The sequence below is a fragment of the Intrasporangium oryzae NRRL B-24470 genome (genome assembly GCF_000576595.1).
Taxonomy (GTDB): domain Bacteria; phylum Actinomycetota; class Actinomycetes; order Actinomycetales; family Dermatophilaceae; genus Intrasporangium_C; species Intrasporangium_C oryzae.
Window position 1 is genome coordinate 1 of sequence record NZ_AWSA01000039.1, and the last position, 43,512, is coordinate 43,512.

47 protein-coding genes and 1 riboswitch are annotated in these 43,512 nt (G+C 72.1%); of the genes, 25 read left to right on the forward strand and 22 right to left on the reverse strand.

The genetic code is table 11. The annotated features are described in order from the left end of the window. Positions 1 to 145: 145 nt before the first annotated feature. A complete protein-coding gene (locus N865_RS15850) occupies positions 146 to 490 on the reverse strand; it encodes a hypothetical protein (protein WP_245603799.1) in 345 nt (114 codons plus the stop codon). Positions 491 to 634: 144 nt separating this feature from the next. On the opposite strand from N865_RS15850, the gene N865_RS15855 reads away from it, so the two are divergent. Together N865_RS15855 and N865_RS15860 are read left to right on the forward strand one after the other, a co-directional pair. Further along, positions 635 to 2,389 carry a DEDD exonuclease domain-containing protein gene (locus N865_RS15855; RefSeq protein ID WP_051510731.1) on the forward strand — a complete coding sequence of 585 codons (1,755 nt, stop codon included), beginning with the start codon at positions 635 to 637 and terminating at the stop codon, positions 2,387 to 2,389. A gap of 20 nt (positions 2,390 to 2,409) precedes the next feature. Continuing rightward, positions 2,410 to 2,694, forward strand: a complete 285-nt coding sequence (locus tag N865_RS15860; RefSeq protein WP_034808002.1) for an Lrp/AsnC family transcriptional regulator — start codon at positions 2,410 to 2,412, stop codon at positions 2,692 to 2,694. Between the two features lie 79 nt (positions 2,695 to 2,773). On the opposite strand, the gene trpD is transcribed toward N865_RS15860, so the two are convergent. Further along, complete coding sequence (trpD, locus tag N865_RS15865; RefSeq protein WP_034808005.1) at positions 2,774 to 3,826, reverse strand: anthranilate phosphoribosyltransferase; 1,053 nt, start codon at positions 3,824 to 3,826, stop codon at positions 2,774 to 2,776. Between the two features lie 3 nt (positions 3,827 to 3,829). Further along, positions 3,830 to 4,297, reverse strand: coding sequence for a response regulator transcription factor (locus tag N865_RS15870; RefSeq protein WP_034808007.1), 468 nt, complete (start codon positions 4,295 to 4,297; stop codon positions 3,830 to 3,832). A 215-nt stretch (positions 4,298 to 4,512) separates the two neighbouring features. On the opposite strand from N865_RS15870, the gene ctaE reads away from it, so the two are divergent. From ctaE to N865_RS15895, 5 genes are all read left to right on the forward strand, one after another. After that, entirely contained in the window at positions 4,513 to 5,163 is a 651-nt protein-coding gene (gene ctaE, locus N865_RS15875; RefSeq protein WP_169735760.1) for an aa3-type cytochrome oxidase subunit III, read from the forward strand. 49 nt (positions 5,164 to 5,212) lie between these two features. Continuing rightward, positions 5,213 to 6,046 (forward strand): cytochrome bc1 complex diheme cytochrome c subunit, encoded by an 834-nt coding sequence (gene qcrC / locus N865_RS15880; protein WP_034808013.1) that lies wholly within the window; start codon positions 5,213 to 5,215, stop codon positions 6,044 to 6,046. 49 nt (positions 6,047 to 6,095) lie between these two features. Further along, positions 6,096 to 7,199: a cytochrome bc1 complex Rieske iron-sulfur subunit gene (gene qcrA / locus N865_RS15885; RefSeq protein ID WP_034808015.1), complete on the forward strand. Its 1,104-nt coding sequence runs from the start codon at positions 6,096 to 6,098 to the stop codon at positions 7,197 to 7,199. After that, on the forward strand, positions 7,196 to 8,947 hold the full coding sequence (gene qcrB / locus N865_RS15890; protein WP_034808018.1) for a cytochrome bc1 complex cytochrome b subunit: 1,752 nt from the start codon (positions 7,196 to 7,198) through the stop codon (positions 8,945 to 8,947). The genes qcrA and qcrB overlap by 4 nt, the downstream gene beginning before the upstream one ends. A gap of 144 nt (positions 8,948 to 9,091) precedes the next feature. Beyond that, positions 9,092 to 9,445, forward strand: a complete 354-nt coding sequence (locus N865_RS15895) for a metallopeptidase family protein (protein WP_034808020.1) — start codon at positions 9,092 to 9,094, stop codon at positions 9,443 to 9,445. A gap of 513 nt (positions 9,446 to 9,958) precedes the next feature. Here N865_RS15895 and N865_RS15900 read toward each other — a convergent pair. Genes N865_RS15900 through ctaC form a run of 3 tightly spaced genes read right to left on the reverse strand, consistent with a single transcriptional unit; the run spans position 9,959 to position 13,044 of the window. Beyond that, positions 9,959 to 10,360 carry a cytochrome c oxidase subunit 4 gene (locus tag N865_RS15900; protein ID WP_034808022.1) on the reverse strand — a complete coding sequence of 134 codons (402 nt, stop codon included), beginning with the start codon at positions 10,358 to 10,360 and terminating at the stop codon, positions 9,959 to 9,961. Positions 10,361 to 10,363: 3 nt separating this feature from the next. Then, positions 10,364 to 12,124 (reverse strand): aa3-type cytochrome oxidase subunit I, encoded by a 1,761-nt coding sequence (gene ctaD / locus N865_RS15905; protein WP_034808024.1) that lies wholly within the window; start codon positions 12,122 to 12,124, stop codon positions 10,364 to 10,366. After that, the gene (gene ctaC, locus N865_RS15910; protein WP_245603800.1) at positions 12,124 to 13,044 is read right to left on the reverse strand and encodes an aa3-type cytochrome oxidase subunit II; all 921 of its coding nucleotides are present in this window, start codon (positions 13,042 to 13,044) and stop codon (positions 12,124 to 12,126) included. Before ctaC ends, ctaD begins: the two co-directional genes overlap by 1 nt. 151 nt (positions 13,045 to 13,195) lie before the next feature. Here ctaC and N865_RS15915 point away from each other — a divergent pair, with 151 nt between their 5' ends. Further along, the gene (locus N865_RS15915) at positions 13,196 to 14,434 is read left to right on the forward strand and encodes a cysteine desulfurase family protein (protein WP_034808026.1); all 1,239 of its coding nucleotides are present in this window, start codon (positions 13,196 to 13,198) and stop codon (positions 14,432 to 14,434) included. Further along, positions 14,431 to 14,697, forward strand: coding sequence for a sulfurtransferase TusA family protein (locus tag N865_RS15920; protein ID WP_034808029.1), 267 nt, complete (start codon positions 14,431 to 14,433; stop codon positions 14,695 to 14,697). Before N865_RS15915 ends, N865_RS15920 begins: the two co-directional genes overlap by 4 nt. Here N865_RS15920 and aat read toward each other — a convergent pair. Genes aat through N865_RS15940 form a run of 4 tightly spaced genes read right to left on the reverse strand, consistent with a single transcriptional unit; the run spans position 14,666 to position 17,769 of the window. Then, on the reverse strand, positions 14,666 to 15,340 hold the full coding sequence (gene aat / locus N865_RS15925; protein ID WP_034808031.1) for a leucyl/phenylalanyl-tRNA--protein transferase: 675 nt from the start codon (positions 15,338 to 15,340) through the stop codon (positions 14,666 to 14,668). The genes N865_RS15920 and aat overlap by 32 nt on opposite strands. Before the next feature lie 16 nt (positions 15,341 to 15,356). Continuing rightward, the gene (locus tag N865_RS15930; protein WP_034808034.1) at positions 15,357 to 16,343 is read right to left on the reverse strand and encodes a carbohydrate kinase family protein; all 987 of its coding nucleotides are present in this window, start codon (positions 16,341 to 16,343) and stop codon (positions 15,357 to 15,359) included. A gap of 9 nt (positions 16,344 to 16,352) precedes the next feature. Continuing rightward, positions 16,353 to 17,114, reverse strand: a complete 762-nt coding sequence (locus N865_RS15935) for a helix-turn-helix transcriptional regulator (protein WP_051510733.1) — start codon at positions 17,112 to 17,114, stop codon at positions 16,353 to 16,355. Next, positions 17,086 to 17,769, reverse strand: coding sequence for a DsbA family oxidoreductase (locus N865_RS15940; protein ID WP_034808038.1), 684 nt, complete (start codon positions 17,767 to 17,769; stop codon positions 17,086 to 17,088). Before N865_RS15940 ends, N865_RS15935 begins: the two co-directional genes overlap by 29 nt. Positions 17,770 to 17,842: 73 nt before the next feature. On the opposite strand from N865_RS15940, the gene fdxA reads away from it, so the two are divergent. Beyond that, positions 17,843 to 18,187 (forward strand): ferredoxin, encoded by a 345-nt coding sequence (gene fdxA / locus N865_RS15945; RefSeq protein ID WP_034808040.1) that lies wholly within the window; start codon positions 17,843 to 17,845, stop codon positions 18,185 to 18,187. A gap of 137 nt (positions 18,188 to 18,324) precedes the next feature. Then, on the forward strand, positions 18,325 to 18,519 hold the full coding sequence (locus N865_RS15950; protein ID WP_157557732.1) for a hypothetical protein: 195 nt from the start codon (positions 18,325 to 18,327) through the stop codon (positions 18,517 to 18,519). Positions 18,520 to 18,660: 141 nt separating this feature from the next. Here the strand turns inward: N865_RS15950 and erpA are convergent, their stop codons facing one another. From erpA to N865_RS15970, 4 genes are all read right to left on the reverse strand, one after another. Continuing rightward, positions 18,661 to 19,047, reverse strand: a complete 387-nt coding sequence (erpA, locus tag N865_RS15955) for an iron-sulfur cluster insertion protein ErpA (RefSeq protein ID WP_034808043.1) — start codon at positions 19,045 to 19,047, stop codon at positions 18,661 to 18,663. Positions 19,048 to 19,199: 152 nt separating this feature from the next. Next, a complete protein-coding gene (locus N865_RS15960) occupies positions 19,200 to 20,372 on the reverse strand; it encodes a glycerate kinase family protein (protein WP_034808046.1) in 1,173 nt (390 codons plus the stop codon). A gap of 86 nt (positions 20,373 to 20,458) precedes the next feature. Beyond that, a complete protein-coding gene (locus N865_RS15965; RefSeq protein WP_034808049.1) occupies positions 20,459 to 21,571 on the reverse strand; it encodes an S-adenosylmethionine:tRNA ribosyltransferase-isomerase in 1,113 nt (370 codons plus the stop codon). Then, complete coding sequence (locus N865_RS15970) at positions 21,568 to 22,299, reverse strand: SDR family NAD(P)-dependent oxidoreductase (protein WP_034808051.1); 732 nt, start codon at positions 22,297 to 22,299, stop codon at positions 21,568 to 21,570. The genes N865_RS15965 and N865_RS15970 overlap by 4 nt, the downstream gene beginning before the upstream one ends. A 140-nt stretch (positions 22,300 to 22,439) precedes the next feature. Here N865_RS15970 and nadA point away from each other — a divergent pair, with 140 nt between their 5' ends. Together nadA and N865_RS15980 are read left to right on the forward strand one after the other, a co-directional pair. Further along, complete coding sequence (nadA, locus tag N865_RS15975) at positions 22,440 to 23,645, forward strand: quinolinate synthase NadA (protein WP_034808054.1); 1,206 nt, start codon at positions 22,440 to 22,442, stop codon at positions 23,643 to 23,645. Between the two features lie 11 nt (positions 23,646 to 23,656). Beyond that, positions 23,657 to 24,409, forward strand: coding sequence for a metallophosphoesterase family protein (locus tag N865_RS15980; protein WP_034808056.1), 753 nt, complete (start codon positions 23,657 to 23,659; stop codon positions 24,407 to 24,409). A gap of 114 nt (positions 24,410 to 24,523) precedes the next feature. Here N865_RS15980 and N865_RS15985 read toward each other — a convergent pair whose 3' ends face one another. Beyond that, positions 24,524 to 25,888 (reverse strand): dipeptidase, encoded by a 1,365-nt coding sequence (locus tag N865_RS15985; protein ID WP_084328299.1) that lies wholly within the window; start codon positions 25,886 to 25,888, stop codon positions 24,524 to 24,526. A 112-nt stretch (positions 25,889 to 26,000) separates the two neighbouring features. Between N865_RS15985 and N865_RS15990 the strand changes: the two genes are divergently transcribed. The 3 genes from N865_RS15990 (at position 26,001) to N865_RS16000 (ending at position 28,135) form a co-directional block, all read left to right on the forward strand. After that, positions 26,001 to 26,873, forward strand: a complete 873-nt coding sequence (locus N865_RS15990; protein ID WP_051510735.1) for a methyltransferase — start codon at positions 26,001 to 26,003, stop codon at positions 26,871 to 26,873. Between the two features lie 47 nt (positions 26,874 to 26,920). Continuing rightward, the gene (locus tag N865_RS15995; protein ID WP_034808061.1) at positions 26,921 to 27,490 is read left to right on the forward strand and encodes a protein-L-isoaspartate O-methyltransferase family protein; all 570 of its coding nucleotides are present in this window, start codon (positions 26,921 to 26,923) and stop codon (positions 27,488 to 27,490) included. Positions 27,491 to 27,556: 66 nt separating this feature from the next. Continuing rightward, complete coding sequence (locus tag N865_RS16000; protein WP_034808090.1) at positions 27,557 to 28,135, forward strand: DUF3043 domain-containing protein; 579 nt, start codon at positions 27,557 to 27,559, stop codon at positions 28,133 to 28,135. A 94-nt stretch (positions 28,136 to 28,229) separates the two neighbouring features. On the opposite strand, the gene N865_RS16005 is transcribed toward N865_RS16000, so the two are convergent. Both N865_RS16005 and N865_RS16010 read right to left on the reverse strand, forming a co-directional pair. Then, on the reverse strand, positions 28,230 to 29,606 hold the full coding sequence (locus N865_RS16005; protein WP_051510738.1) for a serine hydrolase domain-containing protein: 1,377 nt from the start codon (positions 29,604 to 29,606) through the stop codon (positions 28,230 to 28,232). Then, complete coding sequence (locus N865_RS16010) at positions 29,603 to 29,818, reverse strand: hypothetical protein (protein WP_034808063.1); 216 nt, start codon at positions 29,816 to 29,818, stop codon at positions 29,603 to 29,605. Before N865_RS16010 ends, N865_RS16005 begins: the two co-directional genes overlap by 4 nt. Before the next feature lie 69 nt (positions 29,819 to 29,887). Beyond that, positions 29,888 to 29,987, forward strand: a riboswitch (cobalamin riboswitch). 108 nt (positions 29,988 to 30,095) lie between these two features. Between N865_RS16010 and N865_RS16015 the strand changes: the two genes are divergently transcribed. Genes N865_RS16015 through N865_RS16040 form a run of 6 tightly spaced genes read left to right on the forward strand, consistent with a single transcriptional unit; the run spans position 30,096 to position 35,879 of the window. Next, positions 30,096 to 30,845, forward strand: a complete 750-nt coding sequence (locus N865_RS16015) for an SCO2322 family protein (protein ID WP_034808065.1) — start codon at positions 30,096 to 30,098, stop codon at positions 30,843 to 30,845. Between the two features lie 38 nt (positions 30,846 to 30,883). Next, positions 30,884 to 31,960, forward strand: coding sequence for an energy-coupling factor transporter transmembrane component T (locus N865_RS16020; protein WP_034808067.1), 1,077 nt, complete (start codon positions 30,884 to 30,886; stop codon positions 31,958 to 31,960). Continuing rightward, positions 31,957 to 33,579 (forward strand): ABC transporter ATP-binding protein, encoded by a 1,623-nt coding sequence (locus N865_RS16025; protein ID WP_034808070.1) that lies wholly within the window; start codon positions 31,957 to 31,959, stop codon positions 33,577 to 33,579. Before N865_RS16020 ends, N865_RS16025 begins: the two co-directional genes overlap by 4 nt. Continuing rightward, positions 33,576 to 34,427 carry an ECF transporter S component gene (locus tag N865_RS16030; protein ID WP_051510742.1) on the forward strand — a complete coding sequence of 284 codons (852 nt, stop codon included), beginning with the start codon at positions 33,576 to 33,578 and terminating at the stop codon, positions 34,425 to 34,427. The genes N865_RS16025 and N865_RS16030 overlap by 4 nt, the downstream gene beginning before the upstream one ends. Continuing rightward, the gene (locus N865_RS16035) at positions 34,424 to 35,113 is read left to right on the forward strand and encodes a bifunctional adenosylcobinamide kinase/adenosylcobinamide-phosphate guanylyltransferase (RefSeq protein WP_157557733.1); all 690 of its coding nucleotides are present in this window, start codon (positions 34,424 to 34,426) and stop codon (positions 35,111 to 35,113) included. The genes N865_RS16030 and N865_RS16035 overlap by 4 nt, the downstream gene beginning before the upstream one ends. Continuing rightward, positions 35,106 to 35,879: an adenosylcobinamide-GDP ribazoletransferase gene (locus tag N865_RS16040; RefSeq protein ID WP_034808072.1), complete on the forward strand. Its 774-nt coding sequence runs from the start codon at positions 35,106 to 35,108 to the stop codon at positions 35,877 to 35,879. The genes N865_RS16035 and N865_RS16040 overlap by 8 nt, the downstream gene beginning before the upstream one ends. Positions 35,880 to 35,912: 33 nt before the next feature. Here N865_RS16040 and N865_RS16045 read toward each other — a convergent pair whose 3' ends face one another. The 3 genes from N865_RS16045 to gcvT all read right to left on the reverse strand — a co-directional run bounded on the left by N865_RS16045 (position 35,913) and on the right by gcvT (position 39,232). After that, positions 35,913 to 36,698 (reverse strand): hypothetical protein, encoded by a 786-nt coding sequence (locus N865_RS16045; RefSeq protein ID WP_051510744.1) that lies wholly within the window; start codon positions 36,696 to 36,698, stop codon positions 35,913 to 35,915. After that, on the reverse strand, positions 36,695 to 37,960 hold the full coding sequence (locus N865_RS16050) for a Mur ligase family protein (protein ID WP_157557734.1): 1,266 nt from the start codon (positions 37,958 to 37,960) through the stop codon (positions 36,695 to 36,697). Before N865_RS16050 ends, N865_RS16045 begins: the two co-directional genes overlap by 4 nt. Before the next feature lie 165 nt (positions 37,961 to 38,125). Then, a complete protein-coding gene (gene gcvT / locus N865_RS16055; protein WP_034808074.1) occupies positions 38,126 to 39,232 on the reverse strand; it encodes a glycine cleavage system aminomethyltransferase GcvT in 1,107 nt (368 codons plus the stop codon). A gap of 159 nt (positions 39,233 to 39,391) precedes the next feature. On the opposite strand from gcvT, the gene N865_RS16060 reads away from it, so the two are divergent. Further along, positions 39,392 to 40,867: a leucyl aminopeptidase gene (locus tag N865_RS16060; protein WP_034808076.1), complete on the forward strand. Its 1,476-nt coding sequence runs from the start codon at positions 39,392 to 39,394 to the stop codon at positions 40,865 to 40,867. Positions 40,868 to 41,000: 133 nt separating this feature from the next. On the opposite strand, the gene N865_RS16065 is transcribed toward N865_RS16060, so the two are convergent. Together N865_RS16065 and N865_RS16070 are read right to left on the reverse strand one after the other, a co-directional pair. Continuing rightward, a complete protein-coding gene (locus tag N865_RS16065) occupies positions 41,001 to 41,186 on the reverse strand; it encodes a DUF5302 domain-containing protein (RefSeq protein ID WP_034808078.1) in 186 nt (61 codons plus the stop codon). Positions 41,187 to 41,313: 127 nt separating this feature from the next. Then, a complete protein-coding gene (locus tag N865_RS16070; protein ID WP_034808110.1) occupies positions 41,314 to 41,658 on the reverse strand; it encodes a hypothetical protein in 345 nt (114 codons plus the stop codon). A gap of 139 nt (positions 41,659 to 41,797) precedes the next feature. Here N865_RS16070 and lpdA point away from each other — a divergent pair, with 139 nt between their 5' ends. Both lpdA and N865_RS16080 read left to right on the forward strand, forming a co-directional pair. Further along, the gene (lpdA, locus tag N865_RS16075) at positions 41,798 to 43,180 is read left to right on the forward strand and encodes a dihydrolipoyl dehydrogenase (protein ID WP_034808080.1); all 1,383 of its coding nucleotides are present in this window, start codon (positions 41,798 to 41,800) and stop codon (positions 43,178 to 43,180) included. 37 nt (positions 43,181 to 43,217) lie between these two features. Beyond that, on the forward strand, positions 43,218 to 43,512 hold a 295-nt coding region (locus N865_RS16080; RefSeq protein ID WP_322786066.1), incomplete at its 3' end, for a biotin/lipoyl-containing protein.

A 43,512-nucleotide genomic window follows, 5' to 3' on the forward strand; every position in this document is an offset into this window, starting at 1 on the left:
GCCTGGGTCGGGGCCGTCGCCGCAGCCGGGCCGCCCGTCACCGGGCGCGGTGGCCTGGGCGGGGCGTCACGTGGGTCGGGACGGAGCACCGCGCCATGGTGACACGGGAGCCTCGACCGGCCGTGAGACGGTCATCCGCGCAGGGTCAGACGGCGGCTCGCCGTGCCGCAGGCACGCGCTGACGAGCCGGGGCGTCCCGCACGGCACGCGCCGCGTGCGCCGTGTCGTGGCTGACGAGACCGGCGGCGAGCAGGACGGAGACGGCCCGTCGTTCGGCGCGGTCGAGGGGCAGGGAGTCCGGAGTCGGCTCGAACGAGGATTCGGGCCGGGAGCCGGGCGGGGAGCCGGCCCGGGACCGGGTCGGGGACCGGGTCAGGAAGCCGGTCGAAGAACCGGGCGCCGGCCCGGTCGACGCGAGGGCGGTCACCACGCAGTCCGCGCAGTGGACGTCCCGCACCGGGCAGGTCTGGCAGTCGACGAGCATCATCATGGGCCACCCTTCATCGTCTCGTTGCGATCTGTCCGGTACGACGCTAGGCGCGCCCACCGACAGCCATCGCGTCGTCAGGGACGCGGCGCACCACGCGGGCGGGCCTGCGCCGCGTTGTCGGCGCGACGGCATACGGTCTGGGCCATGCAGGCGATCCAGTCGACGTTCGACGACCTCGGCACCCCCCTCGCCGAGGTCACGTTCGTCGTCGTCGACCTGGAGTCGACGGGAGGCAGCCCGGCCCAGTGCGGCATCACCGAGATCGGCGCCGTCAAGGTCCGTGGTGGGGAGGTGCTCGGCGAGTTCCAGACGCTGGTCAACCCGGCCGAGCCGATCCCCGCCTTCATCTCGGTGCTGACGGGCATCACCGACGCCATGGTCGCCGACGCCCCGCGCATCGACAGTGCCCTGCCCGCGTTTCTCGAGTTCGCCTCGGGCAGCGTCCTCGTGGCCCACAACGCCGGCTTCGACATCAGCTTCCTCAAGGCGGCCGCCAGCCGGACCGGGACCCCATGGCCCGGGTTCGACGTCCTCGACACCCTGCAGCTCGCCCGTCAGCTCGTCGTGCGCGACGAGGCACCCAACCACAAGCTCGGCTCCCTCGCCGTCCTCTTCGGCGCACGCACCACGCCCGACCACCGGGCCCTGCACGACGCACGGGCGACGGTCGACGTCCTCCACGGGCTGATCGAGCGCGTCGGCAACCTCGGCGTGCACACCCTCGAGGAGCTCGCCAGCTACAGCTCGCGCGTCACGCCGGCGCAGCGTCGCAAGCGCTTCCTCGCCGACCCGCTCCCCCACGCCCCCGGCGTCTACCTCTTCAAGGACGGCACCGGCCGGGTCCTCTACGTCGGCACGAGCCGCGACATCCGAGCCCGCGTCCGCACCTACTTCACCGCGTCCGAGCAGCGCAGCCGGATGGCCGAGATGGTCAGGCTCGCCCATGTCGTCCACCCGGTCGTCTGCCAGACGGCGCTCGAGGCGCAGGTCCGCGAGCTGCGGCTGATCGACGAGCACCGGCCCCGGTTCAACCGGCGGTCAAAGGACGGCCACCGGGTCATGTGGGTCAAGCTGACGAGGGAGCGCTTCCCCCGGCTCTCGATCGTGCGGCAGGTCAAGGACGACGGAGCCCACTACATCGGGCCCTTCCGGTCCCGGGTGACGGCACAGGCCGCCGTCGACGCGGTGCACGAGGTCGTCCCTTTGCGCCAGTGCACCCAGCGCCTCTCCGGTCACGAGTCGGCGTGCGCCCTCGCCGACATGGGGCGGTGTGGCGCGCCGTGCACCGGTGCGCAGTCGGAGGGCGACTACGCCTCGGTCGCCGCGGACTGCGCCGAGATCTTCGCCGGCAACGCCAGGCCGGGGGCTGAGCTCCTCCGCGCGCGCCTCGAGGAGCTCGCGTCCCAGGAGCGCTTCGAGGATGCCGCGCGGGTCCGCGACCGGTTCCTCCACCTCGTCCGCGGGGCCGCACGAGCCCAGCGGCTCGCCCCCCTCGTGAGGACGCGCGAGGTCGTCGCGGCCCGGGCGCAGGACGGCGGCGGATGGGAGCTCGTCACGATCCGCCACGGACGCTTCGCCGGCACGGCGCTCAGCCCACGGGGAGCCGACCCCATGGTGCACGTCCGCACGCTCCAGGCGACGGCCGAGGAGGTGGCACCGCCCGCGCCCGGCCTTCCGGCGGCGCTCACCGAGGAGACCGAGATCCTGCTGCGGTGGCTCGAGTCCCCGGGCGTGCGGATCGTCGAGCTCGACGGCTCCTGGACGTGCCCCGTCGGCGGGGCCGGGTCGGTTCGTCATGAGCTCGAGCCGGCGGTCGCCTCGGCCCACGAGGCCGTCGGCTTCGACCACGACGTCCCGACCGAGCGTCCGCGGCGCCACGGGCTGCGTCGCGCAGGGTAGGGCCGGATAGGGTTGGTCCCGTGATCACCGCCATCGTCATGATCAACTGCGAGGTCGACCGGATCCCCGAGGTCGCCGAGGCCATCGCCAACATCCCGGCCGTCTCGGAGGTCTACTCCGTCACCGGTGACGCCGACCTCATCGCCATGGTCAGGGTGCGCGCCCACGAGGAGTTCGCCGACGTCATCGCCGACCGCCTCAACAAGGTCGAGGGCGTCGTCGGCACCTCGACCCACATCGCCTTCCGCACCTACTCCGCCCACGACCTCGAGGCTGCCTTCAGCCTCGGTCTCGACGGCGACTGAGCCGAAGCTCGAGCGGGCCGTATGCCGTCGGGCCGGCCCGACGGCATACGGCCTCGGGAAGGCACGCCCGCGTGCGGACTCAGCGACGCGTCGCCGCCACCCACCGGTCGACGAGCTGGGTCGCCGACCCCGTGTCGATCGCGTCCTCGGCCAGGTCCATCCCGGCGCGCAGGTCGCGGTGGAAGTCGTCGTCGGTCGCACCCGAGTCCGGCTTCGTCAGGGCGAGGGCGATCCCCGCGTTGAGCACGACGGCGTCGCGCACGGCCCCCTGGGCGCCGGCGAACGTCTCACGGACGACGGCGGCGTTGTGGATGGCGTCACCGCCTCGCAGGTCATCGACGGGGTGCAGCTCGACCCCCACCCGGGTCGGGTCGAGCGAGCGCTCGGTGACCTGGCCCTGACGGACCCACCACACGTGAGTCGTCGTGGACACGGTGACCTCGTCGAGGCCGTCGTCTCCGCGGAACACGGCGGCGTCCTTGCCGCGCCCCGCGAACACGCCCGCGATGAGCGGAGCCATCCGCGCATCGGCGCACCCGACCGCGGCATACGTCGGCTGGGCGGGGTTGGTGAGCGGGCCGAGGAAGTTGAACGCCGTCCCGATCCCGAGGTCACGGCGTGGGACGGCGGTGTGACGGAAGGACGGGTGGAAGGTCTGCGCGAAGCAGAAGGTGATGCCGGCCTCCTCAGCGACCTCGACGACGCGCTCCGGCGGGAGGGAGAGGTCGATCCCGAGCGCCTCGAGCACGTCGGCGGAGCCGGACGACGACGAGGCGGCCCGGTTGCCGTGCTTGACGAGGCGGACCCCGGTCGCCGCGACGACCATGGATGCCATCGTCGAGATGTTGACCGTGTGGGCGCGGTCGCCGCCGGTGCCGACGATGTCGACGCTCGGTTCGGGTACCTCGATCCGGTGCGCGTGCGCCAGCATCTGCTCGGCCAGGCCGCGCATCTCCTCGACGCTCTCGCCCTTCGACCGCAGCGCGACGAGGAAGCCCGCCACCTGGACCGGGGTCGCCTCCCCCGCCATGATCTGGGCCATGGCCCACTCGGTCGTCGGCCGATCAAGGTCACGACCCGCGATGAGGTCGGTGAGGACCGACGGCCAGGTCACCGACTGGTCCGCCGCCATCCGTCAGGCCGTCGGGACGGCCGCGCGCGCGAGCGTCGCGACGGCGGAGGTGAGGGCGATGGGGTCGAGGGGGTGCGGGACGGCGAGGTCCGCCATCGACCACGCAGCCAGCCAGCTGTCCTGCGGACGCCCCGTGAGGACGATCACGGGCGGGCAGTCGTAGATCTCGTTCTTGAGCTGTCGGGTCAGGCCGAGGCCGCCGACCTTGGCCGCCTCGCCGTCGAGGACGAGGATGTCGTAGCGGTCGGCCTCGACCGAGGAGATGACGGCGTCTGCCGTCGCGCACTCGTGCCAGCGGGTGACCTCGACGTCCTTCGCGGGACGGCGCCCGACCGCGGCCCGCACGGCGTCACGCGTCGTGACATCGTCGCTGTAGAGCAGGATGCTCACCCGGTGCAGGGGCGCGCCGCCCGCGCTCGTGACGAGCTCGGAGGACGGGCCGGACGTGGCGCTGGCGTTCGAGGCGGTCATGACGGCGATGCTACCGGTCCCGGGGCCCGCGGCAGCAGCACCCCTCCGCCCGCCGAGACGCTCACCGACGCTGCCGGCGTCCGCGTCGTGGGCCCGGCGTCACGGGTGGTACGCCGCGGGGCGAAACATGTCGGAATCATCACGAAACCTCGACAGTCCGACGGAAACAGGGGGGTCCTCGCGCGCCCCCCCGTCGATGTGGGAATAATGTCAACGTGGCGACAGCATCAGCAGTTCCTTCCAGCGCAATCCCTCACCTCGGCACCGGACCGGCGACCCGTCCCAACATGGTCGCGGTCGGCACGATCGTGTGGCTCTCCAGCGAGCTCATGTTCTTCGCCGGCCTCTTCGCGGTCTACTTCCAGCTGCGTTCCGTGCGCACCGAGCTGTGGGCCCAGCAGACCGAGAAGCTCAACCTGACCTTCGCGAGCATCAACTGCCTCGTGCTCGTGGTCTCGTCGGTGTGGTGCCAGCTCGGCGTCTGGAAGGCCGAGCGCGGCCAGAAGGCACGCACGGGCAGCCTCCTCGACATCAAGCACTGGGGCATGCGCGAGTGGTACGTCCTGACCTACCTCTTCGGCGCCTTCTTCATCGCCGGCCAGGTCATGGAGTACTCCGAGCTGGTCCAGGAGAACGTCACGCTGTCCTCCGACGCGTACGGCTCGGTCTTCTACATGGCGACCGGCTTCCACGGCATGCACGTGACCGGTGGCCTCATCGCCTTCCTGCTGATCATCGCCCGCACCTTCACGACCCGGCGCTACACGCACGCCAACGCGACCGGCGCCGTCGTGACCTCCTACTACTGGCACTTCGTGGACGTGGTCTGGATCGCCCTGTTCGCGACGATCTACCTCCTGCGATGACCCGCAGCACCGATCACTTCCCGACCCACGAGAACGACAGGACCTCACTGTGAACGCCTTGGCCGCACGACGTCGACACCCCGCCGCGATCGCGCTGCTGATCCTCGTCGGCCTGCTCGTCACCGGGGGCGCCTACGCCTTCCTTGCGCCGAAGGAGGCCAACGCCTCGGCCGTCTCTGCCGACACCGTGGCCGAGGGCAAGAACCTCTTCCTCGCCAACTGCGCGAGCTGCCACGGGACCAACGCGCAGGGCACCGCCTCCGGGCCCTCGCTCGTCGGTGTCGGTGCGGCTGCGGTCGACTTCCAGGTCGGCACCGGCCGTATGCCGCTTGCCGGCCCGAACATCCAGGCGCAGCGCCAGGACGTCGACAAGATCAAGTTCGACGACCAGCAGATCTCCTCGATGGCCGCCTACGTCGCCTCCCTCGGGGCCGGCCCGTCGGTGCCTGACTCGCAGTACACGACCGTCATCCAGCCCGGCGACCAGAAGGAAGCCGGCCAGGACCTGACCAACAACCAGCGCATCGCCCGCGGTGGCGAGATCTTCCGCGTCAACTGCGCGATGTGCCACAACTTCGCGGGCGCCGGAGGCGCCCTCACGCGAGGCAAGTACGCGCCGTCCCTCACGGGCGTCACGCCGAAGCACATGTACGAGGCGATGGTCTCGGGCCCGCAGTCGATGCCGGTCTTCAACGACCAGAACATCTCGCCGGAGTCCAAGCAGGAGGTCATCTCCTACCTCAAGGCCGTCGACAACCAGACCAACGTCGGAGGACTGACCCTGGGCAACCTCGGCCCGGTCTCCGAGGGCATGTTCGTCTGGCTCTTCGGCCTCACCCTGCTCATCGGCTGCGCCGTCTGGCTCGGCAAGAAGGCTGCATGAGCACCGACCGCCTCGTCCCGCACACGAACGACGACAGGACCACCATCCGATGAACGACAACGAGACCACGGCACACGGGGAGAGCGGCGCGCTCGCCCCCGCCGGTGGTGACGGGGCCCTCGAGACCCGGAGCACGACCGAGCTCGACCGCTTCGAGAACCCGGGCCTGCCCCCGCACGTGCACCGTGCCGCCGACGACGACCCGAAGGCAGCCAAGCGCGCGGAGAAGCAGGTCGCGACCCTGTTCGGCCTGTCGATGCTCTCGACCCTCGTGTTCCTCGTGGGCTATTTCGCCATCCACGACGACTGGGTGTTCTTCTTCCCCGGCCTCGGCCAGGCCAAGACGCTCAACGTCGTCCTCGGCCTCTCCCTCGGCTTCGCCCTCTTCTTCATCGGCATCGGCGCGGTCCACTGGGCCAAGACGCTCATGTCCGACGAGGAGGTCGTCGAGGAGCGTCACCCGCTGGGGTCGAGCGAGGTCGAGCGCGCCAAGGCGGTCAAGGTCGTCACCGACGGCGGCGAGAGCGCCCAGATCAACCGTCGCCCCCTGCTCAAGTACTCCCTCGGCGGCGCGCTGGGGCTCTTCGCCCTCCCCTTCGTCCTCCAGGTTGCCGGCTCCCTCGGCCCGGGCAACGTCGAGGAGCTCAAGGAGACCCTCTGGGACCCGAAGTACAACGACGGCAAGCCGATCCGCCTCTTCCGCGACCCGGAGCGCACCCCCATCAAGCTGTCGGACGTGACGCTGGGCTCGGTCTTCCACGTCATGCCCGAGACCATGGAGAAGGTCTACGAGGAGGGCAAGCACGTCCTGGAGCAGAAGGCCAAGGCTGCCGTCATCCTCATCCGTCTGAACCCGGACGACATCAAGGTGCAGAAGGCCAAGGACTGGGGCGTCGACGGCACCGTCGCGTACTCCAAGATCTGCACCCACGTGGGCTGCGCCGTCGGCCTCTACGAGCAGCAGACGCACCACCTGCTCTGCCCGTGCCACCAGTCGACGTTCGACCTCACCGAGGACTGCGCCGTCATCTTCGGCCCGGCCAAGCGTGCCCTGCCGCAACTCAAGATCACCGTTGACGACGAGGGCTACCTCGTCGCCCCCCAGGGCTTCAAGGAGCCTGTGGGGCCGAGCTTCTGGGAGCGTGCCCGATGAGCACGATCAACGCAGACCGCCCAGCCGACGCCCTGCGCGCCGGCGACCGCCAGGCCGATCAGGAGCGCGCGGAGAGCAAGCCCCTCGGTGGCATCGCCGGGTGGCTCGACGACCGCACGGGGGCCGCCAAGGGCATGTCCTTCGTGCTCAAGAAGGTCTTCCCCGACCACTGGTCCTTCATGCTCGGCGAGATCGCGATGTACTCGATGATCATCTGCCTGCTGACCGGTGCCTTCCTCACGTTCTGGTTCGTCCCGAGCGCCTCGCCCGTCGTCTACGACGGCTCGTACATCCCGCTGCAGGGTGTGACGGTCTCCGACGCCTACCGTTCGACGCTCGACATCTCGTTCGACATCCGCGGCGGTCTGCTCATCCGTCAGATCCACCACTGGGCCGCTCTCGTCTTCTGCGTCGCGATCCTCGTGCACATGGGTCGCGTCTTCTTCACGGGCGCCTTCCGCAAGCCGCGTGAGATCAACTGGGTCATCGGCTCGATCCTGTCCATGCTGGCGATCGTCGAGGGCTTCGCGGGCTACTCCCTGCCGGACGACCTTCTCTCCGGCACCGGACTTCGCGCCGCCGAGGGCTTCATGCGCTCGATCCCGATCATCGGCTCGTACGTCTCGTACTTCGTGTTCGGCGGCGCGTTCCCGGGCGAGGCGATCATCCCCCGCCTGTATGCCGTCCACGTCCTGCTGCTGCCGGCGATCCTCGTCGGGCTCTTCACCGCGCACATCCTGCTCGTGTTCCTGCACAAGCACACGCAGTACCCGGGACCGGGCAAGACCAACAACAACGTCGTCGGCTTCCCGATGATGCCGGTGTACATCGCCAAGGCCGGTGGCTTCTTCTTCATCGTCTTCGGCGTCATCGCCCTCATCTCGGCGCTCGTCACGATCAACCCGATCTGGGGCTACGGGCCGTACGACCCCTCCCCCGTGACGGCCGGCTCCCAGCCGGACTGGTACATGGGCTTCGCGGACGGCGCGCTTCGACTGCTGCCCGGCTTCCTCGAGTTCACCGCGTTCGGGTACACGTTCAGCTTCAACGTCATGATCGGCGCCATCCTCCTGATCCCGATCATGTACACCCTGATCGGCGTGTACCCCTTCTTCGAGGCGTGGGTCACCGGCGACAAGCGCGAGCACCACCTGCTCGACCGGCCGCGCAACAACCCGACGCGCACCGGCATCGGCGTCGCTGCGATGACGTTCTACATCGTGCTCTTCTTCGCCTCCGGCAACGACCTCATGGCGATCAAGCTGCACCTGTCGATCAACGACCTGACCCGCCTGTTCCAGCTGCTGATCTTCGTCGGGCCGCCGCTGGCCTTCTGGATCACCAAGCGCATCTGCCTCAGCCTGCAGCGTGCAGACCGCCAGAAGGTCCTGCACGGCCGGGAGACCGGTGTCATCTGGCGCTACCCGGACGGCCGCTTCGAGGAGATCCACGCGCCGCTCACGCCGCAGGAGCGCTGGGTCCTCGTCCAGCACGAGTCGCCCGAGCCGCTCGTCATCACGGCGGAGACGGATGCCAACGGGGTCGAGTCCCCCATCGCTCGCAAGGAGCGCCTGCGGGCCAAGTTGTCGCACTTCTACTTCAAGGACCGGGTCGCCCCGCCGACCCCCTCGGAGCTCGAAGCCGCACACCACCACGGCGACCACGGGGTCGAGACACACGAGCCCGAGGCGATCGAGGCCGGGGGCGCTCCGGCCCGCGAGACGATCAAGGCCGACCGCCAGAACTGAGCCCGCTCGGCTCGGTTCCACCGACGAGGGCCCGGTCCGCCACCACGGCGGCCGGGCCCTCGTCGTGCCCACGTTCGGGGCCCCGGCGGTCGGAGAAGCGGTCCGCCGATCCGGGGAATCTGCCTGTCATGACAGACTCGACGCATGGAGCACCTCACCGATGCCGAGTTCGAGGAGGCGGTCGCCGACGCCCTGGACGAGATCCCCGAGGACCTGGCGCGGGCGATGGACAACGTCGTCGTCCTCGTGGAGCAGGAGCCTCCCGCCGACGATCCGGACCTGCTGGGGGTGTACGACGGCACGCCGCTGACCGAACGTGACGGGTGGTGGGGCGCGGGGTCCCTGCCTGACCGCATCACGATCTTCCAGGGCCCCCTCGAGCGCATGTGCCACACCGCCGAGGAGCTTCGGGAGGAGATCACGGTGACGGTCGTGCACGAGATCGCGCACCACTTCGGGATCGACGACGAGCAGCTGCACGAGCTCGGCTGGGGCTGATCCGACAACGCCGTCTCAGGGATGGGACAGTTCCTTCACAGCGACCGTGAGGGGCTCTTTACGACCTCCACACTGGCGGTTACCGTCGAAGGACAGCAACACGATCGGACGGAGGTGCCCCCAATGTTCTCTCCCGCACGATCGCACCACGAGCCGGAAGGTCCGTGAGCTGCACGAGTCGCACGAAGGGGAAGGCCGCACGCCTTCCCCTTCGTCATGTCCGCGGCCGTATGCCGCCGGGGCATCGCCCCGCCACCTGTACCTCGCGCGGTGTCTGGGTCGCTGTGCATCGCTGTTCGCCGGCCTCGAAGGCGGCACGGAAGACCGCGAGGTAGTGGTCGACCTGTGAGGCCGCGACGACGAGCCGGCCACGGCGCCCGCTGCCGTCGTAGCCGAGCTGGCCCGCGGGGTACCCCGCTGCGGCGCAGGAGGCTGCGGGCTGCGCGTCGGACGAATCGGGAACGCAGCAGGGTCCGGCCGCTGTGCGACCGGACCCTGCTGCAGGCTGTCAGATCAGATGGAGTACTCGCCCGAGAAGGACTCGAAGACCCACAGGACGAGGGCGACGATCCCGAAGAAGGCGCCGATGATGAAGAGCCACCAGCCGATGGCGAGCCCGGCGAACATCACGGCGCCGGCGAGGGCGAGCCACAGCGGCGTCCACGAGCTGGCGACGAAGTAGCCGTAGTCACCCTCGGCGTCCTCGATCTCACCCGAGACGTTGTCCTCGGGACGGAGCGGGAGCTTCCGTCCGGTCATCCAGAAGTAGAAGCTGACCAGGGCGAAAAGGCCGGCCGTGAGCGTCAGGGCAGTGACACCGATCGGCTCGGTCCACTTCGTCCAGAAGCCGTAGATGAAGATCACGGGGACGAAGAAGGCGAGGAGGTAGGTGAAGAGCTTGGTCTCGACGCGCATCGGTCAGTCCTTCTTGTCGCTGTGCGTGGGCTGTTCGCCGGACGCGACGTCGGCCGGCCCCATGACCTGTACGAGCGTGCTCCGGTCGGGGATCGGCCCTGCGCCGGGCGCCGCCTCGGGGTGGTGCAGGTCGAACGCGGGACGCTCGGAGCGGATCCGCGGGAGCGAGACGAAGTTGTGCCGCGGCGGCGGGCACGAGGTGGCCCATTCGAGCGAGGCGCCGTAGCCCCACGGGTCGTCGGAGGTGACCAGCGGAGCCTTGTGCCACGTCTTCCAGACGTTGTAGACGAAGGGGATCGTCGAGGCGGCGAGTAGGAAGGCACCCACGGTCGAGATGATGTTGCCGGTCTGGAAGCCCTCCTCCGGCAGGTAGTCGGCATACCGCCGGGCCATGCCTTCGATCCCGAGCACGTGCTGGATCAGGAACGTCGTGTGGAAGCCGATGAACAGCATCCAGAAGTGGATCTTCCCGAGCCGCTCATCCAGCATCCGGCCGGTCAGCTTCGGCCACCAGAAGTAGTAACCGGCGAACATCGCGAACACGACCGTGCCGAACACGGTGTAGTGGAAGTGCGCGACGACGAAGTAGCTGTCGGACAGATGGAAGTCGAGCGCCGGGCTCGACAGGATGATGCCGGTCAGGCCACCGAAGAGGAAAGTGACGAGGAAGCCCATCGCCCAGAGCATCGGGGTGTCCATCGACACCTTGCCGCCCCACATCGTGCCGATCCAGTTGAAGAACTTCACCCCGGTGGGCACCGCGATGAGCATCGTCATCACCGAGAAGAACGGCAGCAGGACCTGGCCGGTGACGTACATGTGGTGGGCCCAGACGCTCGCCGAGAGCGCCGCGATGGCGATCGTGGCGAACACGAGGGTCTTGTAGCCGAAGATCGGCTTGCGGGAGAAGACCGGGATGACCTCGCTGATGATGCCGAAGAACGGCAGCGCGATGATGTACACCTCGGGGTGGCCGAAGAACCAGAACAGGTGCTGCCACAGCATGGCACCGCCGTTCTCCGGGTCGAAGATGTGCATCCCGAAGCGCCGGTCACCGCCGAGTGCGAACAGGGCCGCCGCGAGGATCGGGAAGACGAGGAGCACGAGGATCGCCGTGACGAGCACGGTCCAGGTGAAGATCGGCATCCGGAACATCGTCATGCCGGGGGCGCGCATGCACACGATCGTCGTGATGAAGTTGACCGCGCCGAGGATCGTGCCGAAACCCGCGAACGCGAGGCCGAAGACCCACAGGTCGCCGCCGAGACCCGGGCTGTAGCTGACATCGGACAGCGGCGCGTAGGCGAACCAGCCGAACGAGGCCGCGCCCTGCGGGGTGAGGAAGCCTGCACTCGCGATGAGGCCGCCGAAGAGGTAGAGCCAGTACGCGAACATGTTGAGCCGCGGGAAGGCGACGTCAGGCGCCCCGATCTGCAGCGGCATGATCGCGTTGGCGAAGCCCGCGAAGAGCGGCGTCGCGAAGAGCAGCAGCATGATCGTGCCGTGCATCGTGAACAGCTGGTTGTACTGCTCCGGGTTGTCCACGATCTGCAGGCCAGGAGCGGCCAGCTCCGCGCGGATCATCAGCGCGAGGAAACCGCCGATGAGGAAGAACACGAACGAGGTGATGAAGTACAGGTTGCCGATGACCTTGTGGTCGGTCGTCGTCACCCACTTGACGAAGGTCTGGCCCTTGAGCCGGGCCGGGCGGGCGGGGGCCGCGGAGGGAACGTCAGAGGTGCGCTTGGCGGTTGCGGTCGACATCAGTTGTTGCTCCCAGTGCGGGCCGGTGCGGGGATCTTATTGGCGTCAGCGGGCTCCATCTTCTCGCGGCTGGCGTCGACGGGGATCAGACCAGTCTGGCCGAGCTCGGCCAGACGCGACATCTGCTGGTCGTACTCCTCCTGGGAGACGATCTTGACCATGAAGAGCATCTGCGAGTGGTAGGCGCCGCACAGCTCGGCGCACTTGCCCTGGAACGTCCCGGTCTCGGTCGGGACGATCTGCAGCTTGTTGGTCTTGCCGGGGATGATGTCGAGCTTCGTCATGAAGGCCGGCACCCAGAAGCTGTGGATGACATCGCGGGAGTTGAGGACGAACTCGACCCGCTTGTTGACGGGCAGGTAGAGCACGGGCATCTTGGCCCGGGCGCCCTCCTGGCCGTTGAGCTCGGTGTGCGCGCCGGTCTCGTGGACGTTGGAGTCGACGTAGTTGAAGTCCCAGCTCCACTGCTTGGCCACGACGGAGATCGTCACGTCGGGCTTCTTGCTCGTGTCGGTCAGGGCCGCCTCGTCGCGGGCCGTGTAGTAGAAGAACACGGCGACCATGAAGACGGGGATGATGGTGTAGAGCAGCTCGACGGGCACGTTGTAGCGCAGCTGCACGGGCAGCGTCTCGTCGCCCCGGCGCTTGCGGAATCGGATGGCGGCGTAGAGCATCAGGCCCCACGTGATCGCACCCACGGCGAGGACGGCGATCCAGCTGCCGACCCACAGGTTGGTCACGCGCACGCCGCTGTCGGACACGGCGTTCGGGAGGTACCCGTTGGACACCTGTCCCTGGCAGCCGCTGAGCGCCAGCATGCCGACTGCCACCAGGCCGGTGAGGCGCAGGCCTCGGCGTCGGGTGGTGGCCACCGTGGTCACCGGCGGCACGGCGGCCGGGGTGTCATCGAGCTCAGGCACCTGGGTGCACCTTTCGTTCCGATCGAGGGCGCGAGGAGCGCGCCGGTCGAGCGTGTTCACATCCATCGTTTTCGGGCACAGATTGGCCACCCGAGAAACCCTACCGCCCCACCCTCGCTCCCGTCCCGCAGGGGGCGGCTAACGTGGCGGCGTGGACAGTCACGATCGGGGAACGAACCTTGGACCGGCCGCCAGAGCCGGTCCGACAGCCGCTCCGACGGCCACCGCACCACCGGCCCGGCGACTCCTCGACGCAGCCGCCGGCCCCCTCCACCCGACCGCGCGCGACACCCTCCTCGCCGCGGTCGACGCGGGCTGGGCCGACCCCGCCCGCCTGTACGCGGAGGGCCGAAGGGCCCGGGCCCTGCTCGACCGTTCCCGCGAGGTGGTCGCCGCGGGCCTCTCGGTGCGCCCGACGGAGGTGAGCCTCCTCCCGAGCGGGCCGTCGGCGCTGACCCGGGCGGTCGAGGGCCTGCTGTATGCCGCCCGCCGGCGTGGCGCACGGACCGTGGCCTCCGCGGTCGAGCACTCCGCCGTCCTCGTGCCGGGGCGGGCCCGGGCGGCCAGCGCCGACGACGCAGCCCTGCTCGCGGAGGTCCCCGTCGACGGCCGCGGCAGAGTGGACCTCGACTCCTGGTCCGCCGCCCTCGGGGTGGAGGGCACCGTCGTCGCGGCCCTGCAGAGCGCCAACGGCGAGGTCGGGACCCGGCAGCCGCTGCAGGAGGCGCGCGAGGCCTGCCGGCGGCACGGCATACCGCTCGTCGTGGACGCGATGGCCTCCCTCGGCCGCGATGAGGTCCCGGACGACTGGGACGTCCTCGTCGGCGACGCGCGCGCCTGGGGCGGTCCCCCGCTCGGCGTCCTCGTCGTCCGTGAGCGCGTGCGCTGGCAGTGGGAGGGCTCCCGGGCCGACGTCGAGGGCGGGCGCACGGACGTGACTCCCTGGATCCCTCTCGCCCTCGCGGCGGCCGAGGCCTGGCAGCAGACCGCATCGGCACGGACCGTCGACGCGGCCGGGGCGCGTGGCCTCGTCGACGCGATCCGGACGTCGGCCGCCCGCGTGCCGGACACCGAGGTCGTCGGCGACCCGGATGACCGCCTCCCCCATGTCGTCACCTTCTCCAGCCTCTACGTCGACGGCGAGGCTCTCGTCGGAGCATTCGACCGGGCGGGCTTCGCCGTCGCGAGCGGGTCGGCGTGCACCTCGAGCACGCTCGAGCCGAGCCACGTCCTCGCGGCGATGGGGGTCCTCACCCACGGCAACGTCCGCGTTACGCTCCCCCTCCGCGCCGTGTCACCCGGCCGCGACGCCGACGTGGAGGCGTTCTGCTCGGCCATCGGCCCGACCGTCGAGGCCGTCCGGCGCGAGCTCGGGGTGGCGGGGCTGTGAGCGACGCGGCCGCCCGGGTCGCCGTCGTCGACGCCCGCGGCCTGCGCTGCCCGCTGCCCGTCATCCGGCTCGCGCAGCTCGTCCGCGACGACCCCGCCGCCGGCCGGGTCACGGTTCTCGCGACCGACCCTGCGGCCGCGCACGACATCCCGGCCTGGTGCCGTCTACGCGGTCACCGCTACCTGGGCGCCCGCGACGAGGGCGCCCACACGGCATACGACGTCGAGGTCGTCAGGCCCACGGCGCCGGCAACGGCGCCGTGAGCGCGGTCTCGAGGAGGTCGAGATAGGCCTCCCGCGAGACCTCGGTGACGCCGAGCGTCGCGAGGTGCGGCGTCTGCCACTGGACGTCGATGAGCCGCCGCGGGTCGGCGTCGGCGGCGAGCAGCTCGTGCAGTCCGACGAGGGCGACCTTCGAGGCGTCCCGCTCGGCGTGGAACATCGACTCGCCCGCGAAGAGGCCGCCTATGGCGACACCGTAGAGGCCCCCGACGAGGCGGCCCGCACGCCAGGTCTCCACGGAGTGCGCCCAGCCGGCCTCGTGGAGGGCCGAGTAGGCCGAGGCGACGTCCTGCGTGATCCACCGCCCGTCGCGGTCGGGCGCCGCGCACGCCGCGACGACCTCGTCGAAGACCGTGTCGACCCTCAGCTCGAAGCGGGCCAGCGACTTGCGCAGCGAACGGCTCACGTGGAGGTCGCCGACGCGCAGGATCCCCCGCGGGTCGGGCGACCACCACCCGATCGGCGCGGCGCCGTGCTCGCCCACGCCCATCGGGAAGAGGCCCACGGTGTAGGCCTCGTAGAGGGTCGCGACCTCGAGGTCGGCGCCGATGCCGACGAGGTCCTCGCCGCGCGGAATCCGGTCGAGTCCGAAGTCCCACGCGGTCGGGGGCGGTGGGATCGGCACGATGCGCTCGCGGGTCTCAGGGACGCGGGCAGGTGATGTGGGGGGCGATCTCGTCGGCCGAGTCGGCCCCGTAGGCCTCGGCGAGCCGCTCGAGGAACCGGGCCTTGCCGAGGACGTACTCCTGGGTCCCGACCGTCTCGATGACGTAGGTCGCAAGCATGGAACCGAGCTCTGCGCAGCGCCGGTAGGGCAGGCCCGCTGCGATGCCGGTGACGAAGCCCGAGCGGAAGGCGTCGCCGACGCCGGTCGGGTCGGCCCTGCGTACCTCGCGGGCGATGCCGACCTCGATCGGCTCCTCGTCCCTGACCCGCACGGTCACGCCGTCCTTGCCCCGAGTCTTGACCTGGACGCGCACCCGGCCCGCGAGCTCGTCCTCGCTCCACCCTGTCTTCTGGCAGGCGAGGTGGCTCTCGTACTCGTTGGTGAAGAGGTACTCGGCCCCGTCGACCAGCCGCTCGATCGTCTCGCCGTCACAGAAGGCGAGCTGCTGCGAGGGGTCGGCCGCGAAGGGGATGCCTCGGGTCCGGCACTCGTCGGTGTGCCGCAGCATGCCCTCGGGGTCGTTGGCGCCGATGACGACGAGGTCGAGCCCGCCGACGCGGTGGGCGACCGGCGCCAGCTCGATGTCGCGGGCCTCCGACATCGCTCCGGCGTAGAACGTCGCGATCTGGGCCATGTCACGGTCGGTCGTGCAGATGAAGCGAGCGGTGTGCTGCGACTCGGAGTAGTGGACCGACGCGCAGTCGACCCCGTGCCGCTCGAGCCACGAGCGGTAGTCGGTGAAGTCCTCGCCGACCGCGCCGACGAGGATCGGGCGCTGGCCGAGGTTGGCCATCCCGAAGGCGATGTTGGCGGCGACACCCCCTCGGCGCACCTGGAGGTCCTCGGTGAGGAACGAGAGCGAGATCTTGTCGAGCTGTTCGACGACGAGAGAGTCGGCGAACAGCCCGTCGAAGGTCATCAGGTGGTCGGTCGCGATGGACCCGGTGATCGCTACATGCACACCGGAAACCTAGCGTGTCGAGGCCTCGCCCGACTCGGACGCCGTCGCCTCGGCGCGTGCGCCCCCTCGGGAAGGGGTGCGCGTCAGGCGCGCGACACAGTGGCTCGGCGCGACGAGCGGGTCGAGCGCGGACACCCGCAGCGGGGCGTCGAGCTCGTCGAGCAGACCATCGATGAGGCCGCGGTGGACGGCGCAGACGACCTCGAGGTGCTCGCTCGCGACCTCGAGGAACGGACAGCTCATCACGTCGAGACGTATGCCGTCGGGCTCCGTCGTGTGACGCGTGTCGAACCCCATGGAGCCGAGGGTGGCGACGACGGCCGCGACGGCCTGCCTGCGCGTCGCGGGACCGCCTGGGGTGGGCCGTCCGGGCGTGGACGCACCCGACCGGGCGGCCAGCCTGCCGTAGACGGCACCCGCCTGCGCCCCGGCCGTGGACGGGTCGGCCTCGGTCGAGGCCAGGCGCGCGGTGAGGATCTCGGCGAGCAGACGATAGCTGCGGGTGCCCGCGGCCGGTGCCGCGCTCGCGGCGACGTAGTGGACCCGCGGGCGTCCCGGGACCTCCCGCTCCTCCCGGACCCGCTCGACGAGCCCGGAGCCGCACAGCGCCTCGAGGTGGAAGCGGGCCGTGTTCGGATGGGCGCCGAGGCGCTCGGCGATCTCTGCGGCCGTCACCGGGGCGCCCATGTCCTGCACCAGCGCGAGCACCCGGCTGCGGGTGGGGCCGAGGCCCCGGGCCCGGTCAGGCAGCGGGGTGCTGGGAGTGCTCACGGGTCGGATCGTCCCATTCGTCCAGCCCGCGCGCGCGCATCTCGGCCGCGAGCCGGGTCAGGGCGTCCTCACCGACGCTCGCCGGACCGTCGTCGACGACGAGAGTCGGCACGACGCCTCCCAGCTCGTGCCACTGCGACCACCAGTCGCGCCGCAGGTGCCAGCCCATCGTCGTGATCGGGCCACCCGTCACGTCGACGGCATAGCCCCACACGCGGAGCAGCTCCGTCGGGGAGCTGCCGCTGCGGATGTCGTCGGCGAGGAGCGTCCGGATCACCCTGGCGTCGTCGAGGTCGATGCCGTGGCGCCAGAAGCCGTCGAAGAGCGCTCGGCGGACGGGGACGGCGACGCCGGCTCCGTAGGCCTCGGCGTAGCCGGCCGTCGCCGCGCCGGTGAAGGGGACGTGTCCCTTGAGGGTGTACGGCAGCGGCTCGCCCGGCATGAGGTGCGCCGTGACGCGCGGCATCTCGTCGTGCAGGGCGGTGAACCGGTCGGTCACGTCCACCGGGCGCAGATGGTGCCATGGGTCGTGCTCGACGGCCCGCCAGTCGACCTCGACGTCCGCGTCGGCGGCCAGGTCCTCGCTCCGGCGCCACGCCAGGTAGCTGAACGGGCAGGTGAAGTCTCCCCAGATCGTCAGGCGTGTCCTTGACATCTCTTCTCCTCCTCGCAGGGTCCGACCTATTCTTTTTTACAACTAGTTTGTAAATACAGCAAGAAGGTGACCCATGACCTACGTGATCGGCTCCCCCTGCATCGACGTCAAGGACCGCGCCTGCGTCGAGGAGTGTCCCGTCGACTGCATCTACGAAGGACCACGCTCGCTCTACATCCACCCGGACGAGTGCGTCGACTGCGGCGCCTGCGAGCCCGTGTGCCCGGTCGAGGCGATCTACTACGAGGACGACCTGCCCGGCGACCTCGAGCCCTACCTCGAGGACAACGCGCGCTATTTCGAGGACGCGATGCCCGGGCAGTCCGAGCCGCTCGGCTCACCCGGCGGCGCGGCCAAGCTCGGGGTGCTGCCCTTCGACACCCCGCTCGTGGCCGCCTTCCCGCCCCGCGAGGAGTGAGGGGCCCCGAGACTGCCGCGCGAGACTGCCGCGCGAGGCGGCACGCGGGGTGGCGCCGCGAGGCGTCCACACGGCCCTCGCGAACTACCCGCTGGTACCCCTACGCCGGCGCGGGGGCAACGCCTAGCGTGGCTGGTATGAGGCAACCGATGGAGTTCCCCGGCCCGCGGGACGAGCTCGACTCGGGCAGCGTCGCCGAGCTCGTCGAGGACAGCCGTGTCGTGCCCGTGACGCAGACGAGTCCGACTCCGTGGGAGCCCGTCCACGTCGACATCGAGGTCCCCGACGACGCCTCGGCCCTGCTCGCGGGGCTCGGCGACTACGGCAGCTGACCCACATCGTGGGGGGTCGCTGCGGCGCCCCGGAGTTTGCCAGGAGCCTGTCCGGAGCCGCCTTGGGTGCGTCCTCAGGCCCCCCGGGACGACGAAGGGCCCGACCGGCACGGTCGGGCCCTTCGTTACGTGAGGGGCGGCTCAGCTGAACGAGTCGCCGCAGGCGCAGCTGCTGCCGGCGTTGGGGTTGTCGATCGTGAAGCCCTGCTTCTCGATCGTGTCGGCGAAGTCGATCGTGGCGCCCTCGAGGTACGGGGAGCTCATCCGGTCGACGACGACCTCGACGCCGTCGAAGTCACGGACGAGGTCACCGTCGAGGGTGCGCTCGTCGAAGTAGAGCTGGTAGATCAGGCCGGAGCAGCCGCCGGGCTGGACACCCACGCGCAGGCGGAGGTCGTCGCGACCCTCCTGCTCGAGGAGGCTCTTGACCTTGGTCGCGGCGACGTCCGTGAGGGTCACGCCGTGGGCCGGAGCCTCCGAGGGAGCCGGCTGGGCCTCGGTGGCGGAAACGTTCGTCTCAACACTCATCGTGTGTCCTTCGCGTCGTGGTGCGTGCGTCTGTCGTGACAACTCACGCTCTGCCGGATCTGTTCCCGACCGGATCAGGATACGTCGTGCGGCTCCCGATCCCGGCATCCCCGGCCCGTATGCCGGTCACGTGGCCGCGCACCCCGGCTCGCTCAGCGGCGTGGCGACCAGGTGCGCGCCACGCGTGCCGCACGGGCCGCGAGCGTGCCGACGGGGTCGGTGAGCGCCTCGACCAGCTGGTCGGGACGCTCGGCCACCGCATACACGCCGGACAGACCTGCCGCCATCGCCTCACGACGCCCGACGACCGACTGGCCGGGGATCGCGATGACGGGGACGCCCACGTGGGAGGCCGCCTCGGCGACCCCGACGACCACCTTCCCGTGGAGCGACTGCCAGTCGAAGCTCCCCTCCCCCGTGACGACGAGGTCGGCCGCGGCGACGAGCGCCGGGAAGTCCACGGCAGCGAGGACGGCCTCGACGCCGGAGACGCGCCGGCCACCGAGGAGCTGGAGGGCATACCCGAGGCCACCGGCCGCGCCGGCACCCGGCTCGCGCTCGGGCCGGATCGCCGTGCCCGTGAGGAGGTCCTTGGCCGGGGGCCGCACCCGGGCAACGACGCTCGCGAAGTGTCCCAGGGCGTTCTCGAGGCGCTGGGCGTCCTCGTCCGAGGCCCCCTTCTGCGCGGCGAAGACGGCGCTCGCGCCCTTGAGCCCGAGGAGCGGCGAGTCGACGTCGGTCGCGATGACGAGGTCGACCCCCCGGAACCGCGTGCGGGCCTCCTCGAGCCCTGCGAGGTCGTCCACGGTGGTCGCGGCGAGGGCGAGGCCACCGCGGCCGAGCCGCTGAGGGGTGCCGACACCCAGCGCGGCGAGCAGACCCGCGCCGGCGTCGTTGGTGCCTGAGCCGCCGAGCCCGACGACGACGCGGGTGGCGCCCGCCTCGACGGCCTCGACGAGGAGCCGGCCCACGCCGGCCGTCGTCGTGCGGGTGGGGTCGCGCTCGTCGGCGGCGAGAAGGTGCAGGCCCGCCGCCTGGGCCGACTCGACGTATGCCGTCCGACGGCCGTCGTCGTCGACGAGCAGGATCGTCGCGGGGACCTCTCGACCGAGCGGGTCGGTCGTCACCCTGGCGAGCACGTCGCCGCCGAGCGACGTCGCGATGACGTCGACGAACCCTGGCCCGCCGTCCGAGAGCGGAACCCTGCTCAGGGTGTCGTGGGGGGCGGCCTCGGCCCAGCCCTGGGCGATGGCGGCGGCCGCCTGGGCTGCGGTGAGCGACCCGGTGTAGCAGTCGGGAGCGATGAGGACGTGCACGACCCGCATCCTCGCACCGACAGCGCCGTCGCACAGCGCCGAGGGACCGGTCGCACCGGCTGGAGCCGGGCCCGCCGGTCCCCGACGAGCCCGCCTCAGCCGCGCAGGAAGAGGCCGGCGTCCCCGAACTCGTGCCAGGCGTACCGATGGGCGACCGCCTCGTCGTACGCGCGCTGCGTCAGGGCCGGGCCGGCGACCGACTCGACGAGCAGCAGGTGCGAGGCCTCGGGGTCGTGCCACCCCGTCACGAGGCCGTCCACGACGTGCGCGGGGCGGCTCGGCGAGATGACGAGGTCGGTCCAGCCCGCCGCGGCCCGCACGACGCCGTCGGCGGAGGCCGCCGACTCGATCGCCCGGGTCGCCGTGGTGCCCACCGCGACGACCCGCCCGTGGTGGGCCCGGACGTGGTTGACGAGCGCAGCCGTCGTCGCCGAGACGGCGAAGCGCTCCGGCTGGGGCGCCTCCCCGGCCTCCTGCGACGACAGCCCGGTGTGGAGCGTGACCGGCGCAACGAGGACGCCCGAGGACACCAGCCTCGTCACCAGGCCCGTCGTGAACGGCCGTCCGGCACTCGCCATCTCCGCGCTGCCCGGGAGGTGACCGAAGACGGTCTGGTAGTCGCCGATCGGGTAGCGACCCCGCAGGTACCCGTAGGCGATGGGTCGGCCGTGCCGGACGAGCCACGGGGTGAGGGCGGGTCCCCCGAGCTCGCGGGCACGCCACAGGCGGTTGCCCCGCCCGGTCGGGGACGAGCCGGGCTCCGGGTAGGGCGCCTCGAGCCGGAGCCGCGGACCCGATCTCCCTCGGCGGCTCCTCCCGGTGAACTCGACGACGTCCCCCTCGACGGCGTCGAGAACGGGTCGGGCGGCATCCGGCGCGACCCGGAGCTCGAGGACCCACGAGCCGTCGTTGAGCTCGGTCGCGACGTGGACGACGACTGTTCCTCGCCCGACGAGCAGGCCGTCGACCTCGCCCACCACGGTCGCCGAGTCGTTGACGAGGAGGAGGTCCCCGGGCCGCAGGTGCTCACCGATCCGGTCGAACGACGTGTGCTCCACGCTCGGGCCTCCGTCCTGCGAGGCGGCGGCGACGAGGAGACGGACTCCGTCCCGCCGGATGCCGCGTGCCTCTGGAGGCGCGTCGGCGGTGAGGTCCTCGGTGCGACGGAAGACCGTGTGGGGCGCGTGCGCCAGGGCCGTCGTCGTCACGAGGCTACCCCCTGAGCCGGCGCCCCGGCGAGGTCGGCGGCTCGGTACCGGCCGCTCGGGGGTCGGGTGAGCAGCAGGGAGAGGATGCCGGGGACGGCGACCTCCGTCGGCAGCGGCCGGTCGCCGATGTCCTCTCCGGGGAAGGCGGCCTGGTGCATGGCGGTGCGCATGTCCCCCGGGTCGACGGCATACGCACGGATGACGGGGTTCTCCGCCCCGAGGGTCAGGGTGAGGTGGTCGAGAGCCGCTTTCGAGGCGCCATAGGCACCCCACGTCTCGTAGTGCCCGACGGCCGCGTCGGACGAGACGCCCACGACGATGCCCCGGGCGGTCTCGAGCGCGGGGAGCAGCGAGCGGGCCAGGTCGTGCGGCGCGACGACGTTGACGGCGAGGACCCCTGACAGGTCGTCGGCCGTGACCTCGCGCAGATCGCGGAGCGGGGTCGGTCCGAGCGTGCTCGCGTTGTTGACGAGCAGGTCGAGTCCCGCAGGGCCGGTGAGGTCCTCGACGACCTCCTCGACCGCGCGGCGGTGGGCGGAGGAGGCGACGTCTCCGGCCACGCCGCGCAGCTGTGAACCCCCTCCCGCCGCGCGGAGGCCCTCGACGAGCTCGTCGAGCGCATCCCCGCTGCGTGCAGTGAGGACGAGGTTCCAGCCTCGGTCCGCGAGGGCGGTCGCCAGGGCCCGGCCGAGCCCTTGCGTGGCTCCGGTGATGAGTGCGGTCGGCATCGCATGTCTCCTTGGTGTGCATGGTCGATGGGGCCAGCGTCGAACATCAAGTCGACTTGAAGTCAAGGGACGGCGAACCCGACCTCGGAGCCGTCGACCCGGTGGCCGTGGGACCCGGCTCAACGGCATACGATCGGGGCATGACCACGGACACGGCCGCGGCGCCCGCCCCGCTCCCCCTCCTCGTGCTCGGACACGGCACCGACCTGCACACCGAGCGCGGTGTCGAGTGCCCCGGCGACCTGCCCGCCGCCTCCGACCCCGACCTCGTGGCCCGCGCCCGCGCGGCGAAGGCGGCGCTCGGCGACTCGGTCTTCGTCCTCGGCCACCACTACCAGCGCGACGAGGTCATCGAGTTCGCCGACGTGACCGGCGACTCGTTCAAGCTCGCCCGCGACGCCGCCGCCCGGCCCGACGCGCCGTACATCGTCTTCTGCGGCGTCCACTTCATGGCCGAGTCGGCCGACATCCTGACGAGCGCCGAGCAGACGGTGATCCTCCCCGACCTCGCTGCCGGGTGCTCGATGGCGGACATGGCGGCGATCGCGCAGGTCGAGGACTGCTGGGAGCAGCTCGAGGCCGCGGGCGTCGCCGGTCGCACGGTCCCCGTCACCTACATGAACTCCTCCGCGGCGATCAAGGCCTTCACCGGTCGGCACGGCGGCACGATCTGCACGAGCTCCAACGCCCGCACAGCCCTCGACTGGGCCTTCGAGCAGGTCGGCGGGCTCGAGGGCGACGGCAAGGTCCTCTTCCTCCCCGACCAGCACCTCGGTCGCAACACCGCGGTCCGCGAGCTCGGCCTCACCCTGGACGACTGCGTCGTGTGGGACCCCCACCGCCCCGGCGGCGGCCTGACCGCCCAGCAGCTCGCCGACGCCCGGATGATCCTCTGGCGCGGCCACTGCTCGGTCCACGGCCGGTTCAGCGTCGAGGCCGTCGAGACTGCGCGTCGCGAAATCCCCGGCGTCAAGGTGATCGTCCACCCCGAGTGCCGCTATGAGGTCGTCGAGCGTGCCGACGAGGTCGGCTCGACGGAGAAGATCATCCAGACGATCGCCGCCGCCCCCGACGGCACGTCGTGGGTCGTCGGCACCGAGCTCAACCTCGTCCGACGCCTCGCCGCACAGTTCCCCAAGCAGCGGATCGCCTTCCTCGAGAAGAACGTCTGCTACTGCTCGACGATGAACCGCATCGACCTCCCGCACCTCGTCTGGGCCCTCGAGTCCCTCGTCGAGGGTCGTGTCGTCAACCCGATCCGCGTCGACCCCCAGGTCGCCGCCGACGCACGCTCGGCCCTCGACCGGATGCTCGCCCTCCCGGGCACGACCGCGAAGAAGGACTGAGGCAGCTGCGGATGCCGGGCCGGATCGCGGTCGTCTCCGACGTCCACGGGAACGTGACCGCGCTGGAGGCGGTCCTCGCCGACATCGACGCCCGTGGGATCAGCCGGATCGTCAACCTCGGAGACGTCGTCGGGAAAGGGCCACGCGGGTCCGAGGCGATCAAGCTGACCCGTGACCGCTGCGAGGTCACCGTGCGCGGCAACTGGGACACGTTCATCGCCCGCGACGAGGTCCAGGCCTTCGAAGGCGGCCAGTGGGCCCGTGACGAGCTCAGTCCTGACGACCTCCTCTGGCTCGCCGCCCTGCCCAACGCCCACAACCTGGTGATCAGCGGCCAGCAGGTCCGGTTCTTCCACGCCTCTCAGGTGAGCGAGTTCCACCGCGTCTACCCGAGCCACACCGACGAGGAGTTCCGGGCGATGTTCACCAACACCGCGTTCACGGGTGACGGCCCACTGCCGACGATCGTCGGCTACGGCGACATCCACGGGACCTACCTCGAGGCCGATCTCGGGCTCACGCTCTTCAACGCCGGCTCGGTCGGCAACGCGCTCGACGGGCCGCACGCGCCCTACGTCATCATCGAGGGCGAGATCGACTCCCCCGACCTCGCCCCGCTCTCCATCAGCTTCGTCCGCGTGCCCTACGACGTGGAGGCCGAGGTGGCCCTGGCCTTCGCCGCCGGGATGCCCGACGCCGAGGCCTACGCGCTCGAGCTGCGCGACCAGGTCTACCGCGGCTCCCAGCAGCAGCCGCAGTCCTGACCGGCGCTCGTCCCGGTGCAGGGTTGCCGGATCAGTGCGCGGTTGCCGGACCAGTGCGGGCTGCAGGGCGCACTGGCCCGACAGACCCGCACTGGATCCGGCGTACCCCGGTCGTCAGGCGCGCAGAGCGCCGAGCCGGGCGAGGAAGATCGCCTCGGCCGCACAGACCTTCTCGAACTCGCCGAGGTGCAGCGACTCGTTGGCGCCGTGCGCGCGGGTGTCGGGGTCCTCGACACCGGTCACGATGATCGAGGCGTCCGGGAAGCGCGCCGAGAAGTCGGAGATGAACGGGATCGAGCCGCCGACGCCCATGTCGACGGGATCGATTCCCCACGCGTCGGCGAAGGACGCCCGCGCCTCGTCGTAGACCGGGCCCTCGGCGTCGGCCGCGAAGCCCGACCCGTGCTCCTCGAGCTCGACGGTGACCCGCGCTCCCCACGGGGCATTGGCCTCGAGGTGCTCGCGCAGGCGGTCGAAGGCGGCAAGCGGGTCCTGCGTCGGCGCGAGGCGCATCGAGATCTTGGCCGCGGCCTTGGCCGAGAGCGTGTTGGAGGCCTTGTCGATGGACGTCGCGTCGATACCGATCGTCGTGATCGATGGCTTCGTCCAGAGCCGCGACAGGATCGAGCCCGAGCCGATGAGCGACACGCCGTCGAGCAGCCCGGACTCCTCCCGGAAGCGCGCCTCGTCGTAGTCGATGTCGGCCGCCTCGCCGGCGTCGAGGCCGTCGACCGTGACGTTGCCGTCGTCGTCGTGGAGGGAGGCCAGCAGGCGCACGAGCGCGGTGACGGCATCGGGGGCGGCGCCGCCGAACATCCCCGAGTGCACGGAGTGGTCGAGGGTCTGGACCCGCACGACGACGCGGATGCCACCGCGCAGGGTCGTCGTCAGGGCGGGCGTGCCGACGGCCCAGTTGCCGGAGTCGGCGATGACGATCGCGTCGGCGGCGAGCCGGTCACCGTGCTTCTCGAGGATGGTGCCGAGCGAGGGCGACCCGGACTCCTCCTCCCCCTCGACGAAGACGGTGACCCCGACGGGCAGGTTGCCGGCGTGGGCCCGCAACGCCGCCACATGCGCCATGACGCCCGCCTTGTCGTCGGCGGCACCGCGCCCGTAGAGGCGCCCGTCGCGCTCCTGCGGCTCGAAGGGCGCGCTGTCCCAGTCGGCCTCCTCGCCGGGGGGCTGGACGTCGTGGTGCGCGTAGAGCGTCACCGTCGGGGAGCCCTCCGGGCCGGCGACGTGGCCGATGACGGCCGGTCGACCGCCCTCGGTGACCACGTCCACGTCGAGCCCCTCGCGGCGCAGCAGCTCCGCGACGGCCTCGGCACTGCGAGCGACCTGGCTCTGGTCGAAGGACGCGGCGGAGACGCTCGGGATGCGCACGAGCGCCTCGAGGTCGGCGCGCACCTGGGGCATGAGGTCGGCCACACGGTCGCGGATGGCCTGGATCTGGTCTGGGGTGAGCGTGTCGTCAGTCACGAACCCGACCATATCGAGCGCCCTGCGACCGGCAGCTGCCCCACCCCAGCACCCGGCCGCGCGCTCCGGTACTCACCGAGCCGCCGTCACCGCCGCGGGGTAGGTTCCCGTCGTGGCAGGAGACACAGAGGGAGACGCACAGGGAGACACGGAGGGAGACGTCGCCGGGGACGCCGCGGGGGACAACACCTTCGTCCGCGGGCAGGGTCCCTGGCTCGCCCGGCTCGGGGCGCTGCGCAACGTCGTGCGTCAGGAGCTCGTGTCCCGGCAGCTCGCTGCGCACCTGCCGCACGGACCTCTGCGCGTCCTCGACGTCGGGGCCGGACAGGGCACCCAGGCGTTGCGCCTGGCCCGGCTCGGGCACTCCGTCACCGCCGTCGAGCCCGATGCGCGGATGCGGCGCGCGTTCGAGGAAGCAGCCGCCACCCTGACCCCGGCCCAGCGCGACCACGTCACCCTCCTCGCCGGAGACCTCGCCGGCCTCGCGAGCGTGACGAGCCCGACGGCATACGACGTCGTCATGTGCCACGGCGTGCTCATGTACCTCCCGGAGGCGCGCAGCGCCGTCGCGGCGCTCGCGCCGCGGGTGGCCCCCGGCGGCATCGTGTCGATCGTGGCCCGCAACGGCGACGCGATGGCGTGGCGCCCGGCCTCGCGCCACGACTGGGACGCGGCGCTCGCGAGCCTCTCGGAGATCGAGGCGGCCGCCCGGGAGGGGCGCGCACCCCGCTACGTCAACGAGCTCGGGGTCGAGGCCCGCGCCGACACCCTCGCCTCGCTCACCGCCGACCTCGAGGCCTGCCGGCTCGAGGTCGCGGCGTGGTACGGCGTCCGCGTCGCGTGCGACTCCGTCGCCGTCGACGAGCCCGTTCCGTCGCCCGACGTGCTCGCGACCCTCCTCGACGTCGAGGAGCGCCTCGGGCGCACCGACCCCTACCGTGCCCTCGGCACGCTCCTGCACGTCGTCGCGCGCCCGTCCGGCTGAGCCACGTTCTGCTGCCGGCCCGCACCGGTCGGTGGTTGACTCGGGGGATGGACGCCGTCGCGGCGGCCTTCGCCGCAACCCCGCGCGAGGCCTTCCTCCCCGAGGGCGAACGGGAGCGGGCCGACGACGACTGGCCGCTCCCGATCGGCCACGGGCAGACGTGCTCGCAGCCGCGCACCGTCGAGGACCTGCTCCGCCTGCTCGCCGTCGAGCCGGGCCAGCGCGTGCTCGACGTCGGAGCCGGCTCGGGGTGGACGACGGCCCTCATCGCCCACCTGACCGGACCGTCGGGCGAGGTGGTCGGGGTGGAGATCGAGCCCGACCTGGCCCGGTGGGGCGCCGGCAACCTCGCGACCGTGGATCGCCCCTGGGCGACGCTGCGCGCGGCCACGCCCGGCGTGCTCGGTGATCCCCTGCACGCCCCGTACGACCGGATCCTCGTCTCCGCCGACGCGCGCACCCTGCCCCGCGCCCTGCTCGACCAGCTCGCAGACCGCGGGCGCCTCGTCGTGCCGGTCCGTGGCGCGCTCACCCTGGCCGTCAGGTCGGGGGACGACGTGCGGACGAGCGTCCACGGGTACTACCGCTTCGTCCCCCTGCGAGACCACGTCCGCTGAGCGGTTCCCCACCGGCGCCGGCGAGACGATGCGGGACCTGGGCGCCGCACGCCTTAGAGTGTGTCCGTGTTCGGACGCAAGAAGACCCTCAACGAAGAGCTGAGCCCTCAGGCCACGCAGACCCAGGAGCGGCCCGGGGCCAAGAACCGGCCGACGCCCAAGCGGCGCGACCAGGAGGCGGCCAACAAGCGTCCCCTCATCGTCACCGACCGCAAGGTCGCGCGCTCGACCGACAAGGTCGCCCGCCGTGAGGCGATGGCGAAGCAGCGTGCCGGCATGCTGGCCGGCGACGACCGCTACCTCCCGGTTCGCGACAAGGGCCCGCGCCGCCGCTTCATCCGCGACTCCGTGGACGCGCGCTGGAACATCGGCGAGTTCATGCTTCCGGTCATGCTCCTCGTCCTGCTCCTCAGCTTCGTCAAGACGAGCTGGGCGCTGCTCTCGGTCTTCGTGCTCGTCTACGGCCTCATCCTCGTCGCCGTCGTCGATGCCTTCCTCATGTGGCGCCGCACCCGCCGGAAGGTCGAGGCGAAGTTCGGGTCGGCCCAGAAGGGCGACGCGATGTACGCGGTCATGCGCGCCTTCCAGATGCGCCGCACCCGCATGCCCAAGCCCGTCGTCGCGCGCGGCCAGTACCCCGCCTGACGGCCCCGCACACCACGACCCGACACACCGCGACCCGGCCCAGCGCGTATGCCGCTGGGCCGGGTCGCGTCGCCGACCCGAGGCCAGAGCGGCCTCAGCGGGTCAGGTCGGCGAAGGCAAGGGGCCGGCGCGTCACCGCGTACGTCGCGAAGTAGAGCTTCTCGATCGACCCGTCGGCGGCACGCACCACCTCGAGGACCTCGCCGCGCTCGCGGCCGGCCACGGCCCGGAAGCGGTCGGGGCCCTCTGCGGCATACCGCGTCTCCGACAGGGCGTCGTCCTCGGCCAGGTAGGACCAGAGCTCGCCACCGCGGACGAAGAACGTGATCGGCTCGCCCTCAGACCACCACTGTCCGAGGAGCGGCGCGAGCTCGGGACGCTCCGGCTCGGGGACCCACGCCTCGGGGAGCGGCGGCTCGGAGTCGAGGACCGCCTCGAGGAGGTCGGTCGCGAGCCCGAGCGACATCGCCCGTGACGAGGCGTTGGCGAAGACGATCGCGCCGATGCCCTCGGCCCGGCGCACGCGCAGCCCGGTGAGGAAGCCCGGCATCGCCCCGCCGTGCCCGACGAACACCCGGTCGCCCCGCCGTCCCATCCCGAACCCGAGACCATAGGCCCCGCTCCAGCCGTCGACGTCGGTCATGATGAGCGGCCGGCACATCTCCGTGACCGTCTCCGGTGCGACGACCCGGTCGTCGGGCCGAGCCACGTAGGCGGCATAGCGGGCCATGTCGGCCACGGTCGACCACAGGCCGCCGAGCGGGGCGGTCGCCTCGAGCGCGAAGAGCGGCTCCTCGGTCGCCGTTCTGGCGAAGGGGTCGACCTGGTAGCCGACGGCCCGGTCGGCCGCCGGGGTGAGGCCGGTCCGCGTCATCCCGAGCGGGTCGAGGACGCGCTCGCGGACGACGTCCTCCCAGTCGCGACCGGTCACCGTCTCGATGACCTGGCCGAGGAGGCCGTAGGCGAGGTTGGAGTAGTGGAACGCGTGGTGCGCCGGCAGGACCTGCTCGGCGTCCTCGACGCCCGCCCGGAACGCCTCCCGGTCCGGGGCGACGAGCGACTCCCAGATGTTGCCGACCGGCTCGCGCTGGAGCCCGGAGGCGTGGGCGAGCATCTGGCGGACGGGGACCCGCGCATGCCTCGTGCCCGGCAGGAAGGTGTCGAGCGTGTCGTCGAGCGACAGGAGCCCCTCGTCACGCAGGGCCATGACGACGAGCGCCGTGAAGGTCTTGGTGACCGAGCCGATCATGTACTGGGTGTCGTCGGTGGCCGGGGCAGCGGCCGCGCCGAGCCGGGCCGCGCCGACGTGGCCCGACCAGACGAGCCGCCCGTCGCGCACGACTCCGGCGCTGACGCCGGGCGAACGCCACGAGCGCTGGGCGGCCAGCAGGCGCGCCCGCAGATCGCGCTCGAGGCCCGGAGAGAGCGCCTCGACCGATGCCTCGACCGGTGCTTCGGTGTCGGGGCTCACTCCGCGGCCCGCAGGCTCATCGGGCCGTAGACGACCGCGTCGTTCTCGCGGAGGGAGACCGACTCCACACCCGCCGCGAGCAGCTCGCGCCATGCCTCCCCGAGGTAGTTCTCGGCGTCGCTCTGCGTCGGGAAGCCCGACCTCGGCAGGGCATCGGACTCCATCGGGTTGCCGTGGGCATCGAGGAACAGCCACGTCCAGTCAGCGCTCATGGACGACACCCTAGACGGGGCGGCGGGAGGCCGTTTGACGGGTGCCCCCTGCGCGTGCGACGGTTCGCAGTACCCGATGGGCGACGGGGCAAGCCGGTGAGATTCCGGCGCTGACCCGCAACCGTGAGGCCGATCGACGTCCTGTCGCGCGGCGAGCCGGAAAACCCGCGCCCTTCCCTCGGGCTCCTTTGTCAGTCTGTCGTGGAATGCGGACCGGAGCACCAAGCGGGGCTCCGTCGCGAACCCTCCACCGGTGTTTCACCGCGAGGAGGAAACCGTGCACATCACCCGCCGCGTCCCGTTCCGGGTCGCCTTCGCCGCGCTGCTCGCCGCAGCCGTCGCGGCACTCACCATCGCCCCGGCCCAGGCCGTCGCCTACCGCTACTGGGGCTTCTACCAGCTCGACAAGGGCGCCTGGGCCTTCGCCCAGAAGGGGCCCGACCAGACCGTCCCGACCGACGGGTCCGTCGAGGGCTGGCGCTTCGCGGTCGGCGACGAGAGCTCCTCGCGCCTGCCCCGCGCCGTCCTCACCTTCGAGGCCCTGTGCGCCTCGACGCCCGCCCAGAGCGGCAGCAAGCGGGTCGGCCTCGTCGTCGACTTCGGCCGCCCTGCCGACTCGGCCGACGGGACGACGACCCCGCCCGCGGCCAAGGCGACCTGCGCGGTCGTCCCCGCCGCCGCAACGAGCACCGACGTGCTCCGCACCGCCGGCGAGCTCCGGATGGACAAGGGCCTCATCTGCGCCGTCGCCGGCTACCCCGCGACCGACTGCGGTGGCGAGGTGAAGGAGCTGAGCGCCGCAGCGAAGGCCGCCGACACCCCGATCCAGATCGCGGCCCCGGCCGCCACTCCGACCGCCACTCCCTCCGGCGCGACCTCGCCCCAGGCCGTCGCGGCGACCACGACGGCAGCGAGCTCGTCCGGCGGCACGAGCACGGCGGCATACGTCATCGCCGGCCTCGTCCTGCTCGCGATCCTCGCCTTCGTCGTGGCGCGGTCCCGGGCGGCCGCGCGGAAGCCGTCCTGACGCGCCATCCGCGCCGACCCGAGAGGACCTGACAGGTCATGCACCTGCGTGAGCGGCTCCAGCACCCCGCAGCCTGGTGGCTGTGGGGGCTGGGGCTCGCCACGGCCGCGTCGCGCACGACCAACCCCGTCCTGCTCCTCCTCGTCATCGGCGTGTGCGCCCTTGTCGTGACCGAGCGTCGCGACCCCGCCATCCCCAACCCGCTGCCGGCCTTCCTCGTCCTCGGCGCCGGCATCATCGTCTTCCGCCTCGTCATGACGGCGATCCTCGGCAACGGGATCCACGGGGACACCGTCCTCTTCACCCTGCCGACCCTCCCCCTGCCCGAGTGGGCCTCCGGCGTGCGCATCGGCGGGCCCGTCACGCTCGAGTCGCTCCTCTTCGCCCTCTACGACGCACTGCGCCTCGCGGCGATCCTCGCGTGCGTCGGCGCGGCGAACGCCCTGGCGAGCCCCCGGCGGCTGCTGCGCTACCTCCCTGTCACGCTGTACGACGTGGGCACCGCCGTCGTCGTCGGCCTGACCTTCGCGCCCCAGCTCCTTGCGGACGCGCGGACGGTCCGCGCTGCCCGGTCCCTCCGCGGCCGTGACGGCCGAGGCATCCGCGAGACGGCCCGCCTCGCCGTGCCCGTCCTCGAGACGGCCTTCGAGCGGTCGCTCGGGCTCGCCGCCTCGATGGAGTCCCGCGGCTACGGGCGTGCGGTGCACACGTCGCCCCGAGGACGCCGCTTCGCCTCGGCCCTCGCGCTCATCGGCCTCCTCGGCGTGCTCGGCGGCCTCTACGGGCTGCTCGACTCGTCGGTCGGCGGCGCGCTCGGACTCCCCCTGCTCGCCCTCGGCGTCCTGCTCGCGACCGCGAGCCTCGCCGTCGGAGCGCGTCGCGACGGGCGCACCGGCCACCGGCGCGAACGCTGGGAGTGGACCGAGACCCTGACCGTCGCGACAGGGGCGCTGGCCGCGACCGTCCTCGTCATCGCGTCCGTCCAGGCGTGGCCCGGGATCGTCCCGGCGCAGAGCGCCCAGCCGCCTCCCGTGCCCCTGCCGGCCGCCCTCGCCGTCCTCGTCGCCGGGGCTCCCGCCTTCTTCACCCCGATCCCGAGAGGAGCACGCCGATGATCTCCTTCGACCGGGTCTCCGTGCGCTACGCCGACGCCCCCGTGGCCGCCCTCCATGACGTCACCCTCGAGATCCCCGAGGGTGAGCTGGTCCTCGTCGTCGGACCCACGGGCAGCGGCAAGTCGACGCTGCTCCGCACGATCAACGGGCTCGTCCCGCACTTCAGCGGGGGCACGCTGACCGGCACGGTGACCGTCGACGGCCTCGACACGGCGACCCACCGTCCCCGTGACCTCGCCACCGTCGTCGGGCTCGTCGACCAGAACCCGTCCTCGACCTTCGTCACCGACGTCGTCGAGGACGAGGTCGCCTACGGCATGGAGACCATGGGGCTCGACCCGACGACGATCCGTCGCCGGGTCGAGGAGACCCTCGACCTCTTCGGCCTGACCCCGCTCCGGGCGCGCCCGCTCCTGTCGCTGTCGGGAGGGCAGCAGCAGCGGGTCGCCATCGCCGCGCTCTTCGCCGCCGGTCCGCGGATCCTCGTTCTCGACGAGCCGACCTCGGCGCTCGACCCCGTCGCCGCGGAGGAGGTCCTCGCCTCGCTGCACCGGATCGTCCACGACCTCGGGATCACGGTCGTCCTCGCCGAGCACCGCCTCGAACGGGTCGTCCACCATGCCGACCGGGTCGTGCTCGTCGCCGACGGGCATGCGTCCGAGCTGCTCGACCCCGCCGAGGCGATGGCGCTCTCCCAGATCTTCCCGCCGGTCGTCGGGCTGTCGCGCCTCGCCGGCTGGTCCCCCACTCCCCTGTCCATCCGCGACGCCCGCCGTCGAGCGGGGCAGCTGCGCGAGCAGCTCGTGACCCGCGAACCGGCCGCAGCGAGCGAGCTGCGCGCGATCGGCCCGTCGGAGCCGCTCGTCGTCGCTGGTGTCCGCGTCGTCCGGGCCGGAAGGTCCGTCCTCGACCGCGTCGACCTGTCCGTCTCGCGTGGCTCGATCACGGTTCTCATGGGCCGCAACGGGGCCGGCAAGTCGACCCTGCTCGGCGCCATCGCCGGCCAGCACCCCCTCGCCACGGGACGGGTCCGCGTCGGCGAGAACCCCATCGACCCGTATGCCGTGCCAGCCCGTCAGCGGGTCCGTGCCGTCGGCCTCGTCCCCCAGCAACCCGAGCTGCTGCTCTACGCCGACACGGTCGCCGGCGAGTGCGCCGACGCCGACGCGGACTTCGGTGTCGCGCCGGGCACGACGGCCGCCGTGCTGCAGCGGATCTCGGGGGGCATCGACCCAGACCAGCACCCGCGCGACCTCTCCGAGGGGCAGCGGCTCGAGCTGGCGCTCGCGGTCATCCTCGCCGGCGAGCCCGACGTCCTCCTCCTCGACGAGCCGACCCGCGGGCTCGACTACGGCGCGAAGCAGCGCCTCGGCACGATCCTCACCGTCCTCGCGTCCCGCGGCACGACCGTCCTCGTGGCGACGCACGACGTCGAGCTCGCGGCCGAGGTCGCCGACCGGGTCGTCATCCTCGCCGACGGCGAGATCGTGACCGACGGGCCCGCGCGCGAGGTGCTGGCCTCCTCGCCCGCGTTCGCGCCGCAGGTCACGAAGGTGCTCCTCCCGCAGACCTGGCTCACCGTGGCAGAGGTGGCCGGCGCCCTCGAGCGGTCGGCATGAGCACGAGGCGCGTCATCCCGCTCCGCTGGCCGTCGGTCGCGGCGGTCTGCCTCGTCGGGGTGGTCGGCCTCCTGGCCTTCACCTGGCCGTTCTTCGTCTCCGCCGACTTCGCCACCGCGCACGGCAACGACGCGCCCTGGCTCTTCGCCGTGCTGCTCGGCCTGCTCAGCCTCGTCTGCCTCGCCGAGATCACGGCGGGCCACCTCGATGCCAAGGCGATCGCCGTGCTCGGCGTCGCGGCGGCCGCCGGCGGCGCGATGCGCCTCCTCAGCGCCGGAACCGCAGGTCTCGAGCCGATGTTCTTCGTCGTCATCGTCGCTGGCCGCGTCCTCGGTCCTGGTGTCGGGTTCGTGTCTGGAAGTCTCGCCGTCACGACGGGCGCGCTCCTCACCGGCGGGGTCGGGCCCTGGCTGCCCTTCCAGATGATCAGCGCCGGCGCCGTCGGGCTCGGCGCCGGGCTGCTGCCCGTGACGGCCGGGAGCCGGGCCGAGCGTTGGGCCGTCGCCGGCTACGCGCTCGTCAGTGGCCTGCTCTTCGGGCTCTTCATGAACCTGTGGTTCTGGCCCTTCCTCGGCCCCAACGCCCCGACCGGGATGGGGTTCGTCCCGGGTGCACCCCTGGCGACCAACCTCGCCCACTACGGCCTCTTCTACCTGGCTACCTCGCTCGGGTGGGACCTGCCGCGCGGGGTGCTCAACGCCGCGCTCGTCGTCGTGGCGGGCCCCGCCCTGCTGCGGGTGTTCCGACGGGCGGCGCGGCGGGCCGCCTTCGGGGCGCCGGTCGACTTCGACCCTCACTCGGTCGTGCCGCCCAGCCCGTCGGCGACGGCTCACGGAGCCTCCCGGTGACCGACGGGAGGCGGCCGGACCGTCCTGGGCTGCAGGCTCTGACAACGACCCTCGTCACGGGACCGGTTCGCAGCGGCAAGAGCCGGCACGCGGAGGAGCTGCTCCGGGGTGAGGCCGACGTGACGTACGTCGCCACCGGACGCCCACTCGAGCCGTCCGTCCCGTCCGTCCCGTCCGTCCCGTCCGACCCGGCAGACGCGTCCGACCCGGTGGCCCCGCCGGCTCCCCCGGACGCGGAGTGGAGTCGGCGCGTCGAGAGCCACCGGGTCCGGCGTCCGTCGACGTGGCGCACGGTGGAAACGACCGACCTCGCCGGGGTGATCGCATCGGCGACCGGTCCGCTGCTCATCGACTGCCTCGGCACGTGGCTCACCGCCGTCGTCGACACGACGGGATGGGACGACCTCGCGGCGGCGGAGGCCGTCGTCCGGTCGGCCGCTGACGAGCTCGTCGAGGCGCTCTGCGCTGCCACGACGCCGATCGTCGTCGTGACGAACGAGGTGGGCTGGTCGCTCGTGCCCCTGACCGCGGCGGGACGCTTCTTCCAGGACGAGCTCGGGCGGCTCAACGCCGCCGTCTCCGCCGCCGCCGCCGCGGTCCACCTCGTCGTCGCCGGCCGTGTCCTCGACCTTTCCGGGGCACCGGTCGTCGCAGGCCGCCTCTCGCCGCGGACGCCCGATGCGTGACGGCTGGCGCCTCGCCGTGGGCACGTTCCTCGCCGTCCCGGTCCGTCCACCGTCGCGCGTGGACGGGCGCGTCGCCGGCCAGGCCATGCTCCTGGCCCCGGCGACGGCCCTGGTCCTGGCCGGTGTCTGGGTCGTCCTCGGTGGAGGCGTCGTCCGCGGCTGGGTCCCCGGCCTCCTGGCGGGGGCGCTGGCGGTCGCCACCACGGCCCTCGGCTCCCGCGCGATGCATCTCGACGGGCTCGCAGACACGGCCGACGGTCTCTCGGCGAGCTACGACCGCGCCCGCGCGCTCGAGGTGATGCGGCGCGGCGACGTGGGACCGAGTGGCGTGGCCGCCCTCGTCCTCACGGTGCTCGTCCAGGTCGCGAGCCTCGAGGCCCTCCTCGAGCGGGGCGCCGGTGTGGCCGTCGCCGCGCTGGCCCTCGTCGCCAGCCGCCTGGCACCCGCGGTGAGCTGTCGACGCGGGGTCCCCGCCGCGCGCGCCGAGGGTCTGGGCCACACCGTGGCCGGGACGGTCGGAGTCGTCCCCCTCGGTGCGGTCACCGCCCTCGTCACGGCCACCGGCCTCGGGGTGCTGCTGGCGCTCGGTGGGGCCTGGTATGCCGCCCCCTGCGTCGTCGGTGCCGCGATCCTCGCGTCGTGGGCACTGACCCGCCGCGCGACGCGCCGGCTCGGCGGTGTCACCGGGGACGTCGTCGGCGCGGGCGTCGAGGTCTCACTCGCGGCGGCGCTCGTCGTGGGCGCGTTCCTTCTGCCGGTCGTCTGACGTCGGCTCACGGCCCCGAGAGACCGCGTCCGGTCACCTCTCGGCGCGTACCGGGGAGAGAGGTCGCACCGCCCTGCGCACCCGGGCCGCCCAGCCGGCCGCGGCCGCCTCAGCGCGGATCTCGGCGATCCGGTTCGTGCGGGCCTCCTCGACGGCCGGGACCGGCAGGTCCGGCCAGGGCTCGGTCCGGCCGGTCGCCCGCGCGAGGAGGAGGTCGGCGAGCTCGGGGTTGAGCGCGATGAGCGGCCCGTGCAGGCGGGTGGCGATGACCGAGCCCGACACGACGCCGTCGGTCCGCGTCTCGGACCGGTCGCCCGCGCCGTGCTCGAGCTGGGAGAAGGGGGCGGCGGCCGCGCGTTGGGTCCGAACGTCGTTGGACTCCCACCCGACGAGAGCGGGGAGACCGAGCTCGGCGTTGGGCTTGGTCACGACGCTCCCGGTGACCGGGGCGGCCCCGGAGACGACGACGGGGACCAGGCCCAGCCCGTCGTGCCGGTGACCGGCCGGGTCGACCCACGTGAGGGACACCGCATCGAGTCCTGCGTCGACGGCGAAGAGCAGGGAGCCGCCCGCCGACACCCGCGACGCCAGGTCGGTGTCGGACAGCAGCGAGACGAGCTGGCCGACCCCGTCCCGGCCCGTCCCACCGAGCAGGTAGACGTCCGCCTCGACGAAGCCGCCGGGCCGGTCGACCGTGACGACCTCGGCAGACAGGCCACGGTCGCGGGCGCGCCGCGCCAGCGCGGGACCCTTGGCCTCGTCACCGGCAGCCACGGTCACCAGCGGGAAGAGGGTCGCGATGGTGAGTGACCGCGTCACGCCGCACCCCCGCGGAACTGTGCGGAAACCCTTCGGAAGGCCGGGGTGTTGCAGGCGACGAGGACGTCGCCGGCCTCGCGGGTGGCGATCGCGGAGAGGACATCCGGAGCCACCCGGGTGCGCACGCCCGCCGCGGTGAGGATCGCGACGACATCGGACGACCGGCCTCCGGTCACCGCGACCTCGTGCCCGCCGATGAGGTGGAAGGGCGACTCCCACATCGTCGCGGTGTCCCTCGGGCCGTCCGGGTCGACGACCATGACGAGCTGGGCGCCCGTCGTCGCGGCGACGTCGAGGGCCTCCGCCCACCCGGCCGGGTTGTCGAGTCTCATGAGCCGGGCCGCGTGCTCACCGATCTGCACCGGGGCATACCTCTCGTCGACGTCGGCCACGGTCGCCATGCGCTCGGCGGCTCCGGCGAGGTCGACCCCGAACACGTCGGCCGCGGCGAGGGCGAAGGCCTCACCGACGGTCGCGGTCCGGCCGGGAACCGTCACCTCGATCCGCTGCCGGCCCCGACCGTGCTCGACGTACCACTCGACCCCCTCATCGCCCTCGTCCCCCTCGGCGACGACCGTCCACTGCGGGGCGCGCCGCTGCCGGCCGCAGCCGGGGCAGCTCCAGCTCAGCCCCTCGAACTCGTGCGGGGCCCGACAGGCCGGGCAGAGGAGCGCGTCGTCACGCCAGTCCAGCCCACCGCTTACCGGGACGACCCTCGGCGCGGCCTCGAAGGCCCAGCTGACGAGCGGGTCGTCGGTGTTGATGATCGCCACACTGTCGTCGGGCAGGGCCGCCGCCGTCCGGCGCCAGTGGCGCAGCGTCCTCGCGAGGGACACGCCCCGGGTGTACTCGCGGGAGGAGTTGAGGGCGATGACGGCGCGCGGTCGGGTGCCCTTGACGACGGCGCCGAGGTGGACGTCGTCGACCTCGAGTGCCGCGACCGGGCTCGTCCGGTCCTTGGCGAGGGCCGCGATGATCCCGTCGGTCGTGTTGGCGCCCATCGCGTTGGTCACGACGGAACCCTTCTCACCGAGGGCGGCCGTCACGAGCGCCGTGACGGTGGCCTTGCCGTTCGTACCCGTCACGAGCACGCTGCGCCGGCCGGCCGCGACGGCCTCGAGGACCCGCGGATCGAGTCGGAGCGCCGTGCGACCTCCGACCACCGATCCGGCTCCGAGACCAAGCGACAGCGACAGCCGGTCGGCGACCCGCCCGGCCCCCAGCGCCACCCCGGCTCGGAGGGGGTCACGTCGGTGAGTCACGGGGCATCCTTCGCGCAAACGGCTCTCGAGGCGAGGCGTCACCCGAGTTCGGAGCAGAGCGTAGCCCGTGCCCCCGGAAGCCGCAGCAGCGGCCGCCCCGCGAGAGGTCCTCGGCCGCAAGGGTGCCGGTCCGGGAGGCAGAGCCGCCTCCCGGACCGACGCAGGTCAGGACTCGCGGACCTGCACCTGGACGAAGGGCGGCTTGACGACCGTCGCCTCCACGCCGCGACCGCGGACGTCGATGAGGACGGTGTCACCGTCGGCGACGTCAGGCGTGAGGAGGGCGAGCGCGATCCCCTGGCGCAGCGTCGGGGAGAAGGTGCCCGAGGTGACCTCGCCGATCTGCTGGCCGTCACGCGTCACGGCGCAGTGCGCCCGCGGGATGCCGCGACCGGTGACGAGCAGGCCACGGGTGAGGCGCCTCGGAGCGGCCTTCTCGGCCTCGAGGGCCGCCTTGCCCCAGAAGGTGTCCTTCTTCCAGCCGACCGCCCAGCCCGCCCTCGCCTGGACCGGCGAGATGTCGAGGGAGAGGTCCTGCCCGTGCAGCGGGTAACCCATCTCGGTGCGCAGGGTGTCGCGCGCACCGAGGCCACACGGCATACCGTCGAAGGGCCTCATCGCCTCGACGAGCGCGTCCCACAGCGCGGGGGCGTCGTCCCAGCGGGGCACGAGCTCGTAGCCCCGCTCGCCGGTGTAGCCGGTCCGGCACACGATGACCGGACGACCCTGCCAGTCGGCCTCGACGAAGGACATGTAGTCGTGCGCGGTCGGGAGCCCGAGCGCATCGAGCACCTCGTCGCTCTTCGGTCCCTGCACGGCGATGACGCCGTAGTCGTCGTGGAGGTTGGTCACAGCGACACCCTCGGGGGCGGCGGCCCGGAGACGGCGCACGACCTCGGCGGTGTTGGCGGCGTTGGGGATGAGGAAGACGTCGTCGTCGGCCTTGAGGTAGGCGATGAGGTCGTCGACGACCCCACCGGACTCGTCGCAGCAGAGGGTGTACTGCGCGGACCCGGGCGCGATGCGGCGCAGGTCGTTGGTGAGGCAGGCGTTGACGAAGTCGGCCGCTCCGGGGCCGACCACCGACGCCTTCCCGAGGTGGCTGACGTCGAAGATCCCGACGCGCTCACGCACCGCCGTGTGCTCGGCGACGACACCTCCCCCCGGGTACTCGATGGGCATGTCCCAGCCGCCGAAGTCGGCCATCTTGGCGCCGAGGGCAACGTGGCGGTCGTGAAGCGGGGAGGTCTTCCCCGACGTCGCTGTCGTCATGGCCGCCAACCTACCGCGCGCGTTTCCGTCGATATCATCGAACGCCGCCACCCGGCATACGCCGTGCGAGCCGACCGGCGCGCGCAGCACCGACGAACGCTGCGACCCACACGCCGCGCTCCCCTGCCCCACACACCTGCCCCGACAAAGGAGTCCTTCGTGGCCAACCTGACCATCTCCACCCGCTCGGCCGCCGAGACGGCCGGCGACGCGCTCGTCGTCGCGGTCGTGACCGGCGAGTCCGGCGCCGTGCTCGCCCCCGGCCACGGGCTCCCGCGCAGGACGGTGACGCACCTCAAGTCGGTCATCGCCGACCTCGAGCTCACGGGCAAGGTGGGCGAGGTCACGACGCTCGCGGCTGTCCCGGAGGTGACCGCGCGCCTCGTCGTGCTCACGGGCGTCGGCGCCCTCGGGACCTCGCCCGATAGCGCCGCCCTGGAGGACGTCCGCAAGGGCGTCGGAGCGGCGGTGCGCGGCCTGGCCAAGAAGAAGAAGGCCGTCGTCGTCGTGCCGGGCACCGGCGCCGAGCTCGCCGCCGCCACCGCGGAGGGCGCGGCCCTCGGCGCGTATGCCGTGTCCAAGGCGGGCACGACGAGCACCGACGCCGTCGGTGCCATCTCCCTCGTGTGCCCGGCCGACGCCGCGACGCGACGTGCCGTCAAGCGGGCCGCGGTCCTCGGCGAAGCCGTCGCCTACACCCGCGACCTGGTCAACCTCGCGCCCAACCTGCTCTACCCCGAGACGTTCGTCGACTCCCTCACCGCCAAGGTCAAGGGCACCAAGGTCAAGCTCAAGAGCTACGACATGAAGGCCCTGCGCGGCGGCGGCTTCGGCGGCACCGTGGGCGTCGGCCAGGGCTCGGCCAACGAGCCTCGCATCGCCGTGCTGACCTACGCCCCGGCCCGACCGAAGGCGAAGCTCGCCCTCGTCGGCAAGGGCATCACGTTCGACTCGGGCGGCCTCTGCATCAAGCCGGCCACCGGGATGGTGACGATGAAGTCCGACATGGCCGGCGCCGCGGCCGTTGCGGCCGCGGTGCTCGCAATCGCCGAGCTCGGCCTGCCGATCGCCGTCACCGGCTACCTCGGGCTCGCCGAGAACATGCCGAGCTCGACGGCGCAGCGTCCGAGCGACGTCGTGACGATGCGCGGCGGCAAGACCGTCGAGGTCCTCAACACCGACGCGGAGGGCCGCATGGTCCTCGGCGACTGCATCGCCCTGGCGAGCGAGTCGACGCCGGATGCCATCGTCGACGTGGCGACGCTGACGGGCGCCCAGGTCGTCGCCCTGGCCAACACCGCGGCCGTGATGGCCAACGACGACGACTTCCGGGCGCGGATCGTCGGCACGGCCGACACCGTCGGCGAGGCGATGTGGCCGATGCCGCTGCCCAGGGAGCTGCGCCCCGCGCTCGAGTCCATCAACGCCGACCTCGCGCACAAGGGCGGCGTCGAGGGCGGCATGCTCACGGCCGGGATCTTCCTCGGCGAGTTCGTCGGCGAGGGCATCCCGTGGGGCCACATCGACATCGCCGGGCCGTCGTTCAACGACAAGGCTCCCGCCGGGTACTGGCCGAAGGGCGGCACCGGGTTCGCGGTCCGGACGCTCGTCGGTCTCGCCGAGTCCTACGTCTGACACCGAACTGCACCGGCACCTGACGCCGGGCACGCCACCGCGCCCGGGGCGCTGGGCCGAGGCACCGGTCGCTCCGGGACATGACGAAGGCCACCCCGGTCGGGGTGGCCTTCGTCCTACCGGTGCGGAGCGCTCAGCCTCCGGACTTGCGGCGGAACATCTGCTGGGCCTTGGCCGGGCCGTGGGCCCCGTGCACCTTCGAGCGGTCGGTGTCGCCGGAGACGTCCTTGCCGCCGTGGGCGTGCTTCTTGTCGAGGGCGGCCTTGAACTTCGCCTTCATCTCCTCGCTCGGGCCGGACGCCCCATCCTGCTTGGTCATGTGGATACCTCCTGATCGGCGTGCAGCCGAGTTGGTGCGGGTGGGACCATCCTCACCCTGTCAGCCGGGCGGCATACGCGCCAGTGCTTTCCGAAGCCCCCGCCCGCTCGTATGCCGCTGGGCGGAGTCACGCGTCGCCGCGCCGTCTGCGGGTGTTCCACTCCCGCATCCGGTTCGGGTACCCGGTGTGGTTGACGTCGTAGGCCGGCACGCCGAGCCGGCGGCTCAGGTCGAAGGCGTCCTTGGCCGAGCCCACGGCGCGTCGGGTCCACTCCCCGTCCCAGGCGATGAGCACGACCGTCGTCGTCGTGACGCTCGTCGGCGGCTCGACGTAGGCCTCGACCCCGCGGTGCGTCTCGACGAAGGTCCGCAGGTGCGCCTCGACCGCCTTGCGGTCGATCTCCATCTGGGGTCCGTCGGAGCGCAGGGACCGCTCGAGGGCCTTGGACCGACGGCGAGAGAACCAACCCATGGCGGCACTGTACGTGGCGCGGCCGTGCGGACCGGCACGTTCGCCGCGGGGCATGGGCTGGCTGTGACGTCGCCATCGATCAATGACAAGATGCTCTTGGTCCAGCACGAGCCCGCACGCACCTAAGGAGCACCATCACATGTCGGCGGATGCCGCAGCAGACGACTACGACGTCGTCATCCTCGGTGGGGGGTCCGGCGGCTACGCCTGCGCCCTCCGGTCGGCACAGCTGGGGCTGCGGGTCGCCCTCGTCGAGAAGGGCAAGCTGGGAGGCACGTGCCTCCACGTCGGCTGCATCCCGACCAAGGCCCTCCTGCATGCCGGCGAGGTCGCGGACATGGCGCGTGACGGCGCCCACTTCGGCGTGCACGCGACGCTCGAGTCCATCGACATGGCCGGGGTCAACGCCTACAAGGACAGCGTCGTCTCGCGGGCCCACAAGGGGCTGCAGGGCCTCGTCAAGGCCGCGAAGATCGACTACGTCGAGGGCTCCGGCGTCCTCGACGGTCCGCGCACCGTGGTCGTCGGCGACCGCCGCCTGACCGGGACCAACGTGGTCCTCGCGACGGGTAGCTACGCCAAAAGCCTGCCGGGCCTCGAGATCGGCGGCCGCATCATGACGAGCGAGCAGGCGCTCACGCTCGACTTCGTCCCGGGCCGTGTCGTCGTCCTCGGCGGCGGGGTCATCGGCTGCGAGTTCGCCTCGGTCTTCAGGAGCTTCGGCTCCGAGGTGACCATCGTCGAGGCACTGCCCCGCCTCGTCGCCGCCGAGGACGAGGCCATCAGCAAGCAGCTCGAGCGGGCCTTCCGCAAGCGCAAGATCGTCTTCAAGACGGGGGCCCGCTTCGCCGGCGCGACCCAGGCCGACGACGTCGTGACAGTCACGCTCGAGTCGGGAGAGTCCCTCGAGGCCGACCTGCTGCTCGTGGCCGTGGGCCGCGGGCCGGTCACCGACGGCCTCGGCTACGAGGCCGCGGGCGTCAGGCTCGACCGCGGCTTCGTCCCGACCGACGAGCGGCTGCGCACCAACGTCGAGGGCGTCTACGCCGTCGGCGACATCGTCCCGGGCCTGCAGCTCGCGCACCGCGGCTTCGCCCAGGGCATCTTCGTCGCCGAGGAGATCGCGGGCCTGTCCCCCACCGTCATCGACGAGACGGGCATCCCCCGCGTGACGTACTGCGACCCCGAGGTCGCGAGCGTCGGCCTCACCGAGGCGCAGGCCCGCGAGAAGCACGGCGACATCGAGACCTATGAGTACAACCTCGGCGGCAACGGCAAGTCGCAGATCCTCGCCACGCAGGGCTTCGTCAAGCTCGTCCGCCGGACGGACGGCCCGGTCGTCGGGGTCCACATGATCGGGGCCCGCATGGGCGAGCAGATCGGCGAGGCGCAGCTCATCGTCGGCTGGGAGGCTCACCCGGAGGACGTCGCCGGTCTCGTCCACGCGCACCCCACACAGAACGAAGCGCTCGGCGAGGCACACTTGGCCTTGGCCGGGAAACCGCTGCACGCACACGCATGAGCTTGAGCCAGTAACTGGGAAGAGGAGAGAACACGTCATGTCAGAACGCGTGACCATGCCGGCCCTGGGTGAGTCCGTCACCGAAGGGACCGTCACCCGCTGGCTGAAGAACGTCGGTGACCGCGTCGAGATCGACGAGCCCCTGCTCGAGGTCTCGACCGACAAGGTCGACACCGAGATCCCGTCCCCGGTTGCTGGGACGCTTCAGGAGATCCTCGTCCAGGAGGACGACACCGTGCCCGTGGGGGCCGACCTGGCCGTCATCGGCGACGGCGCGGCCCCGGCCGCCGGCGGCGACGCCCCCGCTGCGCAGACGGCACCTGCAGCGCCCG

Excerpts from the sequence above, each read along its gene's own strand:
- N865_RS15850 (WP_245603799.1), bottom strand. The coding sequence starts at position 490 with ATGATGATGCTCGTCGACTGCCAGACCTGCCCGGTGCGGGACGTCCAC.
- N865_RS15855 (WP_051510731.1), top strand. The coding sequence starts at position 635 with ATGCAGGCGATCCAGTCGACGTTCGACGACCTCGGCACCCCCCTCGCC.
- trpD (WP_034808005.1), bottom strand. The coding sequence starts at position 3,826 with ATGGCGGCGGACCAGTCGGTGACCTGGCCGTCGGTCCTCACCGACCTC.
- N865_RS15870 (WP_034808007.1), bottom strand. The coding sequence starts at position 4,297 with ATGACCGCCTCGAACGCCAGCGCCACGTCCGGCCCGTCCTCCGAGCTC.
- qcrA (WP_034808015.1), top strand. The coding sequence starts at position 6,096 with ATGAACGACAACGAGACCACGGCACACGGGGAGAGCGGCGCGCTCGCC.
- qcrB (WP_034808018.1), top strand. The coding sequence starts at position 7,196 with ATGAGCACGATCAACGCAGACCGCCCAGCCGACGCCCTGCGCGCCGGC.
- N865_RS15895 (WP_034808020.1), top strand. The coding sequence starts at position 9,092 with ATGGAGCACCTCACCGATGCCGAGTTCGAGGAGGCGGTCGCCGACGCC.
- N865_RS15900 (WP_034808022.1), bottom strand. The coding sequence starts at position 10,360 with ATGCGCGTCGAGACCAAGCTCTTCACCTACCTCCTCGCCTTCTTCGTC.
- ctaD (WP_034808024.1), bottom strand. The coding sequence starts at position 12,124 with ATGTCGACCGCAACCGCCAAGCGCACCTCTGACGTTCCCTCCGCGGCC.
- N865_RS15940 (WP_034808038.1), bottom strand. The coding sequence starts at position 17,769 with ATGTCAAGGACACGCCTGACGATCTGGGGAGACTTCACCTGCCCGTTC.
- fdxA (WP_034808040.1), top strand. The coding sequence starts at position 17,843 with ATGACCTACGTGATCGGCTCCCCCTGCATCGACGTCAAGGACCGCGCC.
- N865_RS15950 (WP_157557732.1), top strand. The coding sequence starts at position 18,325 with ATGAGGCAACCGATGGAGTTCCCCGGCCCGCGGGACGAGCTCGACTCG.
- erpA (WP_034808043.1), bottom strand. The coding sequence starts at position 19,047 with ATGAGTGTTGAGACGAACGTTTCCGCCACCGAGGCCCAGCCGGCTCCC.
- N865_RS15960 (WP_034808046.1), bottom strand. The coding sequence starts at position 20,372 with ATGCGGGTCGTGCACGTCCTCATCGCTCCCGACTGCTACACCGGGTCG.
- N865_RS15970 (WP_034808051.1), bottom strand. The coding sequence starts at position 22,299 with ATGCCGACCGCACTCATCACCGGAGCCACGCAAGGGCTCGGCCGGGCC.
- nadA (WP_034808054.1), top strand. The coding sequence starts at position 22,440 with ATGACCACGGACACGGCCGCGGCGCCCGCCCCGCTCCCCCTCCTCGTG.
- N865_RS15980 (WP_034808056.1), top strand. The coding sequence starts at position 23,657 with ATGCCGGGCCGGATCGCGGTCGTCTCCGACGTCCACGGGAACGTGACC.
- N865_RS15995 (WP_034808061.1), top strand. The coding sequence starts at position 26,921 with ATGGACGCCGTCGCGGCGGCCTTCGCCGCAACCCCGCGCGAGGCCTTC.
- N865_RS16010 (WP_034808063.1), bottom strand. The coding sequence starts at position 29,818 with ATGAGCGCTGACTGGACGTGGCTGTTCCTCGATGCCCACGGCAACCCG.
- N865_RS16020 (WP_034808067.1), top strand. The coding sequence starts at position 30,884 with ATGCACCTGCGTGAGCGGCTCCAGCACCCCGCAGCCTGGTGGCTGTGG.
- N865_RS16025 (WP_034808070.1), top strand. The coding sequence starts at position 31,957 with ATGATCTCCTTCGACCGGGTCTCCGTGCGCTACGCCGACGCCCCCGTG.
- N865_RS16030 (WP_051510742.1), top strand. The coding sequence starts at position 33,576 with ATGAGCACGAGGCGCGTCATCCCGCTCCGCTGGCCGTCGGTCGCGGCG.
- N865_RS16040 (WP_034808072.1), top strand. The coding sequence starts at position 35,106 with ATGCGTGACGGCTGGCGCCTCGCCGTGGGCACGTTCCTCGCCGTCCCG.
- gcvT (WP_034808074.1), bottom strand. The coding sequence starts at position 39,232 with ATGACGACAGCGACGTCGGGGAAGACCTCCCCGCTTCACGACCGCCAC.
- N865_RS16065 (WP_034808078.1), bottom strand. The coding sequence starts at position 41,186 with ATGACCAAGCAGGATGGGGCGTCCGGCCCGAGCGAGGAGATGAAGGCG.
- N865_RS16070 (WP_034808110.1), bottom strand. The coding sequence starts at position 41,658 with ATGGGTTGGTTCTCTCGCCGTCGGTCCAAGGCCCTCGAGCGGTCCCTG.
- lpdA (WP_034808080.1), top strand. The coding sequence starts at position 41,798 with ATGTCGGCGGATGCCGCAGCAGACGACTACGACGTCGTCATCCTCGGT.